This is a genomic window from Bradyrhizobium zhanjiangense (assembly GCF_004114935.1).
GTDB classification, from domain to species: domain Bacteria; phylum Pseudomonadota; class Alphaproteobacteria; order Rhizobiales; family Xanthobacteraceae; genus Bradyrhizobium; species Bradyrhizobium zhanjiangense.
Window position 1 is genome coordinate 2,002,666 of sequence record NZ_CP022221.1, and the last position, 57,671, is coordinate 2,060,336.

49 protein-coding genes and 8 pseudogenes (2 of these 57 only partly in view) are annotated in these 57,671 nt (G+C 62.2%); 39 read left to right on the forward strand and 18 right to left on the reverse strand.

Annotated features, from left to right (window positions below; genetic code table 11):
* Window positions 1-69 carry the 5' end (the start) of a hypothetical protein gene (locus XH85_RS09620; RefSeq protein ID WP_128931711.1) on the reverse strand. It extends 210 nt beyond the left edge of the window, so only the first 69 of its 279 coding nucleotides appear in the window; the start codon lies at window positions 67-69; its stop codon lies beyond the left edge, outside the window.
* 1,321 nt (window positions 70-1,390) lie between these two features.
* On the opposite strand from XH85_RS09620, the pseudogene XH85_RS09625 reads away from it, so the two are divergent.
* The 3 genes and pseudogenes from XH85_RS09625 to XH85_RS46185 all read left to right on the forward strand — a co-directional run.
* A pseudogene (locus XH85_RS09625) lies at window positions 1,391-2,128 on the forward strand (ArdC family protein); the annotation flags it as partial.
* Window positions 2,129-2,534: 406 nt separating this feature from the next.
* On the forward strand, window positions 2,535-3,818 hold the full coding sequence (locus XH85_RS09630) for a tyrosine-type recombinase/integrase (RefSeq protein ID WP_245473917.1): 1,284 nt from the start codon (window positions 2,535-2,537) through the stop codon (window positions 3,816-3,818).
* Window positions 3,815-4,126 (forward strand): hypothetical protein, encoded by a 312-nt coding sequence (locus tag XH85_RS46185; RefSeq protein WP_245473918.1) that lies wholly within the window; start codon window positions 3,815-3,817, stop codon window positions 4,124-4,126. The genes XH85_RS09630 and XH85_RS46185 overlap by 4 nt, the downstream gene beginning before the upstream one ends.
* Window positions 4,127-4,241: 115 nt before the next feature.
* Here the strand turns inward: XH85_RS46185 and XH85_RS46190 are convergent, their stop codons facing one another.
* Window positions 4,242-4,535 (reverse strand): hypothetical protein, encoded by a 294-nt coding sequence (locus XH85_RS46190; RefSeq protein WP_245473919.1) that lies wholly within the window; start codon window positions 4,533-4,535, stop codon window positions 4,242-4,244.
* Here XH85_RS46190 and XH85_RS46195 point away from each other — a divergent pair.
* The 4 genes from XH85_RS46195 (at window position 4,500) to XH85_RS09650 (ending at window position 9,415) form a co-directional block, all read left to right on the forward strand.
* Complete coding sequence (locus XH85_RS46195; RefSeq protein ID WP_245473921.1) at window positions 4,500-5,468, forward strand: hypothetical protein; 969 nt, start codon at window positions 4,500-4,502, stop codon at window positions 5,466-5,468. The genes XH85_RS46190 and XH85_RS46195 overlap by 36 nt on opposite strands.
* A gap of 320 nt (window positions 5,469-5,788) precedes the next feature.
* Window positions 5,789-7,822 (forward strand): hypothetical protein, encoded by a 2,034-nt coding sequence (locus tag XH85_RS09640; RefSeq protein WP_245473924.1) that lies wholly within the window; start codon window positions 5,789-5,791, stop codon window positions 7,820-7,822.
* Window positions 7,819-8,262, forward strand: a complete 444-nt coding sequence (locus XH85_RS09645; RefSeq protein WP_128931713.1) for a hypothetical protein — start codon at window positions 7,819-7,821, stop codon at window positions 8,260-8,262. Before XH85_RS09640 ends, XH85_RS09645 begins: the two co-directional genes overlap by 4 nt.
* 220 nt (window positions 8,263-8,482) lie before the next feature.
* Window positions 8,483-9,415 (forward strand): ArdC family protein, encoded by a 933-nt coding sequence (locus XH85_RS09650; RefSeq protein WP_128931714.1) that lies wholly within the window; start codon window positions 8,483-8,485, stop codon window positions 9,413-9,415.
* A gap of 56 nt (window positions 9,416-9,471) precedes the next feature.
* Here the strand turns inward: XH85_RS09650 and XH85_RS09655 are convergent, their stop codons facing one another.
* The 3 genes from XH85_RS09655 to XH85_RS47815 all read right to left on the reverse strand — a co-directional run bounded on the left by XH85_RS09655 (window position 9,472) and on the right by XH85_RS47815 (window position 13,254).
* A complete protein-coding gene (locus XH85_RS09655; RefSeq protein ID WP_245473927.1) occupies window positions 9,472-9,861 on the reverse strand; it encodes a response regulator in 390 nt (129 codons plus the stop codon).
* A 319-nt stretch (window positions 9,862-10,180) separates the two neighbouring features.
* Window positions 10,181-12,514 (reverse strand): AI-2E family transporter, encoded by a 2,334-nt coding sequence (locus tag XH85_RS09660; protein WP_245474222.1) that lies wholly within the window; start codon window positions 12,512-12,514, stop codon window positions 10,181-10,183.
* 485 nt (window positions 12,515-12,999) lie between these two features.
* Entirely contained in the window at window positions 13,000-13,254 is a 255-nt protein-coding gene (locus tag XH85_RS47815) for a transposase (protein WP_420837871.1), read from the reverse strand.
* A 325-nt stretch (window positions 13,255-13,579) separates the two neighbouring features.
* Here XH85_RS47815 and XH85_RS09670 point away from each other — a divergent pair, with 325 nt between their 5' ends.
* Both XH85_RS09670 and XH85_RS09675 read left to right on the forward strand, forming a co-directional pair.
* Window positions 13,580-13,828 carry a hypothetical protein gene (locus XH85_RS09670; RefSeq protein ID WP_128931715.1) on the forward strand — a complete coding sequence of 83 codons (249 nt, stop codon included), beginning with the start codon at window positions 13,580-13,582 and terminating at the stop codon, window positions 13,826-13,828.
* 464 nt (window positions 13,829-14,292) lie between these two features.
* Window positions 14,293-14,496 (forward strand): CsbD family protein, encoded by a 204-nt coding sequence (locus tag XH85_RS09675; RefSeq protein WP_128931716.1) that lies wholly within the window; start codon window positions 14,293-14,295, stop codon window positions 14,494-14,496.
* A gap of 230 nt (window positions 14,497-14,726) precedes the next feature.
* Here the strand turns inward: XH85_RS09675 and XH85_RS09680 are convergent, their stop codons facing one another.
* The 6 genes from XH85_RS09680 to XH85_RS09705 form a co-directional block, all read right to left on the reverse strand.
* On the reverse strand, window positions 14,727-15,653 hold the full coding sequence (locus XH85_RS09680; RefSeq protein ID WP_128931717.1) for a hypothetical protein: 927 nt from the start codon (window positions 15,651-15,653) through the stop codon (window positions 14,727-14,729).
* Window positions 15,654-15,806: 153 nt separating this feature from the next.
* Window positions 15,807-16,304, reverse strand: a complete 498-nt coding sequence (locus XH85_RS09685) for a YciE/YciF ferroxidase family protein (RefSeq protein WP_128937178.1) — start codon at window positions 16,302-16,304, stop codon at window positions 15,807-15,809.
* 457 nt (window positions 16,305-16,761) lie between these two features.
* The gene (locus tag XH85_RS09690; protein WP_245473930.1) at window positions 16,762-18,564 is read right to left on the reverse strand and encodes a sensor histidine kinase; all 1,803 of its coding nucleotides are present in this window, start codon (window positions 18,562-18,564) and stop codon (window positions 16,762-16,764) included.
* Between the two features lie 120 nt (window positions 18,565-18,684).
* Window positions 18,685-19,224: a cupin domain-containing protein gene (locus XH85_RS09695; RefSeq protein ID WP_164940724.1), complete on the reverse strand. Its 540-nt coding sequence runs from the start codon at window positions 19,222-19,224 to the stop codon at window positions 18,685-18,687.
* Window positions 19,225-19,438: 214 nt separating this feature from the next.
* Entirely contained in the window at window positions 19,439-20,017 is a 579-nt protein-coding gene (locus XH85_RS09700; RefSeq protein ID WP_128931719.1) for a cupin domain-containing protein, read from the reverse strand.
* Complete coding sequence (locus XH85_RS09705) at window positions 20,014-20,628, reverse strand: sigma-70 family RNA polymerase sigma factor (RefSeq protein WP_128931720.1); 615 nt, start codon at window positions 20,626-20,628, stop codon at window positions 20,014-20,016. The genes XH85_RS09700 and XH85_RS09705 overlap by 4 nt, the downstream gene beginning before the upstream one ends.
* A 498-nt stretch (window positions 20,629-21,126) precedes the next feature.
* Between XH85_RS09705 and XH85_RS09710 the strand changes: the two are divergent.
* Window positions 21,127-21,722, forward strand: a pseudogene (locus tag XH85_RS09710) (site-specific integrase); the annotation flags it as partial.
* 75 nt (window positions 21,723-21,797) lie between these two features.
* Here the strand turns inward: XH85_RS09710 and XH85_RS09715 are convergent.
* Window positions 21,798-22,193, reverse strand: a complete 396-nt coding sequence (locus XH85_RS09715; protein WP_128931721.1) for a response regulator — start codon at window positions 22,191-22,193, stop codon at window positions 21,798-21,800.
* 286 nt (window positions 22,194-22,479) lie between these two features.
* On the opposite strand from XH85_RS09715, the gene XH85_RS09720 reads away from it, so the two are divergent.
* The 13 genes and pseudogenes from XH85_RS09720 (at window position 22,480) to XH85_RS09805 (ending at window position 38,040) form a co-directional block, all read left to right on the forward strand.
* Complete coding sequence (locus XH85_RS09720) at window positions 22,480-22,689, forward strand: hypothetical protein (protein WP_128931722.1); 210 nt, start codon at window positions 22,480-22,482, stop codon at window positions 22,687-22,689.
* On the forward strand, window positions 22,679-23,317 hold the full coding sequence (locus XH85_RS09725; protein ID WP_420837905.1) for a carbonic anhydrase: 639 nt from the start codon (window positions 22,679-22,681) through the stop codon (window positions 23,315-23,317). The genes XH85_RS09720 and XH85_RS09725 overlap by 11 nt, the downstream gene beginning before the upstream one ends.
* 304 nt (window positions 23,318-23,621) lie before the next feature.
* A pseudogene (locus XH85_RS09730) lies at window positions 23,622-23,714 on the forward strand (zincin-like metallopeptidase domain-containing protein); the annotation flags it as partial.
* A gap of 167 nt (window positions 23,715-23,881) precedes the next feature.
* Window positions 23,882-25,111: a site-specific integrase gene (locus tag XH85_RS09735; RefSeq protein ID WP_128931724.1), complete on the forward strand. Its 1,230-nt coding sequence runs from the start codon at window positions 23,882-23,884 to the stop codon at window positions 25,109-25,111.
* Window positions 25,108-26,484 carry a tyrosine-type recombinase/integrase gene (locus XH85_RS09740; protein WP_128931725.1) on the forward strand — a complete coding sequence of 459 codons (1,377 nt, stop codon included), beginning with the start codon at window positions 25,108-25,110 and terminating at the stop codon, window positions 26,482-26,484. The genes XH85_RS09735 and XH85_RS09740 overlap by 4 nt, the downstream gene beginning before the upstream one ends.
* Window positions 26,481-27,488, forward strand: coding sequence for a tyrosine-type recombinase/integrase (locus XH85_RS09745; RefSeq protein ID WP_128931726.1), 1,008 nt, complete (start codon window positions 26,481-26,483; stop codon window positions 27,486-27,488). The genes XH85_RS09740 and XH85_RS09745 overlap by 4 nt, the downstream gene beginning before the upstream one ends.
* A 78-nt stretch (window positions 27,489-27,566) precedes the next feature.
* A pseudogene (locus XH85_RS46200) lies at window positions 27,567-27,713 on the forward strand (antirestriction protein ArdC); the annotation flags it as partial.
* A 97-nt stretch (window positions 27,714-27,810) separates the two neighbouring features.
* Window positions 27,811-29,742: pseudogene (locus tag XH85_RS47820) on the forward strand (ParB/RepB/Spo0J family partition protein).
* Between the two features lie 181 nt (window positions 29,743-29,923).
* The gene (locus XH85_RS09780) at window positions 29,924-34,240 is read left to right on the forward strand and encodes a strawberry notch-like NTP hydrolase domain-containing protein (RefSeq protein WP_128931727.1); all 4,317 of its coding nucleotides are present in this window, start codon (window positions 29,924-29,926) and stop codon (window positions 34,238-34,240) included.
* Window positions 34,240-35,301, forward strand: coding sequence for a DUF7146 domain-containing protein (locus tag XH85_RS09785; protein ID WP_128931728.1), 1,062 nt, complete (start codon window positions 34,240-34,242; stop codon window positions 35,299-35,301). Before XH85_RS09780 ends, XH85_RS09785 begins: the two co-directional genes overlap by 1 nt.
* Window positions 35,302-35,624: 323 nt before the next feature.
* Complete coding sequence (locus tag XH85_RS09790) at window positions 35,625-36,548, forward strand: DUF2493 domain-containing protein (RefSeq protein WP_128931729.1); 924 nt, start codon at window positions 35,625-35,627, stop codon at window positions 36,546-36,548.
* A gap of 139 nt (window positions 36,549-36,687) precedes the next feature.
* A complete protein-coding gene (locus tag XH85_RS09795; protein WP_128931730.1) occupies window positions 36,688-37,137 on the forward strand; it encodes a hypothetical protein in 450 nt (149 codons plus the stop codon).
* Window positions 37,138-37,719: 582 nt separating this feature from the next.
* Entirely contained in the window at window positions 37,720-38,040 is a 321-nt protein-coding gene (locus tag XH85_RS09805; protein ID WP_018454792.1) for a DUF736 domain-containing protein, read from the forward strand.
* Between the two features lie 64 nt (window positions 38,041-38,104).
* Here the strand turns inward: XH85_RS09805 and XH85_RS46210 are convergent.
* Window positions 38,105-38,291, reverse strand: a pseudogene (locus XH85_RS46210) (helix-turn-helix domain-containing protein).
* Between XH85_RS46210 and XH85_RS46215 the strand changes: the two are divergent.
* From XH85_RS46215 to XH85_RS09820, 3 genes and pseudogenes are all read left to right on the forward strand, one after another.
* Window positions 38,258-38,615, forward strand: a pseudogene (locus XH85_RS46215) (DUF2285 domain-containing protein). The pseudogenes XH85_RS46210 and XH85_RS46215 sit on opposite strands and share 34 nt — an antisense overlap.
* A gap of 132 nt (window positions 38,616-38,747) precedes the next feature.
* Complete coding sequence (locus XH85_RS09815; protein ID WP_128931731.1) at window positions 38,748-39,029, forward strand: helix-turn-helix transcriptional regulator; 282 nt, start codon at window positions 38,748-38,750, stop codon at window positions 39,027-39,029.
* Window positions 39,030-39,051: 22 nt separating this feature from the next.
* Window positions 39,052-39,933, forward strand: coding sequence for a replication initiator protein A (locus XH85_RS09820; protein ID WP_128931732.1), 882 nt, complete (start codon window positions 39,052-39,054; stop codon window positions 39,931-39,933).
* A gap of 587 nt (window positions 39,934-40,520) precedes the next feature.
* On the opposite strand, the gene XH85_RS09825 is transcribed toward XH85_RS09820, so the two are convergent.
* The gene (locus XH85_RS09825; protein WP_128931733.1) at window positions 40,521-41,570 is read right to left on the reverse strand and encodes an IS110 family RNA-guided transposase; all 1,050 of its coding nucleotides are present in this window, start codon (window positions 41,568-41,570) and stop codon (window positions 40,521-40,523) included.
* Window positions 41,571-41,848: 278 nt separating this feature from the next.
* On the opposite strand from XH85_RS09825, the gene XH85_RS09830 reads away from it, so the two are divergent.
* The 4 genes and pseudogenes from XH85_RS09830 (at window position 41,849) to XH85_RS09845 (ending at window position 44,926) form a co-directional block, all read left to right on the forward strand.
* Complete coding sequence (locus tag XH85_RS09830) at window positions 41,849-42,313, forward strand: DUF2840 domain-containing protein (protein ID WP_128931734.1); 465 nt, start codon at window positions 41,849-41,851, stop codon at window positions 42,311-42,313.
* The gene (locus XH85_RS09835) at window positions 42,310-42,822 is read left to right on the forward strand and encodes a S26 family signal peptidase (protein ID WP_128931735.1); all 513 of its coding nucleotides are present in this window, start codon (window positions 42,310-42,312) and stop codon (window positions 42,820-42,822) included. The genes XH85_RS09830 and XH85_RS09835 overlap by 4 nt, the downstream gene beginning before the upstream one ends.
* Before the next feature lie 2 nt (window positions 42,823-42,824).
* Entirely contained in the window at window positions 42,825-43,652 is an 828-nt protein-coding gene (locus XH85_RS09840; protein WP_128937180.1) for a lytic transglycosylase domain-containing protein, read from the forward strand.
* Between the two features lie 225 nt (window positions 43,653-43,877).
* Window positions 43,878-44,926: pseudogene (locus XH85_RS09845) on the forward strand (IS110 family RNA-guided transposase).
* 462 nt (window positions 44,927-45,388) lie between these two features.
* Here the strand turns inward: XH85_RS09845 and XH85_RS09850 are convergent.
* The 4 genes from XH85_RS09850 to XH85_RS47245 all read right to left on the reverse strand — a co-directional run bounded on the left by XH85_RS09850 (window position 45,389) and on the right by XH85_RS47245 (window position 48,088).
* A complete protein-coding gene (locus tag XH85_RS09850) occupies window positions 45,389-45,676 on the reverse strand; it encodes a hypothetical protein (RefSeq protein ID WP_245473934.1) in 288 nt (95 codons plus the stop codon).
* 52 nt (window positions 45,677-45,728) lie between these two features.
* A complete protein-coding gene (gene tnpC / locus XH85_RS09855) occupies window positions 45,729-47,270 on the reverse strand; it encodes an IS66 family transposase (protein WP_128931736.1) in 1,542 nt (513 codons plus the stop codon).
* Window positions 47,271-47,339: 69 nt separating this feature from the next.
* Window positions 47,340-47,693, reverse strand: a complete 354-nt coding sequence (gene tnpB, locus XH85_RS09860; protein WP_128931737.1) for an IS66 family insertion sequence element accessory protein TnpB — start codon at window positions 47,691-47,693, stop codon at window positions 47,340-47,342.
* Window positions 47,690-48,088 (reverse strand): transposase, encoded by a 399-nt coding sequence (locus XH85_RS47245; protein WP_276339352.1) that lies wholly within the window; start codon window positions 48,086-48,088, stop codon window positions 47,690-47,692. The genes tnpB and XH85_RS47245 overlap by 4 nt, the downstream gene beginning before the upstream one ends.
* A 69-nt stretch (window positions 48,089-48,157) precedes the next feature.
* Here XH85_RS47245 and XH85_RS48220 point away from each other — a divergent pair, with 69 nt between their 5' ends.
* The 9 genes from XH85_RS48220 to trbE all read left to right on the forward strand — a co-directional run.
* The gene (locus XH85_RS48220) at window positions 48,158-48,664 is read left to right on the forward strand and encodes a hypothetical protein (RefSeq protein WP_245473936.1); all 507 of its coding nucleotides are present in this window, start codon (window positions 48,158-48,160) and stop codon (window positions 48,662-48,664) included.
* A 184-nt stretch (window positions 48,665-48,848) separates the two neighbouring features.
* The gene (locus XH85_RS09870) at window positions 48,849-50,612 is read left to right on the forward strand and encodes a relaxase/mobilization nuclease domain-containing protein (protein ID WP_128931738.1); all 1,764 of its coding nucleotides are present in this window, start codon (window positions 48,849-48,851) and stop codon (window positions 50,610-50,612) included.
* Between the two features lie 36 nt (window positions 50,613-50,648).
* On the forward strand, window positions 50,649-52,637 hold the full coding sequence (locus XH85_RS09875; protein WP_128931739.1) for a conjugal transfer protein TraG: 1,989 nt from the start codon (window positions 50,649-50,651) through the stop codon (window positions 52,635-52,637).
* A 6-nt stretch (window positions 52,638-52,643) separates the two neighbouring features.
* Window positions 52,644-53,069 carry a CopG family transcriptional regulator gene (locus XH85_RS09880; RefSeq protein WP_128931740.1) on the forward strand — a complete coding sequence of 142 codons (426 nt, stop codon included), beginning with the start codon at window positions 52,644-52,646 and terminating at the stop codon, window positions 53,067-53,069.
* A 135-nt stretch (window positions 53,070-53,204) separates the two neighbouring features.
* Window positions 53,205-54,539: an MFS transporter gene (locus XH85_RS09885; protein ID WP_128931741.1), complete on the forward strand. Its 1,335-nt coding sequence runs from the start codon at window positions 53,205-53,207 to the stop codon at window positions 54,537-54,539.
* A gap of 223 nt (window positions 54,540-54,762) precedes the next feature.
* Complete coding sequence (trbB, locus tag XH85_RS09890) at window positions 54,763-55,677, forward strand: P-type conjugative transfer ATPase TrbB (RefSeq protein WP_206732794.1); 915 nt, start codon at window positions 54,763-54,765, stop codon at window positions 55,675-55,677.
* A gap of 1 nt (window position 55,678) precedes the next feature.
* Window positions 55,679-56,002, forward strand: a complete 324-nt coding sequence (locus XH85_RS09895) for a TrbC/VirB2 family type IV secretion system protein (protein WP_128931743.1) — start codon at window positions 55,679-55,681, stop codon at window positions 56,000-56,002.
* Window positions 56,002-56,265: a VirB3 family type IV secretion system protein gene (locus XH85_RS09900; protein ID WP_128931744.1), complete on the forward strand. Its 264-nt coding sequence runs from the start codon at window positions 56,002-56,004 to the stop codon at window positions 56,263-56,265. The genes XH85_RS09895 and XH85_RS09900 overlap by 1 nt, the downstream gene beginning before the upstream one ends.
* An 11-nt stretch (window positions 56,266-56,276) precedes the next feature.
* Window positions 56,277-57,671: the 5' portion of a conjugal transfer protein TrbE gene (gene trbE, locus XH85_RS09905; protein WP_128937182.1), read on the forward strand. It continues 1,047 nt past the right edge of the window; only the first 1,395 of its 2,442 coding nucleotides appear in the window; it begins with the start codon at window positions 56,277-56,279; its stop codon lies off the right edge, out of view.

The window sequence follows — 57,671 nt, forward strand, 5'->3', positions numbered from 1 at the left end:
ATTCAGCACGTTGATCGCCCAACCGCGCAGGGTACGGATCGCCGGCGGTCTCTGCTTGGTCATCAGCATTGAAAGGTTCTCCCACGCTGAGACGAATCGTTTAGTCCCGCAGACGTTCCCTATCGCTAACACACGACTGGGATTCGGGATCGTGGGATCTCGTGGTTTTTCGAAGGCCGAATTTTCCGCCCGGCCAGGTGCTAGGGTGGGCAAGAACGAACTGAAGAAACCATTTCCGATACTTCAGACGTCCGAACTCAGGTGGTTGCTCCTTGTCAGATTAGCGCGTGCGGCGGTCGCCGCACCGGGCTCTCGTGAACCGAGCCGCGCAGCGTCTCGGCCTTACGGCTTCGATCCCTCGCGCACGAGCAAATCACGCCCTCGCGGGGCAGAAACGAAAAACCGGACCTTTATGCAGCAGCCACCTGCACAAAGGTCCGGCCTTATCTTAGCTTGCCGCGACACCAAACGGCTGCAAAGGACGCTTCATATCCTTTGGGAGGTCTCGCTCTTCATCCGGGTTTCGCCCCGGAGGCGGCAATATATCAGCAGCCGATATGACTACTTCTTTTTCTTTGAAGTCTTCTTTGCCACCTTCTTGGTAGCTGCCTTCGCGGTCTTCTTTGCCTTCTTCGCTTTCTTGGCCATGTCGTCCTCTGTAAGAATTGGCTCTCAGTGAACATGCCCACGCCGTGCATAGACATGCACACGAGTGAGAGGATATCACAAAAGCAAAATCGATACCAAGGAGACGTAAATCCGCATTGAGTCGCTCGCCGGAGGCACTCGCTCTCGGGTCCCGCCGTCATTGCATTCCGGCGTCGCTATCACTGCCCCGAGCTCGGGTGCCTCTTAGCCGGGTCTCGCGACCCTTAGTGGTCTCCGCTTCGCTCCGCCCACAGGCCTCTCTTCCATAATTGTGAGACTCTGTGAAAATGTCGGGCGGTTCTCGTATCATTGCCTGCATCACGTTCGCTCAGGTTTTGGCGCGTGCGGCCAGGGCCGCGCCGGGCTCTCGTGAACCGAGCCGCGCAGCGTCTCGGCCTTGCGGCTTCGATCCCTCGCGCTAGAGAGCTTTGGTGCTCCTCGCCGGGGGCACTCGGGAAAAGGGCTCGCCTGCGGCGATCGCTATCACTGCCCCGTTCCCGGGTGCCGCTATTGAACCGGTCTCGTCGCTGCACTCGGACCCGCGTGCCCCTTCGGGTCGCGATGCTCACGCTCTCCGGGTGCCATTTTCCGTTGCGGCGATGCGCCCTTGGGCGCACGCCTGATCGCGAATGAGGCCCTCGGTAGATGGCGCAAGGGCTGAGAGTAAGAGTGCAGGCTGGTTTTTCCGTGACGGGTTAGAAGTTGCGAGAGAGGCTCGCGGCGCCCGTCGCGGAGACCCGCGATGTCAAACACTACTGCTCGCGCGCGCGCCGGCCAGGACCGGGCAACCCTCTATAACGAAATTACCGACAAGATCATTGCCGAGCTTGAGGCCGGACGCGTCCCCTGGGTTCAGCCCTGGGGTACGTCCGCGGCGAAAGCGCCGCTGGCCATGCCGAAAAATGCGTCGACTAACCGGCAATACAGCGGCGTTAACATCCTCATACTCTGGGGCGCCGTGATTGAGCGCGGATTTGCCGGTCAAAGTTGGCTCACCTTCCGGCAGGCGCTCTCGCTTGGCGGCCACGTTCGAAAGGGAGAGCTCGGCACCACAGTTGTCTACGCGGATCGTTTTGTGCCGAATGACGAAAGGCGACGCGCCGCCGAGACCGGCGAAGATGCGCAGGCAATTCCATTCCTCAAACGATTCACCGTCTTCAACACCGATCAGTGCGAGGAGCTGCCCGACGAGATCGCAAACGCGGCGCCGCCACCGCCGGCCGGCCTAATTGAACCCACGGTCGACGCTCTGATCAAGGGCAGCGGAATTCCATTTCGGATTGGTGGAGATCGTGCATTCTATGCAATCGCCGAAGACTACGTGCAGGTCCCGCCGCCGCAGGCCTATTTCGAACCCATCAACTGGCACCGCACGGCCTTGCATGAACTGGGTCATGCAACTGGGCATCCCTCGCGCCTCAACCGCGACCAGAGCGGATCCTACGGTACGAAGAAGTATGCCTTCGAAGAACTGGTCGCCTTATCCTAACACTGTGATCCTGTCTCAGAATCAGGCATGGAGCGGCGTCACCGGTGTTGCGGTGGAGCTCTTCAGACGTCCGAGTCAAGCGTTCCCGCAGCGTAGCGAGGACAACGCTTGACGCGGCGGCGCCACCACAAGCTATTCAAAGGGGTGCAGGCGAAGTCCTGCAACCCTGCCACGCGGCGAGCGGGAGAGCGCGAGGGGAACCCCTCGCATCCTAAACAAAAAGAGTGCGCCGAAGGCGCTCCGCTTGGGTATGTGCGTGCAATTGTACTTTACGAACCTTGACGCGCTATCGCGTCCGCTTCCTTCTTCCATTGATGGCCTTGTAGTGAGCATCGTGCCCGGAGCGGTCGACGTTGCCGAGCGCGCCGGGCTGATCGACGGCATGCCGTTCATTTTGATGGATGACGGCAGCTACGATCTCCATCTCAATCGGTTCTTCCGCGCCTGCCCGGGTATGGGCGCGCGCTCGCCGAACACCTGGCGTTCGTACGCGCGGGACATTCTGGTCTGGGCTCGCTTTCTTTGCGAGCGGCGGGACGGCAAGACAGTGTGGCAGGCCGACCGCCATGACATTCTGGCGTTTCATCGGGCACGGCGGCTGTCGGCGGCTCCCTACCGCATCTCGGCATCGAGCTGGAATCGAGGCATCGCGGCGCTCGACAAGTTCTATCGGTGGGCCGTCGAAGAAGGGATCATGACGACCTCGCCCTTCAAGTACGTGGTGAGCCTGCACAGAAGGGCGGGGACGCACGCGTTGCTGGCTGTGGCGGCGAACCGCTCGCGCGAACGTGCCGCGCGACGGCACGATATGCGTTTCGTCGATCTTGGCAGCTATCTGCTGTTTCGCGACGTTGGCCTGCGCGGAAGGCTGCCTGACGGTGCCGAGGACCCGGCCTGGCGGGGCCGCAACAGCGAGCGCAACGCGCTGTTCGCCGAACTCCTGGTTACGACCGGTTTGCGGTTGTCCGAGGGCGGCGGTCTGTTGCTCGCCGATCTTCCGCGTACGTCGGACTCTGGCATGCGCTCGCTTCCGTTCGATCTTCCCGGGGCGGTCGCCAAGGGCGGACGGCCGCGCCGCATCCGTATCCCCCGCCGGGTCTTAAGGCTGATCAATGACTACATCGATCTTGAGCGCGCGATCTCGGTAGCCCGGCGAGAGCCGATGGTGTCCAATCCGCTTTGGTTAACGACGGATGGCGAGAAGGTTGTCGACACGATGGGCAAACGGGCTCGCCTCGACCGGCTGACGCCGGGTGAGCGCGGCCGTGTGCTGATCGGCACGCCCGGCAAGGCGCAGCATGCCCTGCTTTGGCTGACGGAAGGCGGTGAGCCTGTCTCGTCAGCAACCTGGGAAGCGGCCTTCCGCCGCGCCTGCGCGCGCTGCCGCCGTTTCGGCATCGACGTCGACGTGACGCCGCACACGCTGCGGCACACCTTCGCCGTCAACATGCTCTCCATGCTGATCCGTGAGCAGATCGGGATCGTGTTCGATCCGCAGGATCGGCATGGCGCAGCCTACCGCCGGATCCTTGGGGATCCGCTGCAGAAGCTCCAGCATCTGTTAGGCCACGCCAGCGTGACCAGTACCTACATCTATCTCGACAGTCTTGCCGAGGCGCAGGAGCTGGTCGACGCGGCCGCCGATCGCTGGGCCGAAGATGCCGCCGGTGACGCGCAATGACGAACCTGACAACTGCGCCGGTGCGGCGGCCTGGACGCCGCGCGCTGTTCCCCGAGGCATTGCCTGATCCCGAGGGCGAGGCCGCCACCGCCATCGCATCGCTCCGATTCACCGTCACCCTCTCGGATCGCAGTATCACGATCGATCTGACCATGCTGTCTGGCCGCAGGGTATTGGCCCAACCGCTTGCAGGCGCGCTCTGGCGCGCCTGTCAGGTCGGCGGCCCGGCCGGCTCGGTTTCGACCGCGGCGGCTTATGCCAACGCACTCAAGTTTCTTCTGGCGCTATCTCGATGCCGCGAATCCTAGTGTCACGCGCCTCTCAGATATGAGCGCAGGTTGCATCGACGGATTCGATGGGTGGATGGAGGAGAGCGGTCTGCACCCCAATCATCGGCTTCACCGCATGAGCAAGGTGCTCAATCTATTCCGGCTCGCCGAGGCCGCCGAGCCGGGGTGTCTGCCGCCCGATGCCTCGCGGCGGCTGATGTATACGAGCGACCGACCCGGGGTGCGCAACCGGCCACGCGATGCCTATGGCGATGATGTTGCCGCGGCACTGCGGAATGCTGCGCGCGCCGATCTCACCGCCCTGATCAGTCGCTTTGCCGAGACGGATCGTAGTCTGACGCTCGCGGATGCCGATCAGACCAAAGCCCTGTCGCTCGCGCATGAACGCGCGATGGCTGTGATCGACGCCGAAGGCGCCATCGGTCACCGGCACCCCGTCTTCAAGCGGCTCTACACACTTCGCCGCGAGAGTGGCTTGCCGAACGATCGCCTGATCCACGATCTGCACGGCCGCCGGCATTTGCTCGCCGCCGACCTCGTGCCGCTGATGGTCTTGCTCTCGCTCGATACCGGTCTGGAGATCGAAGCAATCAAGGACTTGCGGTCGGATTGCCTGAAGAACTCTGCGGGCGGCTATGTCGAGATCGAGTATTGCAAGCGGCGGTCGCGCGGTGCCGAGTGGAAGCGGTTGCGTGTACGCGATGGCGCCTCATCGACGCCGGGCGGCCTGATCCGCAAGGTGCTGCAGTGGACCGTGCCCGCGCGAAGCCGGCTTGCCACCGGCACGCTTTTGGCTCACTTCGCCTGGGGGCGGTTGACCCCGCGCGTCCTCGCCACGAAGGAACTTGTTGCCTCATGGACCGAGCGACACGGTATTCGCGACGAGGAGGGCAAGCCTCTCCGGCTCAATCTGACACGCCTCCGCAAGACGCACAAAGCAGCATGGTATCGGCGAACCGGCGGTCAGCTCGACCGCTTTGTGGTCGGCCACAGCGTGTCGGTTGCAGCCAATCACTACGCCGATATCCCCGCGCTTCGTCATATCCACGAAGCCACCATCGCTGATGCCATGGGGGACGCGCTCGACGCCGCCCTGCATCCGTGCGTCCTCTCATCGGGAGATGAGGCAGCCGTTCGAGCCGATCCGGACGAGGCCGTCGGTCTCCCGGTTTCTGGGCATGCGGCCGTCAACGCGCTGTTCAGCGGCCAACAGGATGTCTGGCTCGCTAGTTGCGGCGGTTTCCACAAGAGCCCGTTTGGCGCCGAAGGGGACGCTTGTCCGTCCCCATTCTGGGGCTGCCTCGAATGCAGTAACGCAGTCATCACCGCACGCAGCTGCCCGCGCTCCTGTCCTTTCTGAACTTTATCCGAGCGCAACGGCAGTCGCTCAACGAAGCCGACTGGATCACCAAGTTCGGCCGAGTTCATGGGCGGATCGCCGATCAGATTTTGCCGCGGTTCAGCGTAGCCGAGATCGAACAGGCAGGCCAGCTCGCAGCATCGGACCCGACGCTGATTTACCTGCCGCCCGAAGCTGGAGCACCATAATGTCTCCCGTTAACAGCGCTTTGTTACAGCCCGCATCGCTTCCGTCGGCCATCTATGGCGACGACGAGCCCGTGCTTGCCGGCATTCCGGTCAGGGAGGATGCGGATCGAGCGCAATTCCCACGCTTTGGCGATGACCACTGGGATTTTGGGAGTCGCCATTTTCCGGGTGAACGCCCGCTACAGCAATTACCGGCTCAATTTCGCCCGCATCGCGGACCCCCTGACCCGGCGGCTCGCCAAGGAGTATGTGCTCGCGCGGCTCCGCATCCATGTGCCCGGATACCGGGCGCCGTGTAGCGTGGCTTGGGCCATCCGGCTGCTGCGCTACATCCAGCATTTCGCGGCGTTCCTCACCGCGCACGTTGGCGCCGTCGATCTGCGCCGGATCGACCAGCCTGTCCTTGACGCCTATCTGGCACACGCCCGCGATGGTGGCCGGCGAACGCCGCACGAGACAGTGAAGTACGTCGAGGTCCCTATCGATCTGCATCATCTGTCGCCATGGCTGACGGAAGGCGGCATTGGCTTTCTGCCGTGGCGTGGGCGTGCGGCTCACCATGTTGCCAAGCGGCCGCCGGCACGGGCGGAGAATGCCACACCGCGCATTCCCGAACCGATCATCGGCGCCATCCTGCGCTGGTCGCTCAAATATGTCGATGTCTATGCGCCGGATATCCTCGCGGCACGAGCGGAGCTCGATGCCCTTGAAGCCCGTTGCGAGCAACTGATGGCACAGGATGCGCGGGCCGGGGGAGCAGTTGCCGGGACTTATCTCACCCGCACGATCAAATGGCTCGAGGCGCGCCGGATGGCCGGCCGAGGCGTGCCGATCTGGGAGCGCGCGCCCAATGTCGCCCGCCGCATCGACCCCCAAACTGGCGCCGAGACACCACCTTACAATCTTCAGCTGATACGCCTCCATGTCGGTGCGCGCGAGAGCGGCCGTATCAGCCAGTCCGAACCGACGGCACGGTTGATCGATCAGGCAGCGGCTGAGCTCGGGACCGAGGTTGGCGGTCTCGATACGCCGATCTCCATCGATCCGGACACCAGTCTGCCGTGGCGCCAACGCTTTGACGGCCTGAGCCTCGCCCGGGAGGAACGTATGCTGCAGGGCGCCTGCTACGTCATCTGCGCCTATCTCACTGGCATGCGCGACAGCGAGGTGCAGGCCATGCAGCCGGGCTGTGTGTCAGCGGAGCGCAGCGCCGATGGCTTGATCGAGCGCTACCGGGTGCGCAGCACGGTCTACAAGCGCCACGGCGCGCGCGGCGTGACGGCCGACTGGATCACGATCGAACCCGTCGCCCGCGCCGTCGCGGTGATGGAGATCCTTTCGGCGCGCAATCGTCGGGAGAAGGGACTATCGTCCCTATGGGTGGCGCTAAAGGACTGGCCCTGGAGCGCTGATCATCTCGGCATCGGCGCGACGCCGACACTGAACCTGTTCCGCGAAGGTCTCGATGCACGCTGTGGCGACGAACCAGTCATTCCTCGAATCGCGGACGAGCCCTGGAAGTTCACGACCCGCCAGCTTCGCCGCACGATCGCGTGGTACATCGCCAACCGGCCGTTCGGCACCATCGCAGGCAAGATCCAGTACAAGCATGCCTCGATCGCCATGTTCGAGGGATATGCCGGCTCGCCCAATGGCGATTTTCGCTTGGCGGTCGAGCGTGAACGTGCGCTCGGCCAGTTCGACGATATCGTCGCGCATTATGAAGCTTTCCGTCGCGATGACGGTCCGGCCGGACCGGGCGCCACGCGACTGCGACGTGAGTTTGCTCGCGTGCAGGACGAGCTTGGCGATCTGCCTGGCCGGATCATGGACCGCAAGCGGCTGCGCACCATGCTCGCCCATCTCGGCCGAACCTTGCATGTGGGCTTTCTCAACGACTGCCTGTTCGACGCTGCGACCGCGCTGTGCCTCGCAGCCGCGCCGGATTCTGAACGGGCCGCGCCAGCCCTGTCGCGATGCAGCCCAGACCGTTGCCCCAACGCTTGCCTGACCGCGCGCCACCTCGAACCATGGCGGGCCTCGATCGCCGAGGGGGAAGCTTTGCTCAGCGACGGTCGCTTGTCGCCGTTGCAACGCGCAGCCATCACGCAGGACAACGAACGCAAGCGCCGGCTCATTGCACCTCTGATGGATGGTGGCGCATGACCGCACCGATTGGTTCGAAGAGCGAGGCGGCGCTGCGGGCGGCGATGGCACGATTGCTTGACGGTCGACCCGAGCGCACCGACGGCGCACTCACCGTCGCCAACCTGGCGCGTGAGGCCGGTGTCAGCCGGGCCACCGCGAACCGTGCCGCCGATCTTCTCGCCGAGTTTCGTGTCGCCGAAGCCCACCAGCGGCGATCATCTCCCCACGCCTTGAAGCAGCGCATCCGCACCCTCGAGGCCGAGCTCAGAGCCGTGCGCGGCGCCGAGATGGCCGAGCTGCGCACACTTAGCCGCACGCTTGCCCAGCACATCCAGATGCTGACGTTGCAGGTCGCCGAACGCGATGCGCAGATCACGCGCTTGCAGGATGAACTGGCCCAATCGCCTCAGGCCAACGTCATTCCGTTGCGGCGCTTACCTCGCGACGGCGCAGGCTGAGAGCCGCGCAAATCGCAGCATGGTCCTGCGGCGGCCGCTCGCATGGTCACGGTCTCCTGTGCTCGCCCGTCGAGGCAGGGGCTCGGGTTTGTGGCAGACGCTGCCGACCCGTCAACCCTGTTCCGCACCAGCGACCGAGAACAGGGTGTGACGGGTCGGCCTGCCGCGTCTGCCCCTGATGCCTCGCCCTCGACGGAGAGGGCGAGCACAGGAGACACCCATGAGCACGGATCGCAACCGCCCGACCCAAGCCAGCAAGGATATCTACGAGCGCGTCACCAACCAGATCATCGCCGCCATCGAGGCCGGCGCCGGCGAGTACCGGATGCCCTGGCACCACGACGGATCATCCATCACGACGCCCGTCAATGTCGCCTCACGCAAGGCTTATCGCGGCGTCAACGTCATCGCGCTCTGGGCTGCTGCGCAAGAGAGCGGTTATCCCAGCGGCACCTGGGGCACGTATCGCCAATGGCACGAACTTGGCGCTCAGGTTCGCAAGGGCGAGCGCGGCCAACTGGTGGTGTTCTGGAAGCAGGCCGATCGCGACCGCGACACCGATCGTCAGGACGGCGATGGGGATCGCGACGAACCGGCACGCCGCATGTTTGCCCGCGGCTACACAGTCTTTAATAGCGCGCAGGTTGACGGCTACACGCCGCCTGAGATGCCGGTGTTGCCGGAGACCGAACGCATCGCACACGCCGAGCGCTTCTGTGCCGCCCTCGGCATCGATATTCGGCACGGCGGCTCGCAGCCGTGCTACATGCCATCCAAGGACATCGTGGAGATGCCGGCATTCGCCAGCTTTCGCGACGCCATCGCCTACTACGCCGTCTTGCTCCACGAGTGCGGGCACGCCTCCGGCGCCAAGCATCGCCTCGATCGCGATCTCACCGGACGGTTCGGCTCGGCCGCCTATGCCATGGAGGAATGCACCGTCGAGTTGCTCAGCGCCATGATCTGCGCCGACCTCAATCTGAGCGTCGAGCCGCGACCGGATCACGCCCGCTATATCGCCTCCTGGGTCGACGTGCTGCGCTCCGACAAGCGCGCCATCTTCACGGCCGCGAGCAAAGCGCAGCAGATTGCCGATTGGATGCACGCCCAGCAGGGCAACGCCCATCAAGACGACGACAGCGGCGCCGCGTAGGCGTGACGAACCAACGGGTGGCATTCGAATGAAAGAGGCCGCCAACTGCGGCGGCCTTACGTTGTCGGCGCCGACCCGACGTTGAGGAGATTCGACAGAGCGGTGACCAACTGCGTTGGTGCAAAGGGCTTCGAGATGAGGATACTATTAGGAACGCCGTGCGCGGTCCATTCTGCGGCCGAATAGGCCGTTATGTAGATGACCGGAAAGCCAGCTTCTTTTTCCCTGATGCGCCGTGCGACTTCCCAACCGTTCAAGCCGTCACCCAGGTTCACGTCGGTGATCAGCGCCTTGTAAGTTTTAGCGTTGTCCATAAAGCTGGCCAGCGCAGTGTCTCCTGACGGGAAACTGTCGCCAGCAAAGCCGGCGCCGGTCAGTATCTCCTCCACATCGCGCCGCAGAAGATACTCGTCCTCGACGACGAGGATTAAAGGCACCTCGTTCACGCTCCCTCCAACGCGCATGGAGTCACACGCCCTCAACTGGAGAAACAGACGTTCGGTTTTCAATTGTCCAAGAGTGAACATAGCGAGTTAGGATACCGCTGACGTTAAACTAGGACATGGAGGATCAATACGCACAACCGGCCGCCGTGAGAACGGATTGGCAACTCGAGAACCTTTCCTGAACTCAACCGCGATGCCGACTGAATGTTTGTTGGGAGTCACTTGCGCTGGAATGGTGGTACGTTCATCGCACTGTTTTGACAGGGTAGCCTCGTCGGGAAATGTCACCTTTGGATTGGCGTAGGCTACGGGGCACCGGCTACCCGACTGTTGCCGATGAGGCAGCAGGCGCAGATTTCACCGACGCTTCGTCCTCCGCATCACTCGTTGTAATGGTGGCTACGACATCGGCGGCCATCGTCTCAAGCAGCTGAACCTCGTTTTCCTCCATCGTGCGGGGTTCGCAGTCGAGAACGCATAACGCTCCAATTATCAGACCGTCGCCTGCACGTAGCGGAGCGCCGGCGTAAAAGCGTACGTTCCATTGCTCGATCGTTTTGCTGTCGGCAAAGCGCGGGTCGCGCTCGATATCCGAAACCACCAGCGTCTCGTCGTTGGCTACTACGTAGTTGCAAATCGCGTGTTCGCGCTCCATCGGTAGCAGCGTGCCTGTATCGTCGGTGATGGCATCTGGCAATTTCCCGCTTTGTCCGACGAAGTATTCGTGGTCCTTATCGATCGTGGTGATCACGGCAACGCCGGTGTTGAATACGTCGGCCGCACGTTTGGCGAGTGCATCCAGCGCTTCACGCTTATCACCTTCCAGGACCCCGGTCGCCTTGAGTGCGTTGACACGCTCTGCGTCGTTGTCCGGCACAGGGGCTTGCTGAGCTGCCTTGGCCTCATCGGGGTCGATGATGCGGTGGATGCGACGAACTGCCTCCTCGACCGAAGTCACGACAGCATCGGCTTTGAGCGCTGCAAGGGATTCGTCGGTCAACAGCTCCGGCGGAGCCTTCCATAGCGCAAGGACGATTCGCAAATTCGGCCATCGTCTTCGCAGACGCCGGCAGGCGTGGCGAGCGGGGATGGCTGGATTCGGCGTAAAGTAACTGAGGCAGACAATGTCCGCGCCCTTCAGGTCGAGCTTGGCCAGATAATCGGCATTGACGCTTGCAGCGGGTTGGGAAGCTGCGGCGATCCCTTCGAAAGCGAGCGCATGGGCGAGCATCTCGCCGGCGAGGGCATCGATCTCCCATTTCCCTCCGATGCACAGCACCGTTGGCTTTCCCTCTGGACTGAGGGAAGAGGGGTATTCATCTCTCAGATCGTCGAGGAGCGTATCCATTCCGCTTGCCAGGCGCAGGCGGTGCTCGGCGCTGGCATTCTGGAGATACTCCTCGCTTGCGAGACCAAGGACCTCGATGCCGATTGCATCGTAGAATGATACGACCGAAGACCTCTCGATCTCGGTGCTTGCGATCTCGACAGCTTCGTCGGCATCATTTGCAATCAGCCGCTGATAGATGCGGGCCGGAACATCCAGTGCAGGCGTCGAGCCTAGCATGGTTTCGAGGAAGCGCAGTTGTGGCAGGTTACGCCCGAGGACTAGCAGACAAACCGTGAGAGGGGTGGAGAGGATGAGCCCCACGGGACCCCAAAGCGCTGTCCACAATATTGCCGCGGCGATCAGCGCGATTGCCGACAGGCCGGTGCTGGAACCATAGAGCAGCGGCTCGACAATGTTGTTGCTTGTCAATTCGAGGACGACAATCAGCGCAACTGTCCAAAGCAACATGCTCCAGCCGCTATCGACGGCAAAGGCGAGCGCGATTGGAAAGATCGCAGCAATCAGTGGGCCGACATAGGGGACGAACCGCATGACCGCGCCCACGGCCCCCCATAGCAAGGCACCGGGTACGCCGATGATCCAGAGGCCGGCGGCTAGCGGTATTGCGTAACTGACGTTTACGAGCAACTGCATCAGAAGGTATCGGCTGATACGTGCGCCAGCTTCCTGAATCGTATCGGTCGAGCGATGGAAGCTGCCTCCCAAAAGCCGTAGAAACCGGTCGCGAAGATCGCCGATATCAAGCAGCGCCAGAAAGACGAAGATCAAAATGATGCCGACGGTGGCCAGAGGTTCCGCTGAACGCACAAACCAGGAAAATACCTGCTCGAACGGCGTTTGCGGTGTGGGAACGATCTCGACGCGCTGTGGGAGGGGACCATCCGCAGGTCTATCTTCCTTTGCCTCGACCTCTTTCTGGACGCGTTCAAACGTTTTCAAAACGCCGTCGAACAAGCCCGGTGCTTTGAGATTCCGACGCAGATCCGACAGCTTCGTCAGTATTGTCGATTGATAGGCCGGCAATTCGACCGCGATCGAACGGACCTGGGCGCCGAGAATGACGCCTAGTCCCACCAGCGCACACACAACGGTCACCATGACGAGGCTTGTCGCGAGCAGTCTGGGCAGGCCTCGCCGGACAAACCAGATAACCGGCGGGTTCAGCGCGAAAGTGATCAGGAAGGCGATCGCGAGCGGAATGAGTATATCTCGGCCGTAATGCAGGCCAGCAAGGAGGATCGCGGCTGTGACCAAGGCGGCCGCAATTCTCACAATATCCAGATCGCGAGACGTGGCCGGCAATCCGCGGACCCGACCTGATCGAGACGTTGGGGCTGTAGGCAAGTTAGGCATTTTGCTCCGCCTCACACGAAACGTGGACGGGCTCGGCAAGTTCCGTTGTGCTGTTCGTCCCGCGAGTCGGCGACAAATCGTCGACCTCACGTGCGACTGGATCACACGCGTTCCGCAAGATAGCGATCGAATCGACAAGTTCCGCGCCGGGCAGCCATCTGGCGGGTATGCTTCAGAAATCCGACAGCTTACGCTTGGTGCGATAGTGGCAACGACCAGTGACGCTTCCCTGCGATAGAGGCGGCATCCTGCCAACTCGCGACAGCGATGCCGAGCAAGAAGGCTACCAAGAGCGAGGCCAGTGGAGCTTCTCGCGCAATGTTGCTGAGAATACAAATACGGCCAGTCGCCTTCGATCGGGCGGGCGAGGAGAGCCTTCACCTTGTCGTCGATCGCAACGCAGAGCCGGCCCACTTGGCTCTTGCAGATCCGGCTCATCCCATCGCCTGCACCAGATCGTCGACCGAGCGGGTCGAGACGATCACGGCGGTCAACGCCTTCTTGGCCATCCGCGGCGGCTCCAGGAAACCCGCGAAGTAGGAGCCCTTGCGCAGCCTGGACTCCGCAGTTCGACCGCGCCGGCGCGGGTCCCCGAAGGTCCGGTCACGGTAGCCGTTGCGCTGCGTCAGACGCTCCTGGCTCTTCTCGACGTAGGACGCTCCGGTCAGCCCGGCGACCTCCAGCTCCATCAGTCACTGGGCGGCAAAGCCGATCATCTATCGTAGGAGGTCGGCGTCTAGGGCCTTCTCCACGAGCGCGCGAAGGTTCATCATCTCGTCGGCATCGGTGGTTCCTCGAATCAGGTTGGTGTCGGCAACCCGGTCCTACCGGCGAATTGCCGGTGACCACCGCAAAGCCGCCCGGCCGTTATGGCGCTATTGGAGAGCGCGCGGGCGGACCGTTTCGAAGGCTATCGTTTCTTCCAGTGTTCGCTGCAGGAGTTCGGCAGAACCAGAGTTCGCTAGCGCGAGAACGCAAGGAGGCGCGACGTGAGCGCGGCGGTGCGCTGGGTCCATGATGCGCCATATCGCGCGCCCGGCGCATACGCGCGAGGTCCATCTCTTCTGGCGGACGAGCGAGCTGTCGGCCTATGGTGTCGACGCCACCCATGATGACGGTCAGCAGATTGTTGAAATCGTGTGCCACACCGCCGGTAAGCTGTCCCACGACTTCATCTTCGACCGTGCCACAGCGCTTCCTTCGTTTTCATGCCCTGCGCGACTTCTTCCGCGACTCGGTCTTCCGGGTGCGTTCAGCTCGTGAAGAGCGCCGCTCGCGGCGGTGGCCTTGCGCCGGGCGTCGAGCAGCTCCCGGTTCATAGCGCCGCCGGTCGACGGCGTTAAAAACAGTGATCCGGATGAAGCGCAGGCCGCCGCGCCTCTCGGCTGCATTGACAAGTACCGGCAAGCGACTCTTTGAGGCACGAGGATCTCGATCGCTATTTCATTGAAGTGGCCCTGCATCCGCGGAGCGAAATGCCGTGGTAGATGCGGCCGGATCGAAGCTGGCGTCAGCAAAAGGCCAATCGAGCGCATCCACGCGCTGCGAGGCTATTCGACGGTCACGCTGCCTGTCTACGGGGCGCTCTGTCGAGCATAGGCTCATTCAAATCGCTCACATCGTAGCGTTCATCCTGGCCGAAAAGCGGAGCGAGCGATCGAACGCAAGCGCCTCTCTCGCGTTATCAATCGGCAATAAACCTTCGAACCGAACCATAGGAGCGAGCGATGGACTGGAACCGTGTTGAGGGAAATTGGAAGCAGGTCAAGGGTAAGGTAAAAGAAAAGTGGGGTCAGCTCACGGACGACGATCTTGATCAGATCGCGGGTCGCCAGGACCAACTTGAGGGCAAGATCCAAGAGCGTTATGGAGTCGCGAAGGATCAAGTTCGCCAAGATGTCGAGGAATGGTACGGCTCGCAGAAGTGGTGACGCGCACTAGTTCCAAGCTGTCTGCATACCCGGCCACAGAGGTGAGTGGGCTGCGCGTGACAAGCTCTCACGCGCAGCCCAGATCTCGCCGCAAAATCCTCCTCGGCAGGCTCAGCCCGCGGCCGCGCCTCCGCCATTCCCGCCGTATGAGTCGGCTTTCGTCGCTGCTAGGCAAGATGATCGGCCGATAAGCCCGGCCTGCCCTCGCGGGCCGGCCCGCTTGACCGCTTTTAACGACGCGCCGTGAGATAGGTCGCTTCGTCATCGTCACGCTGTCTGCCACCCAGCGCGGCGGCCACACTGGCGATGAACGCTCCAATGATCAGGGATAGAGCTCCGAGCAGCGCGAAGGTTGCGCTCGCCTTTCGTGCCTCGTCGGCCGCTTGCCGCGCCTTGACCTTGGCGGCTTGCACTTGCGCCAGCACGGCATCGACGCGGGCTCTCGCTTCGGGCTGCGGTAATCCTGTGCGCGCCGCAACAAGCTGCCCAAGATAATCCTTGTCGTCGGCAGACACTTCACTCGCCGCGGCGCTTGCAATCAGGATGCGAGAGGCCTGCGCGGCCGCAGCGGCGTCGCCACCAGCACCCGGTGCCGACAGACGGGCGGGATCGGTTGGTCGGAGCAGCGCGTCGACGAAATAGGACATCGCATTCGACGCTCCTTCCGACCCGGTATTGCCGGTCGCAGTCGTGCCGGCGGAAGCGCCCATGGCCGCACCGGATGCGACGGTCGAGGCTGCCTGGACGCCTCTGCCGACCATAGCGGATAGGGCGGAGCCGAGAACCGCTGCCACCAACAGCGTTGCGAGCGCCCACACCAAGAAGCCATGCGCGGTATCCCGAAAGAAGGTCTCATCCGTGTGGATGCTGACCCATTTGGTGCGCAGGCGCCCGGACAGATAGCCACCCGCGCCCGAGGATAACCATTGAACGACAATCAGCCAAATTGCTGTGGAGGCGGCGAAGGTCGTGACACTCGCGCCCTCGTTCGACCACGGGGACACCATCGTCAGGCCAAGGCCGGAGCCCAGGAGCATCAGAATCAGCGTGAGCGTTGACGCAGCGAACGCGCCAGCAACAATCGGTCCCCAGCTGACAGCCGACGGCGACGATTCGGTTGAAGCCATAGTGTCTGTTGCAGATTGGGTTGTTGCCATGGCTTCCCCTTACCGCATGAACAGCGCGAGCAGGATGATGATCGGAATGGGAACACCCAACAGCCAGAGCAGAATGCCACGACCCATGATGATCTCCTTTCGAATGATATTTGCTGAAGAGAAAGCCACCGGCGTTGCCGGGTGGCTTCGAGTTCAGGCAGCTTTCGCCAATTCGTTGGCGGATGCGTCCGCCAACTCCGTCAGCGCCTCGTCCGTGTTGGATTCTTGCTCCAACGTCTCGTCGAGCAGCTTGACGGCGTCTTTCAAGCGCAGAACCTCCGCCCATCGCTTGAGCGTGCCGTAGCGCGTGATCTCGTAGTGCTCGACCGCCTGCGCGGAAGAAATCAGTCCGGCGTCGATCGCGGGCGTACCCTTGAAGCTTTCGATGATCTCCTCGCCCTCGGCGATGATTCCTTCGATTGCGTCGCAGGTCTTGCCTTGGGCCCGCTTGCCCATCAGTTCGAACACCTGCTGCAGGCGGTCGATCTGGCCTTCTGTCTCGTCCTTGTGCTTTTCGAATGCCACCTTCAGCTCAGGCGATGAAGCGGCGCGGGCCATCTTCGGAAGGGCTTTCAGGATCTTTCTTTCCGCGTAGTAGATGTCCTTGAGCGTGTCGTGGAAGAGGTCCTCCAGTGTCTTTTCTTTCGTCATGGAATGTTCCCTTGTGCGCGGCGAGTTACGCTGTTGTGAGAGTTGCTCATTTATCAAGCGTGCTGCTAGAGAAAGGTTCCTGACTCGTCGTTCAAGCAAGCCGATTCCTGTCCAGCGCTAAGACGTTTCTGATCGAAAGCCTGCATTTGGAATATGGCGCCAGTCGGCCTGCAATCGGGTCGCGGAATCGAAAGGCGGCCCACGACTAACCGTCGCCGGCCCAACTGCCGCGCGGAAACGCTCAGGAGATGTGGCTTCCGCCAACCGATCGTGGATACATCGGGAGTGTCGCCACTTCGACGCCGACGGTCGGAAACGGCAAGCCCAGATATGCTGTGTGATCTACCGCATAGCGCTCCTAACTAAGGGATACGAATCCCTTCGAATGAAGGATTGACTTCTCGTGACCATTACTGATCTCGTTCGTGAACGGCGACATTTCAGTCCTGCTCGGCGATCACTCGCGCAATTTGGCCCGTGGCACGGTCAGCCGAATCTCCAGTCCATTGCTCGTGAAGTCCCGAGAAAAACTGCCGTTAAGGGCGGTGGTTGCTGCCCGTGCGAGGCAACTGCCGAAACCTTCACGCGCCGATTCTCCCGCAGGCGAAACCACTCCAGCTTCACGCCAGGTAATGCAAAAGTCATGCTCCCGTTCAAAGCATTCGATCCGCACTTGGCCGGATGGATCTACCAGAGCTCCATATTTGAGCGCGTTTGTCGCGAACTCATGAAGGAGCAAAGCAAGGTTCGTAACGGCGCTACGCCCGAGTTGAATGTCCGGGCCAGATACGGCAATCCGGCGTTCGGACGTCCCCTCATGGTCATAAGGCTCTGTCACCTCGGCCATGAGCGTATGAAGGGTCGTAATCTGGTGAGCGTCGGTCTCTGCCCCTGATAGCGTCAACGAATGAGCTCGACTAAGCGCCAAGAACTTGCCCCGGAGGTCAGAGACCAGATCCGGAACGGACGTAGCGCCGCGAGCGCTCAGATTGACTAGGCCTCCAGCCAACGCGAAGAGGTTTTTCACGCGGTGATTCATCTCCCCGAGCAACAGATTCTTCTGCTCCTCGGCGCGCCGCCGGTCCGAAATATCCCGTGCGATCTTCGAAGCGCCAACGACGTTCCCGCTCGAATCCAGTATGGGTGAGACTGACAGCGAGATGTCAACGAGACTGCCGTCCTTCCTCCGGCGGATCGTCTCGTAGTGCTCAATGCGTTCGCCGCGCCGAATGCGACTGAGAATTGCCGGCTCTTCGTCCTGCCGATCGCACGGAATGAGGATCGTCACGGGCTTGCCAATGACTTCATGCTCACAATACCCGAAGAGGCGTTGGGCGCCGCCATTCCAGCTGGTGATGATGCCATTTGTGTCCTTGGAGATGATCGCATCGTCGGAAGATTCAATGATTGCAGCCAATCGCTGGCTGGCGAGCTCAGCCGATTTGCGCCCACTAATGTTCACGAGCATGTTTACAGCGCCAACCAGCTCGCCGACTTCGTCAAATAGGGGCGTCGGGTAGGCTAGGAACGGGATGCGTGTTCCATCGGGTCGCTCCGCCGCTGCCTCTTGGCCATTGATTGCTCTTCGCTCCTTCAGGGCGACCGCCATGGGACATTGATCATGCGGAAGGGGCGTTCCATCGGGCCAGTAGAGCTTCCACGAGCCGCAAAACTCACTGCGGTGTAGCTCGGGCCGCACCCCCCATAGCTCGGCGGCGGTTTCGTTGTAGAAGGTGATCCTGCCTTCCGGGTCGGTCGTGTAGATCGCCGCCGGAAGAGACTTCAGGATCGCCTCGAGATCCGCCACATGATCGGCTGCTTGTCCACGGTCCCGACCTGGGAATCCGCAGTCACGGAAGACGCTTACCGCGCCCGTCACTCGGCCGCGGACATTCCGCAGTACCTCGACATTCACCAGCGCCATAATGCGGCTGCCATCGGGACGTTCGATCTGGATACGTTCATCCCGGAAGCCTCGACCGGTCGCAAGGGCGATGGCCATGGGACATTCCGCGGACGGGATATGCGTGCCGCCCAGGTCTAGCAGGCGGTACGAACCGCAGAACCGTTCGGCGTGCTCGCCCAGCCGCGGTTTGCGCCCCCACAAAGCGGCGGCCGCACGATTGTAGCGAAGGATAAAGCCGGCAGCGTCGCAAGCGTATACGCCAATAGGAAGGCTATCCAATAAAACGCCATCGTCGAGCTCATCGGGCAGCGAGCTCACAAAATTAAACGAACGTGCCGTATCAAGCGTGGACATCTCTTCCTCCGTGTCAGCTTATGCAAGCGTTACAATTACCGGGAGGCGTCTGCTTCTCTTGAGAGGAGGCAGAGGCTTGCCCGGCCAGGTTAGTCTGACGAGCAGCGGTGTTCGGCATGTTCAGCACAGGACGTCCTTGGTGCTGGTGACGAGAACGCAGGTACAGCCGGTTTCGCTCCAGACGCGTTGATCGCTCGCTCCTGGGGCACCGTAGTTGTAGTCGCCCGGCGAGAGCTTGCGTTCGTCGATCCACAGTTCGCCGTCGAGAAGATGCAGCTCTTCCGCGCCGGCATGGGTATGTGCTGGGTAGCTCGCACCAGGCGCGAGACGCACAAGCATGCTGACCCGGTGTCTCTCAATGTCTGTCGCAAGCAGCTTGCAATCGATCCCTGGTGCGACCTGCTGCCATTGCGGCTCGGACCGCTGCCGCGGCGACGGCGGCACGGGCGGCCTGCCGGTCTCCTCGGCAATACGAAGCGCCAAGCGCGCCTGCAGCGATGCGGAGGGACACAGCACATCGGTGGGCCAGGAGACAAACCGATCGACCACCGGACGCAGTGCCTCGAGTTCCCGCTGGCAGTCCGGGCACGAGGCGATGTGGGCTTCGGCCGTGGCAATCTCGCTCGCAGGCAGGGCCTGCAGTGCGTAGACACACGTCATCTCGCTCTGTGGGCACCGGATCGGGCTTGGACTCATACCCGCAATACGTCAGGCGCAAACTTCTGGATTGGCCCGAACTGCTGGCGGATCGAGAAAAATAGGAGAGTTCCGTCTGACCGGATGCAGACGCGAGGGGTTTTCGCGCGGGCGCGTTCGGCGGCGCCCAGCGCGAGCAAGCGATCGCCGTATCAGCGCATCACGCGCCCGAGAGAACTCAGCGAAGCATATCCTTGGTGCTGGTGACGAGAACGCAGGTGCAGCCGGTCTCGCTGCAGACGCGTTGATCGCTCGCTCCCGGGGCGCCGTAGTTGTAGTCGCCTGGCGAGAGCTTGCGCTCGTCGATCCACAGCTCGCCGTGGAGAAGATGCAACTCCTCCACGCCAGCATGGGTGTGCGCCGGGTAGCTCGCACCGGGCGCGAGACGAACGAGCATGCTGACCCGGTGCCTCTCCCTGTCTGTCGCGAGGAGCTTGCACTCGATCCCGGCTGCGACCTGCTCCCATTCCGGCTCAAGCCACTGCCGTGGTGGCGGCGGCACAGGATGCCTGTCCGTCTCTTTGGCGATGCGCAGCGCCAGGCGCGCCTGCAGCGATGCGGAGGGACGCAGCAGGTCGGTGGGCCAGGAGGCGAAACGGTCGACCACCGGACGCAGCGCCTTGAGTTCCCGCTGGCAGTCCAGGCACGAGGCAATGTGGGCTTCGGTCGCGGCAATCTCGCTCGCGGGCAGGGCCTGCAGCGCGTACGCACATGTCATCTCACTCTGTGGGCACTGGTTGCGATCGGATGCACTCATAGCTCGCCCCCTCCCGCGTTCAACGCGCGCCGCAGCTTGTAGAGCCCGGAGCGAATTCGCGTCTTGATGGTGCCGAGCGGCTGGTTCAGCCGTGCCGCGGCTTCTGCATGGGTAAGGCCGGCGAAGAATGTCGTTTCAATCGCCAAACGCTCGTCCGGCGTGAGCATCGCCAATGCCGCGCGAAGGGACTTCTCCTGTTCGCGCAGCTCAAGGACATCGCACGGATCAGCAGCAACCTGGGCCAGCGGCTGCGGATCCCCGCTACGCTTCTTCCGGCTATCGAAGCGCAGGCGGTCGATAGCGCGCGAGCGCGCCTGGTTCATGATCCAGCCGAGCACCGTGCCTTTCTCGGCATCGTAATCCGACGCGCGCCGCCATACATCGTGGAATACGTCGACGGTGAGTTCTTCGGCGGTCTCCCGATTGGCAGTGATACGCATCGCCAAAGTGAAAACGACGCGATGGGCCATCGCATAGAGCTCATGAAGCGCGAATTGATCGCCGCCAGCAATCGATTGAACGAGCGTCACCCAGTCCTGCTCCGGCACCGAAGCTTCGGACTTCGCGTACAACACGTCCCCCAGTGTTGCTGGTGGTTTTTTCTCTGTCATGCCGGTTCGCCGTTCATGTCAGCGGGGCCGCCGCTAGCCAAGATATAGCAATATGCTCCACCTGTCGATGCAATGCAGGATCAGCAGCTGGTTCAGCGCTTTATGCCGCGAGCGTTTTCAACTGGGGCGGCCGGGTGCGGGGGCTCCGAGGCCTTATGATCGGTTGCGAGGTGGGTCGGCTGCGGGTCGCGCCAATTGCTTTGCCTCTTACGCGGCCGTTATCGATAGCTGCTCTTATAAGCGGGCCGTAGCACCGTCAGCCAGTACGAGCATTAACTACGGATTTTGGTCTCCTAACCGTCAACGCCGGGCCATCCCTTGCGGTTCTGGATTCCGGAGGCGGGATAACGGGGGGCTTCTTGAAGCGCACAGTCCTTGAGCCATATTGGCGGGCGCGCTCCCACTAACGAGCTGAAGGCGGGTAGAAATGACCCATGACCGGCACCGCGAAGTAGCCGCGAAATAGCGAGCGTCATCGTCTGTGCCACAGGCATTGACGGTATCCGTAAGCCGAAGGACAACGTGCGCAACCGCCGCCTTACAGAAGCGGAGTATCGAAATACTGGGCGAGATACTGCGGGCGGCGGCCAAGACGAAAATACGCTATCACCATCGACATCATCCGGCAGATCGTGCTTACCGGCTACCGTCGCAGCGAGATCATCGGCCTCAAGTGGTCTGAGGTGGATACCGAGGCGAGCTGTCTGCGTCTAGAGGACAGCAAAGAGGGCGCTTCAATTCGGCCGATCGGACTCCCCGTGGTCGAGTTTATGGATGCCCGGAGCCGAGAGAAAGTGGAGGCCTACGTCTTTCCCGGGTACGGGGACGACAATGCCTTTAGCAGTTTCCCAAACCATCGGGAGCAACTATTTAGAAAGTCGCCGCTCCCGGATATCACCCCACACGTGCTGCGTCACAGCTTCGCTGGTATCGCGAACGATCTCGGCTTCACTGAGGTTACGATCGCAGCGCTGGTCGGACACGCGAAGGGGTCAGTCACCAGCAAATACATCCACACGCTCGACACGGCGCGACGGATGAAAGTGAGCAGTAAAATGGCGTGGCGACTTATTCAGTCCCGCGTGGATAACGTGAGATGCGCGGCCATCATTATCCGATTCTCAAATAGACCCCCTCGGGCTGCACGAGGATTAACACCGCCAGTGTCTCTAAGGTGTCCTCGGTGGGGTAGACCCGGTGATGAGTAACTGAGAGACGGCAGTCACCAGTTGTGCCAAGGCAAATGGCTTCTGCAGAAGGACGCTGCTCGGGACACCTTCCGAAGGCCATTCGTTGCCAGCGCCTGCGGTCATGTACACGACCGGCAAATCCGGGGCGATCTTCCTGGCCTTCCGAGCCGCTTCCCAACTGTTCATGCTGCCGCCCGGGTAAATATCGATCACAAGCGCCCGGTAGTCCGCCTGCCCACTTTGAAGTAGGGTCACCGCCTCATGGGCGGATGTCACCATTGCCGGCTGGTAACCGCCTTCCGTCATGGCATCACGGACGAGCTCCTGGATCGTCTCGTCAACTTCCACAACGAGAATGATCGGACGTTCTTCCACTTGCCTTTTCCCCTCAGCGACACACACCAACCCACGACTCAATACGCGTAGCACCAGCGTCTGGTTCCCCTGGCATCGTTCACAGTCAGCATTGGCAGTCGGGCACGGGCCGTAAGGGCCTCGCGCATCGGGGTGCGCGAGGCCGGTGAACGTCTTTGGCCGAGCCAAAAGCCTCCGGCCGTTCACTCCTGACAAGCGCTCTTAGATCATGATATTTTGCGGATCGTGAACGATATCGTAGAGTCTGTGAACCGTGGGAAGCAGCTGAAGGGTATAGGCGCTTAGCGTGATTACCTTGACCCATCCTTTCATCAACGATCCCAAGTATTGGCACGAGCGAGCTGAGGAGCTTCGCTCCATCGCGAAACTCCTGGATGACACAGAAGCCAAACGGCAAATGCGTGCCATTGCTGCGAGCTATGATCGTCTCGCCGATCATATGCAACAGCGGTCTAAAGAGACCAAAGTGGTGAAGCGAGCGCGGCATCAACAGTAACCAAGGAGTCGACCATCTCATGCTCGATCAGCTGAAGCAAAACAACCGCGCTTGGGCCGAGGGCAAGCTCGCTGTCGATCCCGGCTTCTTCAAGAGGCTGGTGGGGCAGCAGAGGCCCGAATATCTGTGGATCGGCTGCTCCGATAGCCGGGTACCCGCGAACGAGATCGTGGGGCTGGACCCCGGCGAGATGTTTGTTCACCGCAACGTCGCCAACCTCGCCCCGCCCCAGGATGCGAATTATCTGTCGGTGCTGCAGTTCGCCGTCGACGTGCTCAGGGTGAAGCACGTGCTGGTCGTCGGCCACTATGGCTGCGGAGGCATAGCCGCTGCAGTGGATGGCGAGCGCCGCGGCCTCGTCGACCACTGGCTCCATCCGATCCGCGAAGTCGCCCACGACCACAAGGACGAGCTCGCCGCCTACGCCGACGACCGAGAGCGGCTGAACCGGCTCTGCGAGCTCAACGTCATCCGCCAGGTTAGGAACGTCGCGTCCGACGTCTTCGTTCAGGATGCTTGGGCGCGCGGCCAGCCATTGGCGGTACATGGCTGGGTCTATTCGCTGTCGAGCGGGCTCATCACCGATCTGAATGTGACCGTGACCGGCGGGCCGGTATCGCCCGGCTGACAAGCGATTCGGGCGTCATCGGGTAGGAGTGGTGAACGCTCGCGCACTGCCATCCGTCACCTCTTGCGTCAGCTCGGTCGATCGAGCACCAGCCCGGGGCGAAACTGTCGGGGACCTGAAGCTCGCTGCTCTCTCGTTCGGCGAGGACGTCGCCGAGCTGGCCTGCTGTGCCGGTTGAACGACCGCCAACGTGCCTCAGCAATTCGCGAGTCTGTCTCACGAGCCGAGATCGCCCGGAAGCCCGCGGTTTTTCAGGAAAACGCTGCCGAAAAATCTCACTGAGACAACTTGACTGTTCAGATAAATCGCCGAGTTGAGTTCCGCGTTCAGCTGCGCGTCGCTCGGGATCGTCCCGACCGTGCGCCACGCCGACTATATCGGCTCCTGGCTTGAATAATGGCGAGCTCGCCATTACTTCAGTAATCAGCAGCAGATCATAATGTGAAGGAAGATTCTTAGCGCGGCCGGCTTGTGGAGATCGGCTAAAAAGGCCGGCGATCTGCTGCGCATTATTTCCGGCGTGAGACCCTCGGCTGTTGATCAAACACAGTTGAGGATGCCTTCATGCCACATGGATACGGGACCCTTGTCGCGGAGCTTAAGGATGCGCTGACGCGACAGCGATATAACCGAGTTGCAGTTCATAACTATTGCCGCAACGCCGACTACTTTCTTGCGTATCTGACGGCACGCGCAATTGCTCTCGAAGCGGTCACGCCGGCCGACGTAGCGGCTTATCTGCGGTTTGCGGTTCGACAATTTCGTAAGCGTCATGGCCGCGCTCCAGCTCGCTATTGGATAGGCATTCCTAGATCAGGAATACACGCGCTGCTGAAGCTCGCGTTGAAGCGCTGGCCACCTGAACCTGCGGCCATCAATGCTGGCGAGCGGCTTTGTCGAGAGGTGTGCGATCAGTATCAGACATGGCTGCGGGAGGAACGCGGGCTCGCCACGGCGTCGATCGACGCCTTATTGTGGGAAGCCCGAAATTTTTGTGCCTGGCACATCAAGCATTCGAACGCCAGTTTTGCGGACCTGACCGTCCGCGACCTCGATATCTACATGGATATGCGGGCTCGCGGGCTGAGGCGGAAATCCTTAAAAGATGTCGCCGAACGGCTTCGGTCGCTGCTGAGACATCTCCATAGGACGGGCCGCATCGCGGCCGATCTCTCCCAGCATGTCATTGCTCCGCTGCTCTACGCGTATGAAGGCATCCCATCCGCGTTAAGTTCGGATCAGGTCTCGACCGTCCTGGAATTTGTCCGAAAAGACCGATCGCCGATGGGCCTGCGCGACCATGCCATCCTCCAGCTTCTGGCGGCCTATGGCTTGCGTGCCGGTGAAATAATCCGGTTGCGATTGGAAGATGTCGATTGGCGCGGCGATATTCTGCACATCCGCCGCTCCAAAACGGGTGATCATTCTCGGCTGCCTTTGTTTGAGGCCGTCGGGGAGGCGCTGATCGATTATCTCCGGCACGGCCGCCCTGAAACTGATGTGCGGGAAATCTTTGTTCGCACCCGCGCACCCCACGTTCCCATGGTGCGCATTTATAACGAAGTCAGCCGGCGGCTCGAGGCGGCAGGCATCACACCATGCGGCAAGCGTGGCCCGCATATCTTCCGGCATGCACGTGCAGTCAGTCTGCTCCGGGCGTCGGTCCCGCGAAAGCTGATCGGAGACGTATTGGGTCATCGTTCAACGGAATCGACGATCCCCTACCTGAAACTTGCCACGGAGGACCTGCGCGCAATCGCCCTAGAGATCCCTGGACAGGAGGTGCGCTCATGAACGCTTGGCCCGACACCGATGGCAGAACGATTGCCCGTTATCTTGGTCAGCTCCGGCTACGCTGCTCGACCACTTCGATCTATTACCGTCAGGCGCTCCGAACCTTCCAGGAAGTGGTTATCCGGGATCAGCGCATATCCGGACAGCTTGGTCGAGAAGTGCTCGAAACGTGGTTGCGCGAATATGCCATGCACTGGCCCATGGCGACGCTGCTGCATCGCGCCCGCATCGTCAATCGCTTCCTCGACTTCCTCGTGGGGGAAGCACTGATCGTCAGAAATCCTATTGCCGATTTGCGTGCCGAGTACCATGCAAAAAGCGACAAGGCGATCGTGCGGTCGCTGCTCGCGCCCGATCCCGATCAGGCACTCGAAGCGCTACGGCAGTTCCCACCGTTCGGCAGTGTTCTCGGCAACCTCATGCGCAACCATATCGCGCTGATGCAGGCGAGAGGTTATCGCTATCAGACGCAGGCTCGCTGGTTCTGGCGGTTCGATCGCTTCTTGCAAGCGCATCCGGAGTTGGCGGGAGAGACAGTATCGATCATGTTGCAGCACTGGGCGGCCGCGCGATCAACCGCCAACCATGCCGCCGAATGCGAAAAGCTCGCTCGCGCCTTGGCCAAGGCACAGCATCATCTCGATCCCAGCATCAAACCAAGGCGTCCGGATCCCCGTCCCGCACAGCAGGTCGCGAGGCAATGGCGTCGGCCTTATATTTACAGCCAGGAAGAGGTTCGTCGTCTCCTCGATATCGCTCGAGCTTACCCCTCTCCACGTTCACCGTTGCGGCCGATCAGCCTCTACACCATGCTGGTCCTGACCTATTGCGCGGGATTGCGGCTGGGAGAACTCGCACGCCTGAACCTTGCCGACATCGATCTTCAGGTCGGCGCGATTACCATCCGGGAGACGAAGTTCTTCAAATCGAGGATCCTGCCGCTGGCTGACAGCCCGCTGTCGGCGCTGCGGGAATATCTGGAGGCGAGGCGCAAGGCAAAGGTGCCACAAAGCCCTGACTCTGGCCTGTTCTGGCACGATAAGGGTAACGCGCGCTACACGTCGCACGCCATCGCCGGTTGCCTTGTCGACATCCTGCGGCGCGCCGGACTCAAGCCGGCGAAAGGCAAGGCTGGTCCTCGTATCCACGACCTGCGGCACTCGTTTGTCGTGAACCGCATTCTCGAATGGTACCGCGCCGGCATCAATCCGCAGGACAAGCTTCCATTCCTCGCCACATATCTGGGGCACCGCGATATCCACTCGACGCTGGTTTACATCACGGTCACCCAGGAACTCCTTCAGCAAGCAAACGAACGCTTCCGGACGTTCGCGTCACATTGCCTGCACGCGTCAGAGGGGGTGCAGCCATGAAAGCGATCGACCCGTTCCCGAGGCTGCTTCATGCCTTCTTTTACGAGTGGATGGTTCAGCAGCGAAATGCCTCTGCGCACACCGTTCGATCCTACCGTGACACATGGCGCCTGTTCCTCAGGTTCGTGGCTCAACGGCGACGCCGGCCGATAGCCCAGCTCGCACTGAGCGACCTGACGGCCTCCGAGGTCAAGACCTTCCTGCAATACACCGAGCAGGAACGCGGAGATACGATTGGCACGCGCAACTGTCGCCTGTCCGCATTACGTAGCTTCTTCAGCTTCGTTGCTGACCGCGAACCGACGGCTATCGAGCAATGCACTCAGATTCTGCACGTGCCCATGAAGAAAGCGCCGATCCATGCGCCGTGCTATCTGGAGCCGGACGAGGTGAAGGCCATTCTGGCGCAGCCCGATCGCTCGACGATCGAGGGGCTACGTGACCACGCGCTCTTCTCCTTCCTCTACAATACCGGCGCGCGCATCCAGGAGGCGCTCGATGTTTGCCCGCGGGCGATCCGGTTCGACTCGCCAACCTGCGTGCGTCTTTACGGCAAGGGACGAAAGGAACGGCTGAGCCCTCTTTGGCCAGAGACCGTGTCGCTGCTAAGATCGCAGCTCATGCGACAGCCGAGGGCCGCCGACGAGCCGATCTTCGTTAATCGGTATGGCGTCCCGCTCGGCGCATCGGGCGTCCGCTTCAAACTGGCGCAGTACGTCGAAGCGGCAGCGAAGATCATGCCGAGCCTGGCCTCAAAGCACGTAACACCTCATAGCTTCCGTCATGCGACGGCGGTGCATCTGGTGGCGGCAGGCGTTGACGTCACTGTGATCCGAAGCTGGCTCGGCCATGTCAGCCTCGACACGACAAACCACTACGCTCAGGCAAATCTGGAAACAAAGCGCTTGGCGTTGGAGCGCCTCGAAAGCCCGTCACGATCGGCAAAACGACCATCGTGGAAACAGGACCAGAGCGCTCGATACCCTTTAGCGGCAAGGAAATAATGTGGAGGAGATCGCGCACTATCCCGGCATAACACCGGAAACGTGGTGCTCCTTCACATTATGGGCTGCTCCTGATTACTTGAAGTCCTGCGCGAAGACAATCGGGCCATCGTGCGGGCCGCCTCGCAGGCGAGCAAGGCCGCGGACTATTTGCTCGACTTCATTCCCAGGTCCGTTGAGCCCGCGTCGCTGGATTCGGCTGTCGCCGATCGCGAGCCGGCGTGATGCTCGGCCTCGCGCGAGAGTGAGAGGAGGGAAGGCTGTTCGCGACGGGTTGGAAGCCGAGAGAGAGTCTCACGGCCGCCCGTCGTGGAGAGCCGAAATGACGAAAGCCGTACAAAAGATCACGCTGTCGCCTTCCCGGGACATTCCGTTTAACAAGCTCGTGCTCAGCCAGTCGAACGTTCGCCGCGTCAAGGCCGGTGTCTCGATCGAGCAGCTAGCCGAGAGCATCGCGCAGCGTACGCTTCTGCAAAGTCTGAGCGTCCGGGCCGTCGTTGATGCAGATGGCAACGAGACCGGCATGTTCGAGGTGCCGGCAGGCGGCAGGCGCTATCGCTCTCGAGCTCCTGGTGAAACAGAAGCGGATGTCCAAGACGCAGGCGGTGCCGTGCGTCGTCCGCGAAGGGGGCATCACCGAGGATGACTCGGTGGCGGAGAACGACGAGCGGGTCGGCCTGCATCCACTCGATCAGTTTCGGGCCTTCCAGACGCTCCGCGACCTCGGCATGAGCGAGGAAGACATCGCCGCCCGGCACTTCGTGAACCCTGCTATCGTGAAGCAGCGGCTGCGGCTGGCGTCGGTGTCGCCGAAGCTGCATGAGGTCTATGCCGAAGACGGCATGACGCTCGAGCAGCTCATGGCGTTCTCGGTCACAGCCGATCACGCCCACCAGGAGCAAGTCTGGCAGAACGTAAGCCGTTCCGGTTATGACGAGCCTTACCAGATCCGCCGCCTTGGCGGAGACGCTTTCTCTCAGCCCCGGAGCTTGAGTTGGAAAGTTCGGCGTGCGAAGGCCGATCTCGAGACAGCTTCCGGATGACGCGAACCGGTAAAAAGCCGTCAGCACGAAATTATGCAGCACCGCCTGGAACGCGATCGCAGGATTTTCTGCCAGTGCATCCCGCGATGCCAGCGTACGATGCGCCGTCAGCTCGGTGATCAGCCGATCCGGCAGAGGCCTGGCCGCATCCTCATCATCTTCTTCAGCATCGGGAGCACTACCCGCGACCGCGATCACCGTGCGCTGGACGGAAGCGCCCTCTTCTTGACCTTCGGTCGACAACGCACCGGCGTCCTGCCCGACGTCGCAATCAGTTGCCGGCACCTCGTCCTCTGGCCGGACGTAACCCCGGTCCACGGAGAGGCGCCCCTCGGAATCGATGCTGATGAAGACACCAGCTCGGGCGATCTCGGTCGGATCGTAGTGCATCGGCCGGTTTTCGAATGCCGACAGTGCCGCCTCGATTTCGCCGAGACGCTGGTCGATTTCGTCGGGCAGCTCGTCTGCATCCTGATAATCGGTTTCCAGCTTGGCTTGCTCGGCGGCTGAGACGATCGCGGCCGAAGGCTGGAAGTGGATCTCGGTCGCCGTGCGCGGGTCCGATCGCCGGGCGCAGTTTGTGGGCCTCGATACCTATCAGCACGCGGGTGGCGGCGTTCTGCGGGATTTGTTCGAGCACGACGACGGCCGTCGAGGCGCGGCATGAGGCCTGGAAGGCACGGTTGCCGAAGAGCGAGAACGATCTCTGGGATGCGCTGACGGCTCTCGATGGTGGTGCACAGGCGTCGCTGTTCGCCCACTGTGCATCATTTGCGGTCAATGCCGTCTATGAGCCGGCCAATCGCTACAATCAGGGCCGTGTCTTCGCTCACGGTGTCCGCACCCGTCTCGACCAAGCGGATGTGCTGGCGCGCGCGATCGGGCTCGACATGGTGCAGGCTGGCTGGCGGCCGACCGTCGACAACTATCTCGGCCGGGTCACCAAGCCGCGAATTCTGGAGGCGGTGCGGGAAGTCAAGGGCGAGTCGTCGGCGCAACTGATCGACCATCTGAAGAAGGCCGACATGGCCAAGGAGGCCGAGCGCCTTCTGGACGGCTCAGGCTGGTTGCCGGAGCCGCTGCGTCTCGTTGATCCCGATGCAGCGCCGGTGGGGCAGGAGGGCGAAGCAGGTCCGCTGCCGGAATTCCTCGCCGACGATGAGGATCGGGAGAACGCCGGCGACGACCCGCAGCTCGATGCGGCTGAGTGACACAGAACGGGATGGCTCCGGCCATCCCGCAGTTGCTTGGGGACCGGGTGTAACGCCGGTCCCCATTTTTTATGGGCGAGCGCTGAGAGGAAGAGCCGGGCCGGGAAGGGTTTGAGCCGTTAGGTCAAAGGAGAGCGCCTGATGGTTCGACCCGTTCCCGCTCTCCGAAAGAAATCCTGTCATGACCGAACCTCTCCCGGGCGGCGCTGCCGCCGCGCCGCTCTCGATGCGTGCCGCTGCTACTCTCACCTCTGCTGCTATCAAGGCCGCCCGACAGCTCTTGACTGATCTCGAACGCGGCCGTCGCATTGATGCCGCCGTCCTGCGTGGCGCCATGGAAGCGGCCTTCGGCGCCTCTGATGCGGCCGGCGCCTGGAACTGGAAGACCGCGTATGAAGTCTGCGAGGCGGCAACCGTTCTCTTCCTTCGCAAGTTCGGTCCGGCCATGCGCGCCAAAGCTGGCTCGACGGCTGCCATGCTGCCAATGCTCGCGAGAATCGCGAGCTGTCTGCCGACCCATACGCGGCGTTCCGAGGACAGTCAGGCGCTTCAGCAATTCTCGACGCCGATCCCGCTTGGGCTGGCCGCATGCGCCGCGGCCGGCATTACGCCTGCAGACCGTGTTCTGGAGCCCTCCGCGGGGACCGGCTTGCTCGCCATCTTCGTCGAGCTCGCCGGCGGCTCTCTGATGTTGAACGAGTTGGCCGAAGGCCGCGCGGCGTTGCTGGATCATTTGTTTGCCAACGTTGAGGTTACGCGGTTCGACGCCGGGCAAATCGATGATCACCTCGACGCGAGCGTTGTGCCGAGCGTCGTTCTGATGAACCCGCCGTTCTCCGCGGTGGCGAATGTCGATCGACGAATGGCGGACGCCGCCTTCCGACACATCGCTTCGGCGCTCGCGCGCCTTTGCGATGGTGGACGCCTCGTCGCCATCGTTGGCGCAGGCCTTGCGCCGGATAACCCGGCGTGGCTAGAGGCCTTTGTTCGCCTCCAGGAGCGCGGACGGGTCGTGTTTTCTGCCGCGATCGACGGGGCCGTCTACGCCAAGCACGGCACTCAGACGGAAACGAGGCTGCTCGTAATCGACAAATTGCCCGCTGCCGATCTGAAGGCTTTTCCCGCCTCACAAGGCGTGGCCAGCGATGTCGCCACCTTGCTCGAGTGGGTCACCCATCATGTGCCTCCGAGGCCGCCCGTCGCAGCGCCGGTCGTGGCCGACATCGTTAGACGCCCTGCGATGCCCCGATCGGCCGGCGCCATTGCACCAAGCCCCTCGTCGAGTTCGCGGAGCGCGCCGGAAGGTGTGGAACTTGCGTACGAGACAGTCGAATGGTCGCCGCCGGAAGGCGCCCGCCTTACCGATGCGCTCTATGAGGAGTACGGATTGCAGTCGATCCGTATTCCCGGATCGTGCCCACATCCGAACAAGCTCGTGCAGTCGGCGGCGATGGCGTCCGTTGCGCCACCGAAGCCGTCCCACCGTCCGCATCTGCCTCCAAGTCTGGTGGCAGACGGAGTTCTGTCGGACGCTCAGATCGAGAGCATCATTTATGCCGGCGAGGCGCATTCCGAATTTCTCGCAGGCTCCTGGACGGTCGATAGGACATTTGATGTTGTGGCCGCCGCGCGCGACGACGCAGAGAAGGCCGTTCGATTTCGTCGCGGCTGGTTTCTCGGCGATGGTACCGGGGCGGGCAAGGGGCGGCAGGTTGCGGGAATCCTGCTCGACAATTGGCTCAAGGGCCGCCGCCGTGCGGTCTGGATCAGCAAGTCCGACAAGCTGATCGAAGATGCCCAGCGCGATTGGTCCGCGCTCGGCATGGAGGGACTTCTCGTTACGCCTCTGTCCCGGTTTCGCCAGGGCAGACCGATCCGGCTTTCGGAAGGCATCCTTTTTACCACCTATGCCACGCTACGCACCGACGAGCGTGGGGAGAAGCTTTCGCGTGCCGGGCAGATCGTTGAATGGTTGGGCTCCGACTTCGACGGAGTGATCGTCTTCGACGAGAGCCATGCCATGCAGAATGCGGTCGCGGGCAAGGGCGAGCGCGGCGACCAGGCGGCCTCGCAGCAGGGGCGCGCAGGCCTGAGGCTCCAGCACGCCTTGCCCAATGCTCGCGTGGTTTACGTATCGGCGACGGGCGCAACCACGGTCCACAACCTCGCTTATGCCCAGCGCCTCGGCCTTTGGGGCGGCGCCGACTTCCCGTTCGCCACGCGCGCCGAGTTCGTCGAGGCAATCGAGGAGGGTGGAGTCGCGGCGATGGAGGTGCTGGCGCGCGACCTCAAGGCGCTCGGTCTCTATGCCGCCCGCTCATTGTCCTATGAGGGCGTCGAGTACGAACTCGTCGAGCACCAGCTTACGCCGGAGCAGGTTCGCATCTACGACGCCTATGCAGATGCGTTCAGCATCATCCATAACAACCTCGACGCGGCGATGCGGGCCGCCAACATCACCGGCGAAACTGGAACGCTGAACGGGCAGGCAAAATCCGCAGCCAGATCCGCCTTCGAGAGCGCCAAACAGCGCTTCTTCGGTCATCTGCTGACCTCGATGAAGACGCCGTCGCTCATCCGATCGGTCGACCGCGATCTCGACGCCGGCCATGCCGCTGTCATCCAGATTGTTTCAACGGGCGAAGCGCTGACGGAGCGCCGGCTCGCCGAGATCTCGACCGAGGATTGGGGCGACGTCCAAGTCGATATCACCCCGCGCGAGTATGTGCTCGACTATCTCGCCCATTCCTTCCCGGTCCAGCTCTACGAGCCGTTCACCGACTCTGAGGGCAACCTCTGCTCTCGGCCCGTCTATCGCGATGGCCAGCCGGTTGAGAGCCGGGAAGCCGTTGCACGACGCGGCCGCCTCATCGAGAAACTCGCCTCGCTGCCTCCGGTACCCGGCGCGCTGGATCAAATCGTCCAGCGCTTCGGCACCGACATGGTCGCTGAAGTGACCGGCCGCTCCCGCCGCATCATTCGTAAGGGCGACCGGTTGGTGGTCGAAAACCGCGCCGGCTCGGCCAATCTCGCTGAGACATCGGCCTTCATGGACGATGTCAAGCGTATCCTTGTGTTCTCTGACGCGGGCGGTACGGGGAGGAGCTATCACGCCGAACTCTCGGCCCGGAACCGCCGCTTGCGGGTTCACTACCTGCTCGAGCCCGGATGGAAGGCGGATGCCGCGATCCAGGGACTCGGCCGCACGAACCGGACCAATCAGGCGCAACCGCCGCTGTTTCGTCCCATCGCGACCGACGTGAAGGCGGAAAAGCGTTTTCTCAGCACCATTGCCCGCCGGCTCGACACTTTGGGACCCATCACGCGCGGCCAGCGCCAGACCGGAGGGCAGGGCCTGTTCCGGCCTGAGGACAATCTCGAAAGCCAGTACGGGCGCGACGCGTTGCGTCAACTCTACACGTTGCTCGTCCGAGGCAAGGTCGATGGATGCTCGTTTGAGAAGTTCGAGGATGCGACCGGCTTGAAGCTGACGGATGCCAATGGGCTCAGGGATGATCTGCCGCCGATCACGACCTTCCTGAACAGGTTGTTGGCGCTCACCATCGACCTGCAGAATGTCCTGTTCACCGCCTTCGAGCAGCTCTTGAACGCTCGGATCGAGGGCGCTGTTGCCTCAGGCACCTATGACCTCGGGCTGGAAACGCTCCGTGCCGAAAGCTTTGTCGTCAGCGGCCGGCGGTCGATCTATGTCCATCCAAGCACAGGTGTCGAGACGCGGCTGCTCACCATCGTCCAGCGCCAGCGTAACCATCCCGTTGGTTTGGATGACGCTCTGACTCGTCTTTCAACCCATGCTGTCCTGCGGATCAACGAGCGCTCGGGCCGAGCCGCCGTGCAGGTTCCGGCCCCGAGCATCATGCTCGACGACGGCGAGATCGAGCGTCGCGTCCGCCTGATCCGGCCTATGGAGCAGCACCAGGTCCCGTTGAACATCATGGCGGAGAGCCATTGGGTTGAAGCGGATCGGGAGAGTTTTGCCGCAGCCTGGCTGGCTGAGCTTGCCGAGGTGCCTGAGTTCACGGAAAGCACGATCCATGTCGTAGCGGGATTGCTGCTACCCATCTGGAAACGATTGCCGAACGAATCGACCCGCGTCTATCGGCTCCAGGCCGATGCGGGCGAACGCATTATCGGCCGCAGGGTCTCAGCGGCGTGGGTCGCAAGCGCCGTCTCGGCGGATACGGCCACGCTCACGCCGGACGCTGCCTTTGCCGCGGTAATAGAGGGACGCACCGTCCTCGACCTCGCGGAGGGGCTCCAGCTTCGCCGCGTCCGGGTGATGGGCGCTTGCCGCATCGAGCTGTCGGGATTCAACGACACGATGCGCGATCGCCTCCTCGCTTACGGCCTCTTTGGAGAGATCATCTCCTGGAAGCTGCGGATGTTCATGCCCACGGACGCAAGCGGCGTCGCGATCCTGGCAAAGGTGCTCGACACCTATCCGGTTGCGCGCATCAGTGAGCGGGAGGCCGCGTGATGGCCCGCGACGCCAACGATCTGGCACGCCGTCTCGCGCGCGAGGCCGAGGCCGTGTGCCGATACTATCTCTCCAATGGCAAGCGGGCGGGCCGGTACTGGGTGGTCGGCGACGTCCACAACACGCCGGGCCGCTCGATGTTCGTGCGGCTCCAGGAATCACCTAAGGGCGCCGCCGGCAAATGGACTGACGCTGCGACCGGCGAGCACGGCGACCTCCTCGACATCATCCGCGAATGCCGGGGTTTGCGCGACTTCAGCGAGGCCGCCGAGGAAGCGAGGCGGTTTCTGAAGCTGCCTCATCCTGAGCCGCAGCTAGACTCGAAACCCGTTCGTTCGGTGGCGCCGACTGGATCGCAGGAAGCCGCCCGCCGGCTCTTTGCGATATCCAGCCCGATCGAGGGGACGCTGGTCGAAACGTACTTGCAGCGCCGCGGAATTGCTGTTGCCCGCCATGGTGGCAGCCTGCGTTTCCATCCTCGTTGCTACTATCGACCGGACGAGCATTCGTCGACCGAAACCTGGCCGGCGATGATTGCCCGCGTCACGGACCTTGAGGGTCGGATCACCGGAGCGCACCGAACCTGGCTCGATCCAGACGGCTTTGATCGCATTCGTCTCGGCAAGGCTCCGATCGACACGCCACGACGGGCCATGGGTGATCTGCTCGGCAGCGCCGTCCGATTCGGCGTAGTGGACGATGTGCTCGCCGCCGGCGAGGGGATTGAGACCATGCTTTCATTGCGTTACGTGCTGCCGACTCTGCCTATGGCCGCAGCGCTCTCGGCCAATCACCTCTCAGCCATGTTGCTGCCGTCTGGCCTGCGTCGGCTCTATATCGCCCGCGACGCCGATGCCGCCGGAGATGCAGTGCAGGCTACTCTCACACAGCGTGCAAGTGCCGCCGGTGTTGAAGCGATCGCGTTGTCGCCCCGGCTGGGCGATTTCAACGAAGACCTGCACATCTTCGGTCTCGAGACCCTCCAAGCAGCGTTGCGGCTTCAGCTCGTACCAGAAGACGTTGCTCGCTTCATGCATTCGTCGACCGTAGCCGCAGAATAGCGGTGCTTCGACATTGATCGGTCGGTCATAACGAGGCCACTGCCGGAAGAGGACGCGACCTCGGCCTTCTAGAGGGCGATCGGACGGCAAGCGGCCCGGGCCGGCAATGGCTACGCCCGGCTATTTTCCGCCGCGCGCCGGCGATAAGCAGACACAACAGCCATCAAACCGGCGCGCTTTGCATCGCGAAGCAAAATAGCAGGCCTCCGCCATCCTCCGCTGCCGCTTCGGCCCTTGCGGGTTCTGGCCCGCTCCGCCCGCCGTCTGAGTGATCGCCACGAAGGCCGCGATGGGCGCGGCCGATCCGGCAAAGGGTCCCTCCAATGACCGATCACGACGACCTTGAACCGCCGCACGCCTCTTCTCCAACTGACCACGTCCTCACCGAACTACAGCTCTTCGGCTACTGTCCCTTCGACGACCAGCCTGACCCACGGCCGCTTCCCGAGGGCAAGATGATCGCTGGCGCCGTCGCCGACATCTTCGACGCCCTGGTTGCGACACTGAGCGACACGCGGCTCGAGCCGGACCTGGGCGATCTGCTGTGGTCGACCGTCAACCTGTTCCATCGCGCCGTCGACCGCATCGAACGCCATCTCGACGACAACGAACAGGCGCAGCAAAAGAGCCAGCGTGAGCAGAATGGCTCCGAGGTACGATCGGTCGAACTCGAGCGCTTGACGGCCGAAGGCATCACTTTGATCGAGCGCCGCAACTGCCTGGAGCTCTTCCGCGACCAGGCCATCGAGCGCTTTGAGACTCACACCGGATCGTCCTGGCGCCCTCGATCAGGATCGCTCGTGAACCACCGCACACTGACCGCAGCAATGATCGACTCCCGCGACTTCATCGCAGCCAAGCGTCGCGCTGAAACCGAGGTCTTGTTGCCGCCAGGACCGAAGATCGCACTTACCGGCGGGCTCGACTTCAATGACCATCACCTCATCTGGGACCGCCTCGACAAGGCCCACGCCAAGCATCCCGACATGGTCCTACTCCATGGCGGCTCGCCCAAAGGTGCGGAGCTTATCGCCTCCAAATGGGCGACCAATCGCAAAGTGCCTCAGATCGCCTTCAAGCCCGATTGGACAAAGCACGCCAAGGCAGCCCCATTCAAACGCAACGACGCCATGCTCGAACTCCTGCCGATCGGCGTCATGCACTTCCCGGGCACGGGAATCCAGGACAACCTGGCGGACAAAGCGAAGCGCCTCGGCATTCCCGTCTGGAGGTTCGGCTGCGCGTGAGCGCCGTCTTCTCGCCTCCAAGCAACCGAGCGGAGTTGCATGCGCCGCAACTCCGCCGCGTTTCGATCCTATGTCCCGATTGTGCCGTGGTGGTGGTGGAAGGCGCGACTGCTAGATCTATCCACATGGAGCCACCACCATGCTCGCCCTTGGGCTCGTTCTCAACACACTCGGCATCGGCTTGTCCTGTTGGGCCATCTTTGCGCTCGCTGTGTATGCCTTACCGTTTTTCGTCGCCCTGAGTATCGGGATGACGGCGTTTCAGAGCGGCGCCAGCCTCATTGGTGCGCTGCTTATCGCGACGGCCGGCGGTGCGCTGACGCTCGTCCTCGGCCAAGTCGCGGTCGCAATTGCCCGATCCTTGGCTTTGCGCATCGCGATCGCGACAGCATTTGCGATTCCCGCCGCCGTTGCCGGCTATCATGTGGTGTTCGCCGTGTCCCAGATCGGGGTGCCTTCGTTGGCTTGGCGTGAGGTCTTCGCTTGCCTGGGCGCGGTTTGCATTGGCGTCACGTCATGGACGCGCTTGATCGTTCTGGCCGAGACCCGCCCGTTCGAACCGGGTAGGGTGGTGGAGAGCCCGTCCTAACCAGTTCTTACGGCCGGAAGGCCCGAGGGATGACCGTTTACCGCCTTCATCGTCGAACAGGTTCGCGTAGATCGGCGCGATGAACGGGGATGATCGAGACCTGAGGGCGGGAGAGGCAGTCCTCCTCGGAGCTCCTCGATCAAGCCGCCGGCATTTCGGTCTGGCCCACGCAGCCGCGGCGGAGCGGTGTTGCCTCGATCCGTTCTTGGGAGACGATACCGCCCTTTGCAGCAGATTGTTTCTCTTTCTGCGCTGAATCGTTCCGACCTCTTGTTCAGCAAAACCGAGATAAGCCATGTCTTCTCCTTAAGATTGCGGTTCAGCACGCGACGCACGTGGCCTCATTGATGGCTTGATCTGGCCAAAGACCGGCTTCGCCTCGATCGTCTGAGCCGCAACGCCGTTGATGCGACTTTCTTCCCCTGGGCTTCGCCCATTCCTCGCGAGGCAAGAAAGTCGCCACAACGGCGTCCTCCGCTGCGCTCCGGCCCGCGAGCGGGTGCGTCGCCGATCGTCTTCGGCCTGCAGATCGCCATCGAGGCCGCGGTGGTCGCGGGCTCGAAACACAACAGGAGAAGTGACATGGCTAACATCGGTTCTTTCAAGAAGGTCGGCAATGATTTTCAGGGCGAGATCGTCACCCTGAGCCTGCAAGCTAAGGGCGTCCGTATCGTCGCCGAGACGAACCGCTCCAACGATAACGCCCCCAGCCACCGCATCTACGTGGGCCGGGCCGAGATCGGCGCGGCCTGGTCGAAGCGCTCCGAGGAGGGCCGCGACTACCTCTCGCTCAAACTCGACGATCCTTCCTTCAACGCTCCAATCTACGCGAACCTGTTCGATGACGAGGGCGGTGAAGGCTACACCCTCCTGTGGTCGCGGCCGCGCAAGAACGGCGAGTAAGAGCGCCCCACCAAGCCCCGTCCGGTCCGCCGGGCGGGGTGCTTCGCGGCTGGCCTAAGGCGGCTTACGATTTGCTAAGCCGCGCAGCATTTTTGAGTAGGTCCCCCGGTTCCACCCCCAATGCTTCGGCAATTTGCCCGAGCACGGTGACGCTCGCGGATACATCACCGCGTTCGATGGCCGACGTAACGGGCGCTTAAACCCGCGCGCTCGGCCGGTGCTCGGCGCGTCATATGCGCCCGAGCTGCCATTTGACAGCGATTTCGACGCGCGGGCGCATGCAGCGCGCCGGCTGTGGCGCGCGATGAATGGACGCGCGCCAGGTCCTGGATTTCATCAACTGTCGAAACAGCGGCGCGACCGCTTGAGGGCTGCGATCCGTGCGCTCGGCGCGCACGGCGCGCGCAAGCTATCGCGTCATCGCCGAAGTACCGTTCGGCAGGAAACGCGTCCCAGATCGCGCCTGGAAGACCCACGATCTGCGTAATCGAAGGATCCGCCTGGTGCAAGCCGGCCTCGCGTTGATGCGCGGTGGTTACCGCAAAATTCTGCGGCCCGGGCGGAGGGGTGTGTAGCATCGTTCCCAAGGGTGCCGAAAACCGCTCCCTCCATATTCGGCATCCCCCTCCGAGAACCTGCTCCTCCATGATGACCGCACACACGCTGGCGCCGCCATCCGTGGTGCGCTGTCATCCTGGAGTCCCCAAATGCCCGATCCGATGGCCGGTCTACCCCCGCGCTTCCTGCGTACCCCGGAGGCAGCGCGTTACCTTGGCCTCTCCGGTCGCACGCTGGAGAAGCACCGCACGTACGGCACCGGACCAACATATCGAAAGATTGGCGGACGTGTTGTCTACGCCGTCGATGACCTGAAAGCGTGGGCCGACCGCGGCGCCAAGACCTCGACATCCGATCCCGGCAAGGGGACCGTGCTGCCCGCCAGGAAGCATCCGGCCCTGCGTCCCTATGCAGGTCAGGAACGTCGCTGATAGCCGCGTGAGAGCAGTGACTATGCGGCGCAAACACCATTCCGAGCGCGGCCAGCTTGAGCTCTTTCGGGCGCTGCCCGGCGATCTCGCGCCGCGAGATGCGCAGGATCTGATGGCCTATCCGTTCTTCTCGCTCGCAAAAACGAAGCGGATTGTGCCGATCGATTTCCGCGCAGGTGCGATCGCAATTCGTGTCGAAGCTGTTCCGGAACACGGCATGGCGACCATTTGGGATGCAGACGTTCTGATCTGGGCCGCGTCTCAGATCGTCGAAGCTCGGGATGCGGGCCTGAAGACGTCGCGTCTGATGGCTGCAACGCCATACGAAATTCTGACGTTCGTCGGGCGCGGCACCAGCGCACGCGACTATGACCGTCTGAAGGCGGGCCTCGACAGACTTCAGTCAACGACGGTGCTGACGTCGATCCGCCAGCCGACGGAACGACGACGGCATCGCTTCTCCTGGATCAATGAGTGGAAGGAGACGGCGGATGCAAATGGCCGCCCATTCGGGCTCGAGCTGATCCTGCCGGATTGGTTCTATGCCGGCGTCATCGACGACGCGCTCGTGCTGACGATCGACCGCGCCTATTTCGATCTGACGGGCGGACTTGAGCGGTGGCTTTACCGCCTCGTGCGCAAGCACGGCGGCCACCAGGATGGCGGCTGGAGCTTTGACCTTGTGCATCTCCATGCCAAGTCCGGCATCCTCTCGCCGCTCAAGCACTTTGCTCACGATGTCCGTCAGATCGTTCAGCGCCAGACATTGCCCGGCTATCAGCTCGTGCTCACACGGGATCCTGATGGCACCGAGCGACTGAACTTCGCGCCAACGCCTGTAGATCCCTTCACGGCACGCCCGCGCCGGCGCGGTCTCATTCCAAATTCGGAGGACAACCTGTGAATCAGCTCGTGCTATGGGGGACCGCAGCTCTCGTGCTATCGGGGACCCGATCCTCGTGCTATCAGGGACCGAAATCGAGCCTAAGCGCTTGTTTCTCGGCCCTTTCCAGCCGCTCTAACGTTACTAACATACTGACACTAACTTCTTGTTGTAAATCAGTACGTTGTGAACAAGTCGGCCGCGCGTGCAACGAGGATGCCTCATGCATCCACTCTCTCACGCGCGCAGCTTCGCTGCAACGCGATTCTTGTCGCCAACGCACGCGCGCCAACGCCATCGCGCGCAAATCTGCGCGATCATTAGCATCACCATCATCGCCTGCTGCGCGTCACGTCCTTTTGCGGCCGCTCGCTCGTCGAGGAGAACTCGCTAACATCCGTGGTTCGCACGACGGCCACCACAAGCCGGAATCTGAGGAAAGGGCGGTCAGGCTAACCAGCGCCGTGCTTGATGGCTTCAAACGTCGTCATGAAGCCGCCGGCAAGAAAAGTTGCGATCTCACCCAAATCCCCGTCTCCCCGGGAGACGCCGCTCCGCCGTGGCGAAAGGAAAAGGCGCGCGTGGAAGCGGCCGGGTCGCGGAGGCCCTTACATCGCCGCAGCGACCCGGCCGCGCTTGCCGCCGGCGCCAAACCGGAAGGTGTTGCCATCGATCCAGATCTTGTGCAGCAGCACGGCGAGCGCGCGCGCCACCGCGGTTGCCGCGCGCTTCAGACCCTTCTTCCTGGCCAGCCGCAGGCCCCACAGCCGCAACTTAAAGTTCTTCGGAATCCGCGTCAGGATCGCGATCGCTGCCTCGTACAGCATCGCCCGCGTCATCTCGTCGCCGCATTTGGAGATGCTGCCGATGCGATCGGTCTGCCCGGACTGGTAGCGCCGTGGCGTCAGGCCAAAATGGGCGCCGACATTGGTCGACTTCCTGAATCGCGTTTGATCATCGACAGTGGCGCGGAAGGTCAGCGCCACGAGCGCGCCGATTCCGGGCACGGTCATCATCCGTCGCACCGCGCGGTCGCTGCGCGCCGCCGCAAATGCCAGGCGCTGCAGCTTTGCCAGCTGCAGCCGCATTGCGCCGCGGGCGTCCAAGAGCGGCGTAACGATGACCTCCAATTCCTTCTTCCCGGCCATGATCTCACGCACTCGCGCGTCAAAACGGCCGACCGAGATCTCGCCGACCTTCAGGCCAAATGGCTTGAGCAGGCCGCGGATCATGTTCTCCACGTCCAGCACCTTGCCGAGCAGCGCCTTGCGCCCGGCCAGCAGCGCCCGCAGCGTTTGCGCGGCTTCCGACTTGACATGGACCGCGCGGAACCAGCCGGTCCGCATCATCTGCGCGATGCCTTTGGCGTCGTTGCGGTCGGTCTTGTTCAGCATGGCGTTGAGCGCCGCCTTGGCATGCCGGGTCTCGATGCAGATCACGGGAAGACTCTTTTCGGCGAGCGCCGTGAACAGCCAGGCCGAGTACGAGAACGCCTCCAGCCCGACGCGCTTGAGGTGGATGCCCCACTCGGCCAGAAACAGCTCGATCGCGTCCGGATCGGTCTCGAGTTTCGCTTCCCGCATGACCTTGCCATCACCATCCACCACGCAAATGTTCGTCGCCTCCAGCGACACGTCGAGCCCTGCATAGAAGTCCATCGTTCGCCTCCACCGCCGACCGCCGGACCGCACCGCGCGCTCCGTTCGCGAATCGCTGCGAGGCATTTTCGCAGCGGCACGGCCGGCGAGGGGGCACCGGTGAGTACCCCGGCTAACAAGAAATCCTTCGGATTTCTTCTAACGGACCGGGCCGTAAAGCGCATGGGAGGTGGCCGGCAAAGCCGGCCCGTCCGACCTGCTGGCCTTCACAAGCAGTACACGCACGTCGCCGAGCCCAAAGCTCACGGGTCCCAGTTCGAGCGTAGGGGAGCCGCCGCATGAGCGATCTCACCGAAGTGGAAGTGTTGTGGCTCGAGAAGCGCATCGAAAACCGGATTCGGTTCGGTCGTATCGTCAAGGAAAGGAACCTTGATCGCCACCGGCGTGTCCTGTCATTTGCGCCCGGCAGCATCTTTGCCTTCGTCAGATGGACCTCCAACGACTTTGGGACAATCATTTCGCGGATCGACATCCTGCGCGCGGTGGCGCCAGGACAGCGCTGCTCGACCGTTCCCTATGTGACGCCCGGCGGAGAGATTTTGCTGCGTCTGTCCGGTTGGCCGAAGGTCGAGCGAGTGCTGCAAATGACCGATGCCGTTGAGGCACTCGGCATCGATCCGGCTGATGTCGCGCCGGATCATTGGCATCACGTTCATAACCGTCTGTCCGTCAACGAAAACCCGCGTCCTTACACGAAGGCGCGCCACCAGGCCTGGCTCCATCGTCAAAGGGTGATGCGATGACAGGCCGCCTGAAGATACTCGTTGCGACGTTTGGGACTGCTGCTGCGCTCGTCGCGACAATCGTCCTGGAGCCGCTTCCACTTTACATTTGGAACGCATCCGCGAGCGTGCCGATCGGTCTCTACCGCCTCCGCCCGGCGGACCAATTCCAAATCACTGAATTGGTCGCCGTGCAGCCGCCGGAGCCGCTCGCGACCTTCCTCGACCTTAACGGCTATTTGCCCATTGGCGTTCCCATGCTGAAGCGCGTGCTCGCCCTTCCGGGGCAGAGTGTCTGCAGAACCGGCCCCTCGATTTCGGTCGACGAGGTCGCGGTGGGCGAGGCGAAGGATCGCGACGGACGCGGGCGGCCATTGCCGAAATGGCAGGGCTGCCGCGTCGTCGGCGAGGACGAGCTGTTTCTGATGAACTGGCAGTCGGACGACTCTCTTGATGGTCGGTATTTTGGATTTCTTCCGGCATCTAGCGTGATCGGCCGTGCGACGCCGGTATGGACGTGGGAGGAGTGATCGTGCGGATTCGACGTGTTCTCCTCGCCATTCCCTTGTTCGATCAATGGCGAGAGCACTCCGCCTCGATCGATGCCTGCAAGGCTGGCGCGAGCCCGACCGCATGCTTCGGTCGGCTGGGCACGCGCGCTTGTGCTGTCGTGCCCTTGCTGCTTCTTCTGACCGCGTCCGAGAGTGATGCTTTTGCCCAGAGCGCATCAGAGGGACGTTCGGCGATCAGTCAGACCGCTCACTCATATGCCGGCTTCATCAATGAAGCCTCACTACGCTTTGCAATTCCGCCGAACTGGATCCGTTCAGTCCAAAGTATCGAGAGTGCTGGTGACGTGCACGCTAGATCGGCAAAAGGAGCAATGGGCCTGATGCAAATCATGCCGGCGACTTGGGCGGAACTTCGCGAGCGCTATAATCTCGGGAACGATCCCTACGACCCGCACGACAACATTATGGCCGGCACGGCTTACTTGCGCGAACTGCTCGATCGGTATGGCTCGCCTGGCGCGTTTGCCGCGTACAACGCGGGACCATCTCGCTATGAAGAGCATCTCGCGGGCGGCTCTCTGCCAGACGAGACGCGAGCATACGTCGCAAAGCTTGCAAATCTGCTTGCCATCGAACTGCCGCCAAGGTGGACATCCAGCGGACAGTCGTCAGCAGCTGCGACGCTATTCGTCACTCGATCCGATCTCATGAAACCGCGAGAACGGTTGCTGGCGCTCATGCCGTCGAGCGGCGTCACGACCGCAATCTCGGCGCCCGATGTTTCGACCATGGTTCCCCGGCCTGTTGGCGTGTTCGTCCCTCGATTGGATTCGGGAGCATCGCAATGACCAACAGTGCGAGTTCGCAAGCTGATGGCGGATGGGCGATGCCTTCGGCCCGCGCTCTACTCGTCGCTTCGCTCCTCACCGAGCCGCCCTTCGGGTGCCTCGGCCCTTCGGGTAACGATCGCTATCGCAAGCGCTCGCAAACAGTCGGGGGCGGCCGGGGGACTACGACGGCACGAATCCGAAGCCCGGTGCAACGACTTAGGTGGTCGTTGCCACACAGCTCCGATGAAGCTGTACGTTGGATTGGACGTCGGTCTTGAAGAAACCAGTCTTTGCATCGTCGATGGCGAGGGTCTCACCGTTCGCGAGGTCAAGGTCATGACCGAGCCAGCGGCGATCCGCTCCGCAGTAGAGGGCTACGCGGATCGCCTAGAGAGAGTGGGAGTCGAGGCGTCATCGCTTGGTATCTGGCTGTATCGCGAACTGCAGCCAGCGGGGCTCCCGATCATTGTCGTCGAAGCGCGTCACATGCGCGTTTCGCTGTCGACAATGCGTAATAAGACTGATCGAAACGACGCGCGTGGCATCGCGCAGATGATGCGGTTGGGCTGGTATCGCGCCGTTCATGTCAAGACCATCGACATGCAGAAGATGCGCACGCTGTTGACCAGCCGGAAGCTGCTCAAGCGCAAACTGATCGACCTCGAAAACCACATTCGTGGTGCGCTGCGGGCGTATGGGTTGCTGGTTGGAGCCGTCGCGCGCGGTGCCTACGAAGCCCGCGTGCGCGAGCTGATCGAGCGCAGCGATCCGATCTTCGTAACAACCATTGAGGCTATGCTGGACGTGCGGCGCGGGATCCTTGAAGGTTACGATCGGCTGCATCGCGTGCTGCTGCAGGTAGTCCAGCATGATGCTGTCTGCCGGCGCCTGATGACGGTTCCAGGCGTCGGTCCCGTTGCGGCCTTGTCGTTCAAGTTCGGCGTCGATGATCCCCATCGCTTTGCCCGATCACGCACGGTGGGCGCGCATTTTGGCTTGGCGCCGAGGCGGCACCAGTCCGGCACGTCGATCGATTACGAAGGGCGCATCAGCAAACAGGGTGACGTCGCCGTGCGCGAAGCGCTTTGCGAGGCGGCCGCAAGCCTGCTGCTGCGAGTCAGAAAATGGTCAGCACTGCGAGCCTGGGCCTGCGGATCGCCAAACGGTCAAGCATGCTGTGCGCGATCACCGCGGTCGCGCGCAAGCTCGCCAGCATTCTGCACCGGATGTGGGTCAGCGAGACCGACTTCCACGTCGGACTCGGCGCCAAGGTGCGCAACGGCTGCGATTGAAACCTGCACGGTAGCCGCGAGGCAGATGACGACGGGGTAGCGCTGGGTTTGCGCCCAGCATGTTGAGGAGGAGCGAAATTAGAGATCCGCGCGCGCGGTGAGCGTCCCCTGGCGGGGCCGCGAAACGGGGAATGTCCGCTATCTCTTGCCTGCTGCCGCCCTTCGGGACGAGAGCGCCGGACTGCTTGGACAGCCCTGTTTACGAACCTGATGAAGAGCATGCGACGGCCGAAGTGCCGAACGCGAAGGAACGCATGGACCCCGCCTGGTGAATGCATGTCGCGTACGCGGCTGCGCTGAAGTGCGCGTTGTTGGTGCAGGGAGTCGGTAATGGCTGAAGTGCGAAGAGTCGAAGAAAAGCGTAGGAATGAGTTGACTTGTATGCGTCCGGGGGCTGCACATGACGTCGGATCTTGACGTGTGTAACGGCCTCGCGTGGCAATGCTGCGCCGCCGCGGCCTCCTACTCTGTGCGGGGCTCAGCTGCGGCAGCTTCCGCCGTCGCGATCACTGTTTCGGCACGCTCTATCGCGGCACGGAATTCCTCGCTCTTCCAGGTATCAACCGAATGGCCGTCGTCGAATGACCCGTCGGTGGCGTCTTGCGCGCGTGAGACCAACTCACGAAGCGCCGCAATGGCTTCGGAGAGCAGCTTTGCATCCGCCTCGTTTCTGGAAGACTGCGTCACCTCAATAACCCAATCACATTGCAATGTCGGAACGTCATGTAATATCGTTACAAGGGGCGACAATTGCAATCACCCGCGGTCTCACGTTCGTCGTTTAGCGAGAGCCTGGCTTTGCTCAGGCGTTGGCGGTGGCGGGGCCCGCGGAGCTCCAGTTCCGCGGCAGAAGTTCGTCGAGGCGGTTGACGGGATGTCCGTCGACCAAGCGCTGCAGCACGTCGCGCAGGTATGCGTAAGGCTCGACGTCGTTGAGCTTGCACGTTTCGATCAGCGAACAGAGGATTGCCCATCGTTCTCCGCCACCGTCGGTACCGGCAAAGAGATGGTTCTTGCGGCCGGGCGCCACAGGGCGGATCGCCCGCTCGACGGGGTTCGTGTCGAGTTCGATGCGGCCGTCATGGAGGAAGCGGGTCAATCCATCCCAGCGCGACAGCGCATACCGGATCGCTTCGGCGAGATTGCCGCGGCAGGGCAGTTGAGGGAGCTGCACCTCGAGCCAAAGGCGAAGGCTGTCAATGATCGGCTTGGCGAGTGCGCGCCGCGTCGCCAGCCGATGCGCCGGCGATTGACCGCGCAGCTGCGCTTCGACGGCATAGAGGCTGGCGATACGGCGCAAAGCCTCGTGCGCGATAGACGTGTCCTCGGCTTGCGCAACCTCGTAGAACTTGCGCCTGGTGTGCGCCCAACATGCGGCGAGAGTGATGTTTCCGGCGCCGGTCAGTCGCTCGAATCCGGCGTAACCGTCGACGTGCAGAACGCCCTTGAAGTGCGCCAGATGCGCTGCCGGGCGCTCCGCTTTCCGGTCGGGCGCGAACACATAAACCGCAGCCGGCGGCTCAGGCCCAGCCCAGCTCCGTTGATCGCGGGCGTACACCCACAGTCGTCGGGTTTTGGTGCGGCCTCGGCCCGGATCCAGCACCGGAATGGGCGTATCATCGGCGAACAGATGGTCGGATTCGAACACGTTTTTGCACAACCGATCGTGCAGGAGCTCGAACCACCAGCACGCGCCGCCGACCCAGCCGGCCAGCGTCGAGCGCGGCAAGTCAACGCCATGGCGCGCGAAGACTTGAGACTGTCGGTAGAGCGGGGTGTGATCGCAATATTTGCTGACCAGCACCTGGGCGAGCAGGGCTGGCGTAGCAAGCCCGCCGGCGATCGGCCGCTCCGGCGCCGTCGCTTGCACGACCTTGTTGCAGGTACGGCAGGCATATTTCGGGCGTGTGATCCGCACGATGCGCAGCTGCGCCGGTACCCAATCCAGCATCTCGCTGACGCTTTCGCCGATCGCATGCAACGCGCCGCCGCAGCACGCGCAGTGGTCGCGATCGACGCTCAAAACGACCTCTTCGCGGGGCAAATGTTCGGGCAGCGATTTACGCTTCGGCTGTGTATCGGCGGACGGCGCGGACGTCGCCGCCAGGCCCTGATCCGCCTCCACGGTTGCCAAATCGATGTCGAGATCTTCAAGGCCGAGCGCGAGCTGATCGGCGTCGAGACGCTCGGAACGGCGCCCAAATTGTGCGCGCTGAAGCTGTTTGATGATCGCCTGGAGACGCTGGATCTCGCTGTTCCGATGCGCGATGACCGAGGCAATGTCGCGCACCAGGCGATGCAGAAGCGCAGTATCCGACGGCAGATTTTCGAGGTCGAGCTGCATGACCGATTCTACTCGGACACGCTGATTCGACGAAGCAACTTCGCTATATTCTATGCGGGTTTTTGCGATTCAACCCGCGAGGGCCGGACGCCATCGACGCTCGGGTGTGCGCCAATCGATACCTTCGATCAGCATGGCAAGCTGCGCCGGGGACAGCGTCACCGTGCCGCCGGGATCGCTCATTCTCGGCCAGATGAAGCCACCCTGATCGAGCCTCTTGCTGAACAGGCAAAGCCCGTTGCCGTCCCAGAACAGGATCTTCAGCGTGCTTGCCTTCTTGCCTCGGAAGGCAAACAGGTGGCCCGAGAACGGATCCTTCTTGAGGTGTTCCTGAACGAGCGCGGCGAGGCCATCCAGGCCCTTGCGCATGTCGGTATACCCCAAAGCCAGATGCACTTTCACGCCGGCTGGCACGATCATCATCGGGCGGTCTCTCGCTCAATGACGTGGCGACGGACTATATCCGGATCGCTGCCAACCGGTGCGAAGACGCGACGCCCATCGTCCAATTCGATGACCGTCATGCCGTCGGGCGGCTGCAACAGATCGTGCAGAACAACCGGCGTCGATGGCACGTCGGAGCTTGCACCTGCTACCGCAACCTGCACCAGCTTGGCGCGCTTGCCCTTGCCGAATCCAAGCTCGGCTCGCCAGCGAGACAACATGCTAGTGACAACACCGTGCCGTCGTGCAGCCGACGATACGGTCTCCCCAGGTCGTTCGGTCTCCAACACGATGGCGAGCTTTTCCTCGTCGGTGAAGCTGCGGCGGTTCTGCTTCCCAGGTGTCGGAGGATCGTCATTCGGCGTCGCTGTCAAGCGGGATTCAGCCGCGCCATCCTTAGCACTAGTCTTAGCACTAGTGCTTAACAGTGGGCGGGCACTCGGATGAAGGTGTGTCCGCCAGTCGATTTCAACCTCATTGGCGTCGATCAAATCGCGCCATCGCCTCAGGCTGTGCTGCGATATGCCATGTGCTCGGGCGTAGGTTTGCATGCTCAGACCGCACCACCTCATCGCTTCATCGTGCATCGCCCAGAACGCTTGCACGGCTCTGCAGCGGAGGTCCTTCGACACTGGAACCCGCTTCTTGCGGAGCCGCTCCCGACGTTCCTCGCGGCGCAATTCCGCACGCATTTTCAACGTCTCGGCGTCAACCAGATGCCGCAGTCAGCGATCGAATGTGCCGCCACTGAGACGGTGCTGACGACAATATTTGCGCTTGCTGAGACCGCTTCGTCGCCACGCTTCAACGTGTACCGACCAAAAGGAACGACGTGCTTCGTTCTTGAAATATTCCGTACCCACCGGAGATCCTCCAATGCAGCAAGGAACCCGACATGGAACGACAACGCACTCTCGGAAAGTCGTGCAGGATTCGGACGCTTACGTTGACTTTGCCCGCCCGATTAGGAAGGCGAGATAAAAGGGGCTCGCCGGTCGAACCGCAAGCCATTGACATGGCTTCGGTTCTACCGTGCCGGTCGGTCGGGGCGCGTGCCGCGCTTTCCATTTTGACGAATGCAATCAAAAGCGTTTTCGGCACCGTGTGGGCGTTTGATCGTTGGGAGGTCCTGCCGTGACCGTGGGCGACAGTGACCTGCGTATTCGGCCTGGGCGCATCCGCAGCACGCGCTCGCCTAAGCCGAAGAGCTTCATCAACCAAGTGCTGCGGGCGGCGAAGAAAGTAGGACACACCTCGGGTCAGGCAGGGTCGGGCAGGCGTTCGGTGGCCTATGGGCGCTCCACGTTTGGCCGTGGCCGGCTGTCCTTTAGCCGCGCCAGACTGTTCAGCCCGACGCGGCGCGTCGTGGTGAAGGCCCGAGTGGTTCGTCACAAAGGGCGAGCCTTCCGCTCAGCGCCACTGACCGCCCACCTCTCATATTTGAAGCGCGATGGCGTGACCCGGAGCGGTGAGCGAGCCGAGATGTTCGATGCCGGCAGCGACCGTGCCGATAGCGCGGCTTTCGCGGAACGGTGCAAGGGCGACCGACATCATTTCAGGTTCATCGTCTCACCGGAGGATGCGGGCGACATGACCGATCTCAAGGCCTTCACGCGCGATCTCGCCAGGCAGATGGAGGCCGATCTCGGCACGCGGCTCGATTGGGTGGCTGTCGACCATTGGAACACTGACAACCCTCACGTCCATCTTCTCGTTCGGGGAGTAGATGACGAAGGGGCGGATCTCGTGATCTCCCGCGACTACATCAGCCGAGGCCTGCGCTCACGCGCCGAGGAACTGGTTGCCATCGAGCTGGGACCAAAACCAGAGCACGAGATCCGCAATTCGCTGGACAGGGAAGTCACGGCGGAACGATGGACGCGGCTCGATCGGGAGATCCGGCTGGCTGCAGATGAGACCGGCTATATCGATCTTCGACCAGAGAATGCCGGCAGGTCCGATTCCGAGATCCGGCGCCTGATGATCGGTCGCCTTCAACATTTGGAGAAGATGGGCCTTGCCGCATCCGCCGCGCCGGGGGAATGGATGGTAGGGCTCGAGGCCGAGCGTAGCTTGCGCGACCTCGGCATGCGAGGCGATATCATCAAAACCATGCACCGCGCCTTTACCGAGCGTGGAGAAGCCCGCGGCGTTGCCGATTTCGTCATCGAGGGTGGACGGCCGACGGCCCAGATTATCGGACGGCTGGTCGACCGTGGATTGTATGACGAACTGACCGGCGAGACCTACGCCCTGATCGACGGAACAGATGGACGCGCGCACCACGTGCGCTTCCGAGGGCTCGAGGCGTTCGAATATGCACCGCCAGTCGGCGGCATCGTCGAAATCCGGAGTTTCGGTCCACCCGGCGATCCGCGCCCCACCGTGCTGCTCGCGACCCGTTCCGATCTCGATCTTGGTGGTCAGGTCAAGGCAAGAGGGGCAACTTGGCTCGACCACAGGCTGGTCGAACGCAACCCCATGTCGCTCGCCATGGGCGGCTTCGGCCGCGAGACACGCGACGCCATGGAAGCCCGTACCGAGCATCTGATCCAGGAAGGCCTGGCGCGGCGGCAGGGCCAACGCATCATATTGCAGCGCGACCTCCTGAGCACGTTACGCCGACGTGAATTGGACGAGGTGGCCGCAAAGGTCTCGGCCGGCACCGGCTTGCCTCGCGTGAATGCCGCCTCCGGGGAGCATGTGGCGGGAACGTATCGCCAGCGGCTGACGCTCAGCTCAGGACGCTTCGCCATGATCGATAACGGGCTTGGCTTCCAGCTCGTGCCTTGGTCGCGCGAACTCGAAAAGAGGTTCGGCCAACACGTCACCGGCGTCGTGAAGGACGGCGGTGGCATCGAATGGAGCTTTGGTCGGAAGCGCGACCTCGGCCTCTAGCTATCTCACCAATTCAGTTGCGGAAGGACGCTCGGAATGTCCGGAACCAAAATACTCTGGGGGCAGGTGATCGTTGTCGGCCTGATCGTCTTGTTGGCCATCTGGGGAGCAACCGAGTGGACGGCGTGGCGGCTCGCCTATCAGCCCGAACTCGGTCGACCCTGGTTCGAATTGTCGGGCTTTAAGGTCTACTACCCGCCAGTGTTCTTCTGGTGGTGGTTTGTTTACGATGCCTACGCGCCACAAGTCTTTGTCGAGGGTGCCTTCATCGCGGCGTCCGGGACCTTCGTTTCGATCGCGGTGGCAATCGGCATGTCGGTGTGGCGCGCGCACGAGGCCAAGAATGTGGAGACCTACGGCTCGGCGCGGTGGGCCGGCTTGGAGGAGGTTCGGACAGCCGGACTTCTCGGTCCGGATGGCGTGGTGCTGGGCAAGCTCGACCGCGACTACCTCCGCCATGACGGACCGGAGCACGTGTTGTGTTTTGCGCCCACCCGGTCCGGCAAAGGCGTCGGTCTTGTGGTCCCGTCGCTTCTGGCCTGGCCCGGTTCGGCCATCGTGCACGACATCAAGGGGGAGAACTGGCAACTGACCGCGGGCTTTCGCTCACGGCATGGCCGCGTCCTGTTGTTCGACCCGACCAACCCGAAATCCTCAGCTTACAATCCGCTTCTCGAGGTCCGGCGCGGAGAATGGGAGGTTCGCGATGTGCAGAACGTTGCCGACGTCCTGGTCGACCCCGAAGGCTCGCTCGATAAGCGGAACCACTGGGAGAAGACCAGTCATTCGCTCCTGGTCGGCGCCATCCTCCATGTCCTCTATGCCGAGGCGGACAAGACCTTGGCTGGCGTCGCCGCTTTCCTGTCCGACCCGAAGCGACCGATCGAGGCGACGCTGAAGGCGATGATGACCACGCTGCACCTTGGCGAGCAGGGCGCCCATCCCGTGGTCGCTTCGACCGCTCGCGAACTGCTCAACAAATCGGAGAACGAACGCTCCGGCGTCCTGTCGACCGCGATGTCGTTCCTCGGGTTGTACCGTGATCCTGTTGTGGCCCAGGTGACCTGCCGCTGCGACTGGCGGATCGCCGATCTGATTGGAGATAGCCATCCGACGACGCTTTACCTTGTGGTGCCGCCCTCTGACATCTCGCGGACCAAACCATTGATCCGCCTGGTGCTGAACCAGATCGGCCGGCGCCTGACCGAAGATCTGCACGCCCGCGACCGTCGGCATCGGGTCCTGATGATGCTTGACGAGTTCCCGGCACTCGGGCGGCTTGATTTTTTCGAGTCCGCGCTCGCCTTCATGGCGGGGTATGGAATCAAGAGTTTCTTGATCGCGCAGTCTCTCAATCAGATCGAGAAGGCCTACGGGCCCAACAACGCCATCCTCGACAATTGTCACGTCCGCGTCAGCTTCGCGACCAACGATGAGCGGACCGCCAAGCGGGTGTCCGATGCGTTGGGCACGGCGACCGAGATGCGGGCGATGAAGAACTACGCCGGTCATAGGTTGAACCCCTGGCTGGGCCACCTGATGGTCTCGCGCCAGGAGACGGCAAGACCGCTCTTGACCCCGGGGGAAGTCATGCAGCTTCCGCCGATGGACGAGATCGTCATGGTGGCGGGCACGCCGCCGATCCGGGCGAAGAAGGTCCGCTACTACGAGGATCGGCGGTTCACCGAGCGGGTTTTGGCGCCGCCCGATCCGGCGAGCGCCGGCCGATCGTCGCGAACGGACGGATGGTCAGCGCTCGGACCGTTGAAGCCGACGGCAGATCCAACTGACAAAGCCGCGGAGGCCGAGGAAGACACGGCGAACAGCGGGCTCCGTCGTGAGCCCGAACTCCCCGATCACGTCGCGATCGCCAAGGAGACGACCGAACCGACACCGGAAGAAGAATTTGCCGCCGTTCTTGACGATGACGAGGATGCGGTCCGTCAGTCCCGGCTCATACGCCAACAGATGCGCGGTCTCGCCCGTCAAGTCGCGCTGGACCCGAATGACGGTATGGAGCTCTGAGGCAATATGCGCGATCGGATGAACGTCTACTTCCCGCCAGAGCTTCTGAAACAGATCTCGGATCTCGCTGATCGCAAGAAGCTTTCCCGGTCTGCCATCGTGGAAGCGGCCGTCGCTTCGTTTCTGTCACCGGATGGCGCGGATAGGCGGGAGGCAGCATTTGCCCGTCGGCTGGACCGGTTGTCGCGTCAGATGCAGAGGCTGGAGCGTGATGTCGGTCTAACGGCCGAGACCTTGGCTCTCTTCATCCGTTTCTGGCTCACGATCACGCCACCTTTGCCCAACGACGCGCAGGCGGCCGCGCAGGCAAAGGGTCGGGAGCGCTTTGAAGGATTTGTCGAGGCGCTCGGGCGCCGGCTGCAAAAAGGGCAAAGCTTTCTCCGCGACATTCCAGAAGATATCCGCCGTCAGGAACCGGCCGACGAAACCTGATTGAACCATGTAGAAAGCTCGTTTCGCCGGTTCTTCTTTTTCTACGCCAGCGCACGATCACTGCAATTAGCCAAGTCCACAGAAAAGCTGGACGCGCTATCGGCTCCAATGAGTTGAGGAGCAAGAAGGGCCAACATGCAAGTTTCAGGGGCATGGCGTCTCACCGCGCGCGTATTTCTCCCGTTTGCTGCTGGTTACTATCTCTCGTACCTGTTTCGAACGATCAACGCTTTGATCGCCAGTCACCTCAGCTCGGATACCGGGCTTGGGTCTGCCGATCTCGGCTTGCTTACGTCAGTCTATTTCCTCGTTTTCGCGGCGGCTCAGATCCCCGTCGGTATATTGTTGGACCGCTTTGGTCCGCGTCGCGTCCAGAGTGTTCTGCTCCTGCTCGCAGCAGCGGGCGCCGGACTGTTCGCAGTTTCGAGCGGCTTCCTGTCCCTTTTGATCGCGCGTGCAATGATCGGGCTTGGTGTGGCGGCAGCGCTAACGGCGGGACTGAAGTCCATCATCCTTTGGTTCCCCAGGGAACGAGTTGCCTTGCTTAACGGCTACATGATCATGCTGGGGTCGCTAGGAGCGGTGACCGCTACGGCTCCCGTCGAACACCTGCTCGCTTGGATAGGCTGGCGGCCGCTCTTTGAGATCCTGGCGGTCGCTAGCGGCGCGACAGCCATTTTCATCTATGTCGTGGTGCCCGAACGAGGCATTGTTTCATCGATAGCGTCAACCCCCGCGACCCTTAGCTCCGTTTTCGGCGATCGGCGCTTTTGGCGAATGGCCCCGTTGTCGGCGACGTGCATTGGATCGGCCTGGTCCTTGCAGGGATTGTGGGCATCGCCATGGTTGACCGACGTGGAGGGGCTTGATCGCGCAAGTCTCGTCCGACAGCTTTTCATGATGTCCGTCGTATTGAGCGGCGGTGCCTGCTTGTTCGGTATGACGGTCCACTACGTCAAACGAAGAGGAATCGGCGCGGAGACGATACTGGCGACGGTTGCAGTGCTGTTTATCGCTGCCGAGTTGGCCTTGATCCTGCGAGCGCCTCTACCATCCATCTTGCCCTGGTCTGTTGTCGCAATTGTCGCAACGGCAACCGTGGTCAGCTTCGCCGTGATAGCAGATTACTTTCCTCCGGAACTCGCTGGTCGTGCCAATGGTGCCTTGAACGTCTTGCACTTTGGTTGGGCGTTTCTGTCGCAATACGCGACGGGCCTGATCCTGGAGCAATGGTCTGCCAATGATGGCCATCGGCCGCTCCAGGCCTTTCAGGTCGCGTTCGGCGTCAACGTAGCGCTGCAGATCGCGGCGTTGGTCTGGTTCTCGCTGCCTTGGGGCCAATACCTAGCTTCACGGATAAGACCAATTCCGTTTCTTGTGTCGGCTAATGTTTTCAATGTTGTCGAGTCAGTAAGCTCGTATGAGAATTCGGTGATCCTCATACCCACGGATGATGATGCCGAGTGGTGAGCAGTAACGCGCAGCGATTCGATTGAGTAGGCCTCAGAGATCAGTTCTCAGTCTTTCTTTTTCTACGCCAATCTACGATGGCTGAAAGCCATTGTTGCACTAAGCCCGTTGATGCCTTTTTTAGTCATCCCCATCTGAGGGCCGTCCGTGGACGCTCTCATTCGGTGGGGCGACAGTGGCAATCCATTCCATTCAATCGGAAGCGAGTTCGCGCGGTGCGCGAATGCTGCGTAGCGCGCTTGGCTCGGCCATTGCCGGCTACCTCGAAGACGAAGCGATCGTCGAGGTGATGCTTAACCCAGATGGCAGACTGTGGATCGACAGGCTGTCGGATGGTCTGATCGACACAGGCGAAACTCTGTCCGCAGCGGATGGCGAGCGCATTGTTCGCCTGGTAGCGCATCACGTCGGTGCCGAGGTGCATGCCGGTTCGCCACGGGTCTCGGCCGAATTGCCCGGGACTGGCGAGCGCTTCGAAGGTCTCTTGCCCCCAGTCGTTGCTGCTCCTGCATTCGCTATCCGCAAACCTGCGGTCGCCGTGTTTACGCTCGACGACTACGTCACCAGGGGGATCATGACGTCGGAGCAGGCCAAGACGCTGAAGGGCGCGGTCGCTGCTCGTAAGAACATCCTCGTCGCCGGTGGCACATCGACCGGCAAGACAACCTTGACGAACGCGCTCCTGGCCGAGGTGGCAAAGACCTCCGATCGGGTCGTGCTGATCGAAGACACGCGCGAACTCCAGTGCAAAGCGCCTAACCTGGTGGCTTTGCGTACCAAAGATGGTGTGGCCACGCTATCGGACCTCGTTCGCTCCTCGCTGCGACTGCGTCCTGACCGCATTCCGGTCGGCGAAGTTCGCGGTGCTGAGGCGCTCGATCTGCTCAAGGCTTGGGGTACAGGCCATCCCGGCGGCATCGGCACCATTCACGCTGGCACCGCGCTCGGTGCGCTGCGGCGACTCGAGCAACTCATCCAGGAAGCCGTCATCACGGTTCCGCGTGCCCTGATCGCCGAGACCATCAACCTCGTCGCTGTCCTTGCGGGCCGCGGCCCTGACCGCCGCCTCGCCGAGCTCGCCCTTATTTCGGGGCTTGGCGCCGCAGGCGACTACGACCTTTCATCAGCAGGAGACTGACATGCGTCAGCAATTTCGCTTTCTTCGAGGTGCATCGTTGGCAGTGTTCGGCATCGTTATTTTAGTAGCAGCGCCAGCATGGGCGGCTGGCTCGAACATGCCGTGGGAGCAGCCACTCAATCAAATATTGCAGTCGGTTGAAGGACCGGTCGCCAAGATCATCGCCGTCATCATCATTGTTGTGACCGGGCTCACACTCGCGTTCGGGGATTCATCAGGTGGCTTCCGCAGGCTGATCCAGATCGTGTTCGGTCTGTCGATCGCATTTGCCGCCTCGAGCTTCTTCCTCTCGTTTTTCTCGTTCGGCGGCGGCGTGGTGATCTGATGGATGATCAGGTGGCAGGCTTTGTCGTCCCCGTCCATCGCGCACTCACTGAGCCCATCCTGATGGGCGGCGCGCCGCGGTCGGTCGCGATCGTCAACGGTACCTTGGCGGCCGCCCTTGGACTCGGACTGCGGCTGTGGATCGCGGGTCTCGTCTTCTGGTTCATCGGCCACGTGGCTGCCGTCTGGGCCGCCAAGCGGGATCCCGCCTTCGTCGATGTGGCACGCCGACATCTGCGCATTCCCAGCCATCTCAATCTCTGAGGTTATCGGTCATGTTGAACCTTGCCGAATATCGCCATTCCAGCGCGCGCCTCGCCGACTTCCTACCTTGGGCAGCCCTTGTCGACGAAGGAATCATCCTGAACAAGGACGGCTCGTTCCAGCGGACAGCAAAGTTCCGCGGACCCGACCTGGATAGCGCCGTGCCGGCTGAACTCGTCGCCGTCGCGGGTCGCTTTAATAACGCCTTGCGCCGCCTGGGATCCGGCTGGGCCGTATTCGTCGAGGCGCAGCGCCATTTTGCCGGTAACTATCCGCCGAACACCTTTCCGGATGTCGCATCCGCGCTGGTCGACGCCGAGCGTAGAGCTCAGTTCGAAGAGGCGGGTGCCCACTATGAGTCCAGTTATTTACTGACCTTCGTCTATCTGCCGCCAGAGGAAGGCGCCGCCAGGGCAGAGCGCTTGCTCTATGAAGGTCGCGACCGCTCGGTTGGCGCGGACGCGCGCGAGGCGCTACGCGGGTTTGTCGATCAAACCAACCGCGTGCTGCAGCTCGTCGAAGGGTTCATGCCCGAATGCGCCTGGCTCGACGATCAGGACACGCTGACCTACCTGCACTCGACGATCTCGACCAAGCGTCATCGCGTTCGGGTGCCCGAAATTCCGATGTACATCGATGCGCTGTTGGCCGACCAGCCGCTGACCGGCGGGCTAGAGCCGATGTTGGGCTCAGCCAATATTCGAGTCCTCACGATCGTCGGCTTTCCGGGCGCCACGACGCCGGGAATCCTGGATGACCTGAATCGCCTGCCGTTTTCGTATCGTTGGTCGACCCGCGCGATCATGCTCGACAAGACCGACGCCACCAAGCTGCTGACCAAGATCCGCCGCCAATGGTTCGCCAAGCGAAAGTCGATCGGCGCCATCCTCAAGGAGGTCATGACCAACGAGGCATCGACGCTGCTCGACACCGACGCCCACAACAAGGCGCTTGATGCCGACGCGGCGTTGCAGGAACTGGGGTCGGATCAGATCGGGCAAGCCTTCGTCACGGCGACCATTACCGTCTGGGACCGCGATCCCAATGCGGCCGATGAAAAGCTCCGCCTGGTCGAGAAGGTCATTCAAGGCCGCGATTTCACCTGCATGATCGAGACGGTGAACGCCGTCGAAGCCTGGCTCGGTAGCTTGCCGGGACATGTGTACGCCAATGTGCGGCAGCCACCGGTATCGACACTCAACCTCGCCCATATGATTCCGATGTCGGCCGTGTGGGCGGGCGAAGCCAGGGACCTGCATTTCAAGGGTCCGCCGCTCCTGTTTGGGAAGACCGAGGGATCGACCCCATTCCGATTCTCCCTCCACGTCGGCGACGTCGGCCACACGCTCGTGGTAGGGCCGACAGGTGCCGGCAAGTCGGTCCTGCTCGCTTTGATGGCGCTGCAA

Bases quoted from the DNA above. Each gene is read 5' to 3' on its own strand.
- XH85_RS09630 (WP_245473917.1), top strand. From the start codon at position 2,535: ATGGATGACGGCAGCTACGATCTCCATCTCAATCGGTTCTTCCGCGCC.
- XH85_RS46185 (WP_245473918.1), top strand. From the start codon at position 3,815: ATGACGAACCTGACAACTGCGCCGGTGCGGCGGCCTGGACGCCGCGCG.
- XH85_RS46195 (WP_245473921.1), top strand. From the start codon at position 4,500: ATGGCTGTGATCGACGCCGAAGGCGCCATCGGTCACCGGCACCCCGTC.
- XH85_RS09640 (WP_245473924.1), top strand. From the start codon at position 5,789: ATGACCACTGGGATTTTGGGAGTCGCCATTTTCCGGGTGAACGCCCGC.
- XH85_RS09645 (WP_128931713.1), top strand. From the start codon at position 7,819: ATGACCGCACCGATTGGTTCGAAGAGCGAGGCGGCGCTGCGGGCGGCG.
- XH85_RS09650 (WP_128931714.1), top strand. From the start codon at position 8,483: ATGAGCACGGATCGCAACCGCCCGACCCAAGCCAGCAAGGATATCTAC.
- XH85_RS47815 (WP_420837871.1), bottom strand. From the start codon at position 13,254: ATGGAGCTGGAGGTCGCCGGGCTGACCGGAGCGTCCTACGTCGAGAAG.
- XH85_RS09670 (WP_128931715.1), top strand. From the start codon at position 13,580: ATGATGCGCCATATCGCGCGCCCGGCGCATACGCGCGAGGTCCATCTC.
- XH85_RS09675 (WP_128931716.1), top strand. From the start codon at position 14,293: ATGGACTGGAACCGTGTTGAGGGAAATTGGAAGCAGGTCAAGGGTAAG.
- XH85_RS09680 (WP_128931717.1), bottom strand. From the start codon at position 15,653: ATGGCAACAACCCAATCTGCAACAGACACTATGGCTTCAACCGAATCG.
- XH85_RS09685 (WP_128937178.1), bottom strand. From the start codon at position 16,304: ATGACGAAAGAAAAGACACTGGAGGACCTCTTCCACGACACGCTCAAG.
- XH85_RS09690 (WP_245473930.1), bottom strand. From the start codon at position 18,564: ATGTCCACGCTTGATACGGCACGTTCGTTTAATTTTGTGAGCTCGCTG.
- XH85_RS09695 (WP_164940724.1), bottom strand. From the start codon at position 19,224: ATGACGTGTGTCTACGCACTGCAGGCCCTGCCTGCGAGCGAGATTGCC.
- XH85_RS09700 (WP_128931719.1), bottom strand. From the start codon at position 20,017: ATGAGTGCATCCGATCGCAACCAGTGCCCACAGAGTGAGATGACATGT.
- XH85_RS09705 (WP_128931720.1), bottom strand. From the start codon at position 20,628: ATGACAGAGAAAAAACCACCAGCAACACTGGGGGACGTGTTGTACGCG.
- XH85_RS09735 (WP_128931724.1), top strand. From the start codon at position 23,882: ATGCCACATGGATACGGGACCCTTGTCGCGGAGCTTAAGGATGCGCTG.
- XH85_RS09740 (WP_128931725.1), top strand. From the start codon at position 25,108: ATGAACGCTTGGCCCGACACCGATGGCAGAACGATTGCCCGTTATCTT.
- XH85_RS09745 (WP_128931726.1), top strand. From the start codon at position 26,481: ATGAAAGCGATCGACCCGTTCCCGAGGCTGCTTCATGCCTTCTTTTAC.
- XH85_RS09780 (WP_128931727.1), top strand. From the start codon at position 29,924: ATGACCGAACCTCTCCCGGGCGGCGCTGCCGCCGCGCCGCTCTCGATG.
- XH85_RS09785 (WP_128931728.1), top strand. From the start codon at position 34,240: ATGGCCCGCGACGCCAACGATCTGGCACGCCGTCTCGCGCGCGAGGCC.
- XH85_RS09790 (WP_128931729.1), top strand. From the start codon at position 35,625: ATGACCGATCACGACGACCTTGAACCGCCGCACGCCTCTTCTCCAACT.
- XH85_RS09795 (WP_128931730.1), top strand. From the start codon at position 36,688: ATGCTCGCCCTTGGGCTCGTTCTCAACACACTCGGCATCGGCTTGTCC.
- XH85_RS09805 (WP_018454792.1), top strand. From the start codon at position 37,720: ATGGCTAACATCGGTTCTTTCAAGAAGGTCGGCAATGATTTTCAGGGC.
- XH85_RS09815 (WP_128931731.1), top strand. From the start codon at position 38,748: ATGCCCGATCCGATGGCCGGTCTACCCCCGCGCTTCCTGCGTACCCCG.
- XH85_RS09820 (WP_128931732.1), top strand. From the start codon at position 39,052: ATGCGGCGCAAACACCATTCCGAGCGCGGCCAGCTTGAGCTCTTTCGG.
- XH85_RS09825 (WP_128931733.1), bottom strand. From the start codon at position 41,570: ATGGACTTCTATGCAGGGCTCGACGTGTCGCTGGAGGCGACGAACATT.
- XH85_RS09830 (WP_128931734.1), top strand. From the start codon at position 41,849: ATGAGCGATCTCACCGAAGTGGAAGTGTTGTGGCTCGAGAAGCGCATC.
- XH85_RS09835 (WP_128931735.1), top strand. From the start codon at position 42,310: ATGACAGGCCGCCTGAAGATACTCGTTGCGACGTTTGGGACTGCTGCT.
- tnpC (WP_128931736.1), bottom strand. From the start codon at position 47,270: ATGCAGCTCGACCTCGAAAATCTGCCGTCGGATACTGCGCTTCTGCAT.
- tnpB (WP_128931737.1), bottom strand. From the start codon at position 47,693: ATGATGATCGTGCCAGCCGGCGTGAAAGTGCATCTGGCTTTGGGGTAT.
- XH85_RS48220 (WP_245473936.1), top strand. From the start codon at position 48,158: ATGAAGGTGTGTCCGCCAGTCGATTTCAACCTCATTGGCGTCGATCAA.
- XH85_RS09875 (WP_128931739.1), top strand. From the start codon at position 50,649: ATGTCCGGAACCAAAATACTCTGGGGGCAGGTGATCGTTGTCGGCCTG.
- XH85_RS09880 (WP_128931740.1), top strand. From the start codon at position 52,644: ATGCGCGATCGGATGAACGTCTACTTCCCGCCAGAGCTTCTGAAACAG.
- XH85_RS09885 (WP_128931741.1), top strand. From the start codon at position 53,205: ATGCAAGTTTCAGGGGCATGGCGTCTCACCGCGCGCGTATTTCTCCCG.
- trbB (WP_206732794.1), top strand. From the start codon at position 54,763: ATGCTGCGTAGCGCGCTTGGCTCGGCCATTGCCGGCTACCTCGAAGAC.
- XH85_RS09895 (WP_128931743.1), top strand. From the start codon at position 55,679: ATGCGTCAGCAATTTCGCTTTCTTCGAGGTGCATCGTTGGCAGTGTTC.
- XH85_RS09900 (WP_128931744.1), top strand. From the start codon at position 56,002: ATGGATGATCAGGTGGCAGGCTTTGTCGTCCCCGTCCATCGCGCACTC.